The organism is Enterobacter sp. Res13-Sevr-PEC09-46 (assembly GCF_015672585.1).
In the GTDB taxonomy this organism is placed as follows: domain Bacteria; phylum Pseudomonadota; class Gammaproteobacteria; order Enterobacterales; family Enterobacteriaceae; genus Enterobacter; species Enterobacter hormaechei_C.
Map to the genome: position 1 here is coordinate 113958 of NZ_JADABR010000015.1, position 57671 is coordinate 171628.

Annotated in this window: 52 protein-coding genes (2 of these 52 cut by a window edge); 15 read left to right on the plus strand and 37 right to left on the minus strand. The window is 56.5% G+C overall.

The features are described from left to right. Both IMQ56_RS08575 and mutS read left to right on the plus strand, forming a co-directional pair. Positions 1-113, plus strand: the 3' portion of a protein-coding gene (locus IMQ56_RS08575; protein WP_017692767.1) for a SymE family type I addiction module toxin. Its footprint begins 118 nt before the window's first position; only the last 113 of its 231 coding nucleotides appear in the window; its start codon lies off the left edge, out of view; it ends in the stop codon at positions 111-113. A 113-nt stretch (positions 114-226) separates the two neighbouring features. Then, positions 227-2788, plus strand: coding sequence for a DNA mismatch repair protein MutS (gene mutS, locus IMQ56_RS08580; RefSeq protein ID WP_017692766.1), 2562 nt, complete (start codon positions 227-229; stop codon positions 2786-2788). Between the two features lie 140 nt (positions 2789-2928). On the opposite strand, the gene IMQ56_RS08585 is transcribed toward mutS, so the two are convergent. Genes IMQ56_RS08585 through IMQ56_RS08595 form a run of 3 tightly spaced genes read right to left on the minus strand, consistent with a single transcriptional unit; the run spans position 2929 to position 5180 of the window. Beyond that, on the minus strand, positions 2929-3150 hold the full coding sequence (locus tag IMQ56_RS08585; protein ID WP_003862116.1) for a non-oxidative hydroxyarylic acid decarboxylases subunit D: 222 nt from the start codon (positions 3148-3150) through the stop codon (positions 2929-2931). 10 nt (positions 3151-3160) lie between these two features. Beyond that, positions 3161-4588, minus strand: coding sequence for a non-oxidative hydroxyarylic acid decarboxylases subunit C (locus IMQ56_RS08590; protein WP_196063850.1), 1428 nt, complete (start codon positions 4586-4588; stop codon positions 3161-3163). Next, positions 4578-5180 (minus strand): non-oxidative hydroxyarylic acid decarboxylases subunit B, encoded by a 603-nt coding sequence (locus IMQ56_RS08595; RefSeq protein ID WP_017382811.1) that lies wholly within the window; start codon positions 5178-5180, stop codon positions 4578-4580. The genes IMQ56_RS08590 and IMQ56_RS08595 overlap by 11 nt, the downstream gene beginning before the upstream one ends. Before the next feature lie 173 nt (positions 5181-5353). Between IMQ56_RS08595 and IMQ56_RS08600 the strand changes: the two genes are divergently transcribed. After that, entirely contained in the window at positions 5354-5761 is a 408-nt protein-coding gene (locus IMQ56_RS08600) for a MarR family transcriptional regulator (RefSeq protein ID WP_017382812.1), read from the plus strand. Here the strand turns inward: IMQ56_RS08600 and IMQ56_RS08605 are convergent. Beyond that, the gene (locus IMQ56_RS08605; RefSeq protein ID WP_017382813.1) at positions 5758-6645 is read right to left on the minus strand and encodes a LysR family transcriptional regulator; all 888 of its coding nucleotides are present in this window, start codon (positions 6643-6645) and stop codon (positions 5758-5760) included. The genes IMQ56_RS08600 and IMQ56_RS08605 overlap by 4 nt on opposite strands. Positions 6646-6754: 109 nt before the next feature. On the opposite strand from IMQ56_RS08605, the gene IMQ56_RS08610 reads away from it, so the two are divergent. Together IMQ56_RS08610 and IMQ56_RS08615 are read left to right on the plus strand one after the other, a co-directional pair. After that, positions 6755-7957, plus strand: coding sequence for an MFS transporter (locus tag IMQ56_RS08610; RefSeq protein ID WP_196063851.1), 1203 nt, complete (start codon positions 6755-6757; stop codon positions 7955-7957). After that, positions 7954-8331 carry a DUF4440 domain-containing protein gene (locus IMQ56_RS08615; protein WP_017382815.1) on the plus strand — a complete coding sequence of 126 codons (378 nt, stop codon included), beginning with the start codon at positions 7954-7956 and terminating at the stop codon, positions 8329-8331. The genes IMQ56_RS08610 and IMQ56_RS08615 overlap by 4 nt, the downstream gene beginning before the upstream one ends. A 50-nt stretch (positions 8332-8381) precedes the next feature. On the opposite strand, the gene rpoS is transcribed toward IMQ56_RS08615, so the two are convergent. Both rpoS and nlpD read right to left on the minus strand, forming a co-directional pair. Beyond that, entirely contained in the window at positions 8382-9374 is a 993-nt protein-coding gene (rpoS, locus tag IMQ56_RS08620) for an RNA polymerase sigma factor RpoS (protein WP_013098493.1), read from the minus strand. 59 nt (positions 9375-9433) lie between these two features. Next, complete coding sequence (gene nlpD, locus IMQ56_RS08625) at positions 9434-10507, minus strand: murein hydrolase activator NlpD (RefSeq protein WP_223864621.1); 1074 nt, start codon at positions 10505-10507, stop codon at positions 9434-9436. On the opposite strand from nlpD, the gene IMQ56_RS22995 reads away from it, so the two are divergent. Continuing rightward, complete coding sequence (locus tag IMQ56_RS22995; protein ID WP_336624881.1) at positions 10449-10580, plus strand: peptidase; 132 nt, start codon at positions 10449-10451, stop codon at positions 10578-10580. The genes nlpD and IMQ56_RS22995 overlap by 59 nt on opposite strands. A gap of 94 nt (positions 10581-10674) precedes the next feature. Here the strand turns inward: IMQ56_RS22995 and IMQ56_RS08630 are convergent, their stop codons facing one another. From IMQ56_RS08630 to cysG, 11 genes are all read right to left on the minus strand, one after another. Then, positions 10675-11301, minus strand: a complete 627-nt coding sequence (locus tag IMQ56_RS08630) for a protein-L-isoaspartate(D-aspartate) O-methyltransferase (protein WP_015571709.1) — start codon at positions 11299-11301, stop codon at positions 10675-10677. After that, complete coding sequence (surE, locus tag IMQ56_RS08635) at positions 11295-12056, minus strand: 5'/3'-nucleotidase SurE (protein WP_017382816.1); 762 nt, start codon at positions 12054-12056, stop codon at positions 11295-11297. Before surE ends, IMQ56_RS08630 begins: the two co-directional genes overlap by 7 nt. After that, positions 12037-13086, minus strand: coding sequence for a tRNA pseudouridine(13) synthase TruD (truD, locus tag IMQ56_RS08640; protein WP_039269910.1), 1050 nt, complete (start codon positions 13084-13086; stop codon positions 12037-12039). The genes surE and truD overlap by 20 nt, the downstream gene beginning before the upstream one ends. Further along, positions 13083-13562 (minus strand): 2-C-methyl-D-erythritol 2,4-cyclodiphosphate synthase, encoded by a 480-nt coding sequence (gene ispF / locus IMQ56_RS08645; RefSeq protein ID WP_003862097.1) that lies wholly within the window; start codon positions 13560-13562, stop codon positions 13083-13085. Before ispF ends, truD begins: the two co-directional genes overlap by 4 nt. Next, positions 13562-14272 carry a 2-C-methyl-D-erythritol 4-phosphate cytidylyltransferase gene (gene ispD, locus IMQ56_RS08650; RefSeq protein ID WP_017692759.1) on the minus strand — a complete coding sequence of 237 codons (711 nt, stop codon included), beginning with the start codon at positions 14270-14272 and terminating at the stop codon, positions 13562-13564. The genes ispF and ispD overlap by 1 nt, the downstream gene beginning before the upstream one ends. Positions 14273-14291: 19 nt before the next feature. Further along, complete coding sequence (gene ftsB, locus IMQ56_RS08655; RefSeq protein ID WP_003862095.1) at positions 14292-14603, minus strand: cell division protein FtsB; 312 nt, start codon at positions 14601-14603, stop codon at positions 14292-14294. A gap of 79 nt (positions 14604-14682) precedes the next feature. After that, a complete protein-coding gene (locus tag IMQ56_RS08660; protein WP_032649313.1) occupies positions 14683-15009 on the minus strand; it encodes a DUF3561 family protein in 327 nt (108 codons plus the stop codon). A 58-nt stretch (positions 15010-15067) separates the two neighbouring features. Beyond that, the gene (gene cysC, locus IMQ56_RS08665; protein ID WP_015571713.1) at positions 15068-15673 is read right to left on the minus strand and encodes an adenylyl-sulfate kinase; all 606 of its coding nucleotides are present in this window, start codon (positions 15671-15673) and stop codon (positions 15068-15070) included. Next, complete coding sequence (gene cysN / locus IMQ56_RS08670) at positions 15673-17097, minus strand: sulfate adenylyltransferase subunit CysN (RefSeq protein WP_047738387.1); 1425 nt, start codon at positions 17095-17097, stop codon at positions 15673-15675. Before cysN ends, cysC begins: the two co-directional genes overlap by 1 nt. 9 nt (positions 17098-17106) lie before the next feature. Then, positions 17107-18015 (minus strand): sulfate adenylyltransferase subunit CysD, encoded by a 909-nt coding sequence (gene cysD / locus IMQ56_RS08675; RefSeq protein ID WP_006811770.1) that lies wholly within the window; start codon positions 18013-18015, stop codon positions 17107-17109. Positions 18016-18024: 9 nt separating this feature from the next. Next, positions 18025-19383 carry a siroheme synthase CysG gene (gene cysG / locus IMQ56_RS08680; RefSeq protein WP_196063852.1) on the minus strand — a complete coding sequence of 453 codons (1359 nt, stop codon included), beginning with the start codon at positions 19381-19383 and terminating at the stop codon, positions 18025-18027. A gap of 237 nt (positions 19384-19620) precedes the next feature. On the opposite strand from cysG, the gene IMQ56_RS08685 reads away from it, so the two are divergent. Continuing rightward, positions 19621-20664, plus strand: coding sequence for an aminopeptidase (locus IMQ56_RS08685; RefSeq protein WP_015571715.1), 1044 nt, complete (start codon positions 19621-19623; stop codon positions 20662-20664). Positions 20665-20759: 95 nt separating this feature from the next. On the opposite strand, the gene cysH is transcribed toward IMQ56_RS08685, so the two are convergent. From cysH to cysJ, 3 genes are all read right to left on the minus strand, one after another. Further along, positions 20760-21494, minus strand: coding sequence for a phosphoadenosine phosphosulfate reductase (cysH, locus tag IMQ56_RS08690; protein ID WP_017382820.1), 735 nt, complete (start codon positions 21492-21494; stop codon positions 20760-20762). 99 nt (positions 21495-21593) lie between these two features. After that, a complete protein-coding gene (gene cysI / locus IMQ56_RS08695; protein ID WP_015571717.1) occupies positions 21594-23306 on the minus strand; it encodes an assimilatory sulfite reductase (NADPH) hemoprotein subunit in 1713 nt (570 codons plus the stop codon). Beyond that, positions 23306-25111 carry an NADPH-dependent assimilatory sulfite reductase flavoprotein subunit gene (gene cysJ, locus IMQ56_RS08700; RefSeq protein WP_032654820.1) on the minus strand — a complete coding sequence of 602 codons (1806 nt, stop codon included), beginning with the start codon at positions 25109-25111 and terminating at the stop codon, positions 23306-23308. The genes cysI and cysJ overlap by 1 nt, the downstream gene beginning before the upstream one ends. A 303-nt stretch (positions 25112-25414) precedes the next feature. On the opposite strand from cysJ, the gene queD reads away from it, so the two are divergent. Further along, positions 25415-25780, plus strand: a complete 366-nt coding sequence (queD, locus tag IMQ56_RS08705; RefSeq protein ID WP_006811776.1) for a 6-carboxytetrahydropterin synthase QueD — start codon at positions 25415-25417, stop codon at positions 25778-25780. Here queD and IMQ56_RS08710 read toward each other — a convergent pair. Continuing rightward, a complete protein-coding gene (locus IMQ56_RS08710; protein WP_032654822.1) occupies positions 25765-28119 on the minus strand; it encodes a helix-turn-helix domain-containing protein in 2355 nt (784 codons plus the stop codon). The two genes, queD and IMQ56_RS08710, sit on opposite strands and share 16 nt — an antisense overlap. 171 nt (positions 28120-28290) lie before the next feature. Here IMQ56_RS08710 and IMQ56_RS08715 point away from each other — a divergent pair, with 171 nt between their 5' ends. Beyond that, the gene (locus tag IMQ56_RS08715) at positions 28291-29460 is read left to right on the plus strand and encodes a M20 aminoacylase family protein (RefSeq protein ID WP_023304334.1); all 1170 of its coding nucleotides are present in this window, start codon (positions 28291-28293) and stop codon (positions 29458-29460) included. Between the two features lie 27 nt (positions 29461-29487). Continuing rightward, positions 29488-30885 carry an MFS transporter gene (locus IMQ56_RS08720; RefSeq protein WP_045331240.1) on the plus strand — a complete coding sequence of 466 codons (1398 nt, stop codon included), beginning with the start codon at positions 29488-29490 and terminating at the stop codon, positions 30883-30885. 17 nt (positions 30886-30902) lie between these two features. Here the strand turns inward: IMQ56_RS08720 and queE are convergent, their stop codons facing one another. From queE to IMQ56_RS08735, 3 genes are read right to left on the minus strand one after another with little or no spacing between them, the layout of a single operon-like run. Continuing rightward, entirely contained in the window at positions 30903-31574 is a 672-nt protein-coding gene (queE, locus tag IMQ56_RS08725) for a 7-carboxy-7-deazaguanine synthase QueE (protein ID WP_006811780.1), read from the minus strand. A gap of 54 nt (positions 31575-31628) precedes the next feature. Further along, entirely contained in the window at positions 31629-32336 is a 708-nt protein-coding gene (locus IMQ56_RS08730) for an N-acetylmannosamine-6-phosphate 2-epimerase (RefSeq protein ID WP_017692753.1), read from the minus strand. Then, positions 32336-33895 carry a maltose/glucose-specific PTS transporter subunit IIC gene (locus tag IMQ56_RS08735; protein WP_047732549.1) on the minus strand — a complete coding sequence of 520 codons (1560 nt, stop codon included), beginning with the start codon at positions 33893-33895 and terminating at the stop codon, positions 32336-32338. Before IMQ56_RS08735 ends, IMQ56_RS08730 begins: the two co-directional genes overlap by 1 nt. A 166-nt stretch (positions 33896-34061) precedes the next feature. Here IMQ56_RS08735 and IMQ56_RS08740 point away from each other — a divergent pair, with 166 nt between their 5' ends. Continuing rightward, complete coding sequence (locus IMQ56_RS08740) at positions 34062-34886, plus strand: MurR/RpiR family transcriptional regulator (RefSeq protein ID WP_015571725.1); 825 nt, start codon at positions 34062-34064, stop codon at positions 34884-34886. 52 nt (positions 34887-34938) lie between these two features. Here IMQ56_RS08740 and eno read toward each other — a convergent pair whose 3' ends face one another. The 5 genes from eno to rlmD form a co-directional block, all read right to left on the minus strand. Continuing rightward, positions 34939-36237, minus strand: a complete 1299-nt coding sequence (gene eno / locus IMQ56_RS08745) for a phosphopyruvate hydratase (protein ID WP_006811784.1) — start codon at positions 36235-36237, stop codon at positions 34939-34941. 81 nt (positions 36238-36318) lie between these two features. Continuing rightward, entirely contained in the window at positions 36319-37956 is a 1638-nt protein-coding gene (gene pyrG, locus IMQ56_RS08750; RefSeq protein ID WP_003862718.1) for a CTP synthase (glutamine hydrolyzing), read from the minus strand. A 223-nt stretch (positions 37957-38179) separates the two neighbouring features. Further along, on the minus strand, positions 38180-38971 hold the full coding sequence (gene mazG, locus IMQ56_RS08755) for a nucleoside triphosphate pyrophosphohydrolase (protein WP_017382826.1): 792 nt from the start codon (positions 38969-38971) through the stop codon (positions 38180-38182). A gap of 67 nt (positions 38972-39038) precedes the next feature. Beyond that, a complete protein-coding gene (gene relA, locus IMQ56_RS08760; RefSeq protein WP_003862722.1) occupies positions 39039-41270 on the minus strand; it encodes a GTP diphosphokinase in 2232 nt (743 codons plus the stop codon). A gap of 51 nt (positions 41271-41321) precedes the next feature. After that, the gene (gene rlmD, locus IMQ56_RS08765) at positions 41322-42620 is read right to left on the minus strand and encodes a 23S rRNA (uracil(1939)-C(5))-methyltransferase RlmD (RefSeq protein WP_023295343.1); all 1299 of its coding nucleotides are present in this window, start codon (positions 42618-42620) and stop codon (positions 41322-41324) included. Between the two features lie 57 nt (positions 42621-42677). Between rlmD and barA the strand changes: the two genes are divergently transcribed. After that, positions 42678-45437, plus strand: a complete 2760-nt coding sequence (barA, locus tag IMQ56_RS08770; protein WP_133983167.1) for a two-component sensor histidine kinase BarA — start codon at positions 42678-42680, stop codon at positions 45435-45437. Between the two features lie 50 nt (positions 45438-45487). On the opposite strand, the gene IMQ56_RS08775 is transcribed toward barA, so the two are convergent. The 8 genes from IMQ56_RS08775 to syd all read right to left on the minus strand — a co-directional run bounded on the left by IMQ56_RS08775 (position 45488) and on the right by syd (position 53822). Continuing rightward, on the minus strand, positions 45488-46633 hold the full coding sequence (locus IMQ56_RS08775) for a glycerate kinase (RefSeq protein WP_196063853.1): 1146 nt from the start codon (positions 46631-46633) through the stop codon (positions 45488-45490). Positions 46634-46710: 77 nt separating this feature from the next. Further along, positions 46711-48048 carry a glucarate dehydratase gene (gudD, locus tag IMQ56_RS08780; protein WP_196063854.1) on the minus strand — a complete coding sequence of 446 codons (1338 nt, stop codon included), beginning with the start codon at positions 48046-48048 and terminating at the stop codon, positions 46711-46713. A 15-nt stretch (positions 48049-48063) separates the two neighbouring features. After that, positions 48064-49404: an enolase C-terminal domain-like protein gene (locus tag IMQ56_RS08785; RefSeq protein ID WP_032668772.1), complete on the minus strand. Its 1341-nt coding sequence runs from the start codon at positions 49402-49404 to the stop codon at positions 48064-48066. Next, positions 49404-50759 carry a galactarate/glucarate/glycerate transporter GudP gene (gudP, locus tag IMQ56_RS08790; protein ID WP_003862734.1) on the minus strand — a complete coding sequence of 452 codons (1356 nt, stop codon included), beginning with the start codon at positions 50757-50759 and terminating at the stop codon, positions 49404-49406. Before gudP ends, IMQ56_RS08785 begins: the two co-directional genes overlap by 1 nt. A gap of 308 nt (positions 50760-51067) precedes the next feature. Beyond that, positions 51068-51517 carry a flavodoxin gene (locus IMQ56_RS08795; protein WP_015571732.1) on the minus strand — a complete coding sequence of 150 codons (450 nt, stop codon included), beginning with the start codon at positions 51515-51517 and terminating at the stop codon, positions 51068-51070. Positions 51518-51532: 15 nt separating this feature from the next. Further along, positions 51533-52318 (minus strand): tRNA pseudouridine(65) synthase TruC, encoded by a 786-nt coding sequence (truC, locus tag IMQ56_RS08800; RefSeq protein ID WP_023304342.1) that lies wholly within the window; start codon positions 52316-52318, stop codon positions 51533-51535. Continuing rightward, positions 52315-52644: a YqcC family protein gene (locus IMQ56_RS08805; RefSeq protein WP_023304343.1), complete on the minus strand. Its 330-nt coding sequence runs from the start codon at positions 52642-52644 to the stop codon at positions 52315-52317. The genes truC and IMQ56_RS08805 overlap by 4 nt, the downstream gene beginning before the upstream one ends. Before the next feature lie 632 nt (positions 52645-53276). Continuing rightward, positions 53277-53822, minus strand: coding sequence for a SecY-interacting protein (syd, locus tag IMQ56_RS08810; protein ID WP_196063855.1), 546 nt, complete (start codon positions 53820-53822; stop codon positions 53277-53279). 69 nt (positions 53823-53891) lie between these two features. Between syd and queF the strand changes: the two genes are divergently transcribed. The 3 genes from queF to IMQ56_RS08825 form a co-directional block, all read left to right on the plus strand. Beyond that, positions 53892-54734, plus strand: a complete 843-nt coding sequence (queF, locus tag IMQ56_RS08815) for an NADPH-dependent 7-cyano-7-deazaguanine reductase QueF (RefSeq protein ID WP_015571734.1) — start codon at positions 53892-53894, stop codon at positions 54732-54734. A gap of 116 nt (positions 54735-54850) precedes the next feature. Then, positions 54851-56215 carry a nucleotide 5'-monophosphate nucleosidase PpnN gene (gene ppnN / locus IMQ56_RS08820; protein ID WP_003862748.1) on the plus strand — a complete coding sequence of 455 codons (1365 nt, stop codon included), beginning with the start codon at positions 54851-54853 and terminating at the stop codon, positions 56213-56215. A gap of 504 nt (positions 56216-56719) precedes the next feature. Then, positions 56720-57671, plus strand: partial view of an HAAAP family serine/threonine permease gene (locus tag IMQ56_RS08825; protein ID WP_003862749.1) — the 5' portion only. It continues 338 nt past the right edge of the window; only the first 952 of its 1290 coding nucleotides appear in the window; its start codon is at positions 56720-56722; the stop codon falls past the right edge of the window.

Below are 57671 nucleotides of genomic sequence, written 5' to 3' on the forward strand. Positions count from 1 at the left end.
GCCTGAAAGGCGACTGGCTTGAGCAAGCGGGATTTACCACCAACTCGCAGGTTCGGGTGGGCGTCGAGCACGGGAAAATCATCATTGAATTAATGGTGGAAGATGCCTCGTAAAGTCGTGACTTTTTTCTGCGCCGCACCTTTTTTTCATGCGACAATAGAAGGAACAATCGGCCATTGAGCCGCTCAAAGCGTAATATTTTCAAAGAAATGGATATCATAACTCCATGAGCACAATCGACAATTTCGACGCGCATACGCCAATGATGCAGCAGTACCTGAAGCTGAAAGCACAGCATCCGGAAATTTTGCTGTTTTACCGTATGGGCGATTTTTACGAGCTTTTTTATGACGATGCGAAACGTGCGTCTCAGCTGCTCGACATTTCCCTGACGAAACGTGGCGCGTCGGCAGGCGAGCCCATCCCGATGGCAGGTATCCCGCATCACGCGGTTGAAAACTATCTGGCGAAGCTGGTGAACCAGGGTGAGTCTGTCGCTATCTGCGAACAAATTGGCGACCCGGCCACGTCGAAAGGCCCCGTTGAGCGCAAGGTCGTACGCATCGTGACGCCGGGAACCATCAGCGATGAGGCCCTGCTTCAGGAGCGCCAGGATAACCTGCTGGCGGCGATCTGGCAGGACGGTAAAGGGTTTGGCTACGCCACGCTGGATATCAGCTCCGGTCGTTTTCGCCTGAGTGAACCGGCTGACCGTGAAACCATGGCGGCTGAACTACAGCGCACCAATCCGGCAGAACTGCTTTATGCAGAGGATTTCGCCGAGACGGCGCTGATTGAAGGTCGCCGCGGCCTGCGTCGTCGTCCACTGTGGGAGTTCGAAATTGATACCGCGCGCCAGCAGCTGAACCTGCAATTTGGCACGCGCGATTTGATTGGCTTTGGCGTAGAAAACGCCCCGCGCGGGCTGTGTGCCGCAGGCTGCCTGTTGCAGTACGTTAAGGATACGCAGCGTACCGCCCTGCCCCATATCCGTTCCATTACCATGGAGCGTCAGCAGGACAGCATCATCATGGATGCCGCCACGCGCCGCAACCTGGAGATCACTCAGAACCTCGCTGGCGGCATGGAAAATACGCTGGCGTCGGTTCTCGACAGCACGGTTACCCCCATGGGCAGCCGTATGCTCAAACGCTGGCTGCATATGCCGATCCGCAATACCGACACGCTGATCGGCCGCCAGCAAACCATTGCCGCATTGCAGGATCGTTACACCGACTTGCAGCCGGTGCTGCGTCAGGTGGGTGATCTTGAGCGTATCCTGGCGCGCCTGGCACTGCGCACCGCGCGTCCACGCGATCTTGCCCGTATGCGTCACGCGTTCCAGCAGTTGCCGGAACTGCGTGCTCAGCTGGGAGAGATCGACAGCGCGCCAGTGCAGAAGCTGCGCGAAACCATGGGCGAATTTACCGAGCTTCGCGAACTGCTGGAACGCGCCATCATTGATGCGCCGCCTGTTCTGGTGCGGGATGGCGGGGTTATTGCTCCAGGTTATAACGAAGAGCTGGACGAATGGCGTGCGCTGGCCGATGGCGCGACGGATTATCTGGATAAGCTGGAAATCCGCGAGCGTGAACGTCTGGGGCTCGACACCCTGAAAGTCGGCTACAACGCGGTACACGGTTACTATATCCAGATCAGCCGTGGGCAGAGCCACCTGGCACCTATTCACTACGTTCGCCGCCAGACGCTGAAAAATGCCGAGCGCTACATTATTCCCGAGCTGAAAGAGTACGAAGACAAAGTGCTCACGTCGAAAGGTAAAGCGCTGGCGCTGGAGAAACAGCTGTATGACGAGCTGTTCGACATCCTGATGCCGCACCTGGCTGACCTGCAACTGAGCGCCGCTGCGCTGGCCGAGCTGGATGTCCTGGTAAACCTGGCCGAGCGCGCCGATACGCTGAACTACACCTGTCCGACCTTTACTGACAAACCCGGCATTCGCATTACCGAAGGCCGCCACCCGGTGGTTGAGCAGGTGCTGAACGAACCGTTTATTGCCAACCCGTTGAACCTGTCACCGCAGCGAAGAATGCTGATCATTACCGGCCCCAACATGGGCGGTAAAAGCACCTATATGCGCCAGACAGCCCTTATCGCGCTGCTCGCCTACATCGGCAGCTACGTTCCGGCGCAGAAGGTTGAGATTGGCCCTATCGACCGTATCTTCACCCGTGTGGGTGCGGCGGACGATCTGGCGAGCGGTCGCTCTACCTTTATGGTCGAGATGACCGAAACCGCCAACATTCTGCATAACGCGACAGAGAACAGTCTGGTGTTGATGGACGAAGTAGGACGCGGTACCTCCACCTATGACGGCCTGTCCCTGGCCTGGGCGTGCGCGGAAAGTCTGGCAAATAAAATCAAGGCGCTGACGCTGTTCGCAACGCACTATTTCGAACTGACACAGCTGCCAGAGAAAATGGAAGGCGTGGCTAACGTCCACCTTGATGCGCTTGAGCACGGCGACACCATCGCCTTTATGCACACGGTGCAGGACGGCGCGGCAAGCAAGAGTTATGGCCTGGCCGTCGCGGCGCTGGCGGGCGTGCCGAAAGAGGTGATCAAGCGCGCGCGTCAGAAACTGCGTGAACTGGAAAGTTTGTCACCGAATGCGGCGGCGACGCAGATAGATGGTACGCAGATGTCACTGCTGGCAGTTCCGGAAGAGACCTCTCCGGCCGTGGAAGCGCTGGAAAATCTCGACCCGGATTCCCTGACGCCGCGACAGGCGCTGGAGTGGATTTATCGGTTGAAGAGTCTGGTTTAGTTCTCTGCGGTCTTTTTTGCCGGGTGGCGGCTTCGCCTTACCCGGCCTACAAAACCCGTAGGCCCGGTAAGCGTAGCGCCACCGGGCAAAGGACCGCACAATATTATCGCCCGGTAAGCGCAGCCGCCACCGGGCTTTTTTTACAGCAGCGGCGGGATCGTCGGCACCTGCGGCGCCTCATCAATATCCTTCTGCGTCATGCGGAACGCTTCCGGGTAATGCTCGCGGCTGGTACGGCGCAGCGGTTCGGTATCGCGCCAGGTATAAAGACAGTGCTGACACTGGTATACCGTCCAGACACCTTTCACCGGTGATGTTGCCATCACTTCAATATGTTCATCGGCACAACGTGGACAAATCATTTTTTCCTCCTTATTGACGTGCCGCCAGCATCGCGGTCAGTTTTTCGGCCCAGGCTTTGGTTTCAGGGAGATCCTGTACCGGCTGGCTGTAGTGACCACGGTTGTCCGGGGCAACAGGGGTGGTGGCATCAATGATCAGCTTGTCAGTGATCCCCGCCGGGCTGGAGCCGGGGTCAAGCTCGAGCACAGACATATTCGGTAGCTGCACCAGATCGCCTGCCGGATTGACCTTCGATGACAGCGCCCACATCACCTGCGGCAGGTTAAACGGATCGACATCTTCATCCACCATAATCACCATCTTCACGTAACCCAGACCGTGTGGCGTGGTCATGGCGCGGAGCCCGACCGCACGGGCAAAACCGCCGTAACGCTTTTTAGTGGAGATAATCGCCAGCAGACCGTGGGTGTACATGCCGTTTACCGCCTGCACTTCCGGGAATTCAGCCTTCAGCTGCTGATAGAGCGGTACGCAGGTGGCGGGCCCCATCAGATAATCAATCTCGGTCCACGGCATGCCCAGGTAGAGAGATTCGAAAATCGGTTTAGTGCGGTAAGAAACTTTGTCGATACGCACAACCGTCATGTTGCGCCCGCCGGAGTAGTGACCGGTAAACTCACCGAAGGGCCCTTCAATTTCACGTTTCCGGCCTTCAATCACCCCTTCCAGGATCACTTCCGACCCCCACGGCACATCGAAACCGGTCAGCGGAGCCGTCGCAATCGGATACGGGCTTTCACGTAGCGCACCGGCCATCTCATACTCGGATTGATCGTATTTCAGCGGCGTGGCGCCCATCAGGGTGATGATCGGATCGTTACCCAGCGTAATGGCAATTGGCAGGTCTTCGCCGCGCTCTTCTGCCTTATGCAGATGCAACGCAATATCGTGCATCGGCACCGGTTGCAGGCCGAGCTTACGCTTGCCCTTCACTTCCATACGATAGATCCCGACGTTCTGCTTGCCGAAGTGATCGGGGTCGAGCGGATCGCGGGAGACAACGCATGCTTTATCGAGATAAAAGCCCCCGTCACCGTCGTTCAGGCGAAACAGCGGCAGAATGTCGAACAGGTTAATGTCTTCCCCGTCCACCGTGTTCTGCGCCCAGGCCGGGTTTGCACGACGCTCTGGCGCGACGGGAAATTTGTCCCAGCGACGAATAAACTCGTCGATCTGTTTTTTCACCGGGGTATTCGCCGGCAGCCCCATCGAAATAGCGTGGTTTTGCCACGAGCCGATAGTGTTCATCACCACACGGGCATCGGTGAAACCGCGAATATTATCGAACCACAGCGCAGGCGCGCCATCGCCAATGCGCCCGGTAGCGTTGGCGGCCGCCGCTAAATCCGGTTCAGCGTTTACCTCTTCCTCAATTTTCAGCAGCTGCCCTTGCTCATCGAGCGCCTGCAAGAAGCTTCTCAAATCATCAAATGCCATCTTTATTCTCCTGTGAAAAATGTTTCGCTGCCTGCAAACCTTCCCAGCGTCGGGCTTTTTTATGCTCCAGACCGAACTGGTCGAGAACGCGGGTCACGATATGATGGGTAATGTCATCGGCGGTTTGCGGGTGGTTGTAGTACGCAGGCATAGGCGGCACCATCGCCACGCCCATGCGGGAAAGGGCAAGCATGTTCTCGAGATGGATGGTGCTGAGCGGCGTCTCACGGGGAACCAGCACCAGCTTGCGTCCCTCTTTCAGCACCACGTCTGCCGCACGCCCTACCAGCCCTTCGGCGTAGCCCGCGCGGATACCCGCCAGCGTTTTCATGCTGCACGGGATGACGATCATGCCGTCGGTGCGAAACGAGCCGGAGGAGATGGTGGCAGCCTGATCGGCCGGGCTATGGACGACATCCGCCAGGGCAGCAACGTCATGCGCAGTGAAGGGCGTTTCCAGCTCAATCGTGGTTTTTGCCCACTTCGACATCACCAGATGCGTTTCCACCTCCGGCATTTCCCGCAGCGCCAGCAACAACGCCACGCCTAATGGCGCACCCGTTGCGCCCGTCATTCCCACAATCAATCTCATTCAGCACCTCAATTAGTTTGTTCGTGTACGAACATATTAATTAAACTACGCCTTGATCCTGCTGCTGACAAGATCGTTCGTATACGATCACACTAATCGCTAAAAAACTCTCGCGTTAAAATTCAGCCCGAGAGCGGCTATCATAGAGGGAGTATTTTTCCGTCGGAGTGTCCATGGAGTTAAGACAAGAAGCTTTCCACCTGCTACGTCAGCTTTTTCAACAGCATACCGCCCAGTGGCAGCACGCATTGCCCGAACTGACAAAGCCACAGTATGCGGTGATGCGGTCAATTGCTGAAAATCCTGGCATTGAGCAGGTTGCCCTGACTGAAGTCGCGGTGAGCACCAAAGCGACGCTGGCAGAAATGCTGAGCCGCATGGAAGCACGCGGCCTGGTCAGGCGCGAGCACGATCCGGCGGACAAGCGCCGTCGGTTTGTCTTTCTGACGGCCGAAGGTGAGGCCCTGCTTGAGAGCAGTAAACCGATTGGAAATGAGGTGGATGAGGCGTTTTTAGGGCGCCTTAACGGCGCGGAACGAGAGCAATTTTCAGCGCTCATTAAAAAGATGATGCAGAATTAAGTAACCCTGACGCGCATAAAATCAATAAATGTTCGCACTTTCGCGGGCACATGCCGGGCATCAGGATAAACGGCATAGATGCCCTGCTGAGCGAACGTGTACGCCGGTAACAGCGAGACCAGTTCCCCTGCATCCAGTGCGTTTCGCACCAGCCACTCCGGCAGCAGCGCCACTCCACATCCCGCGAGGGCAAAAGCCTTCAGCGCCTGGGCGCTGTCTGCATACAGGCGCGGCGCTCTCTTGATCTCAAAGGAAACCGGCTGCCCATCAACGCCTCTCATCTGCCAGCGCAGCGGCGAGGTTAAACGCTCGTGAATGATCCAGTCCGCTTCCGCCAGCTGCTCCAGAGAGTTAACCGGATGGTTTGCCAGCCAGCCTGGCGTTGCCACGGGCAAGATGGTGAAGGAGGTCATCAACGCGGCGTGGTAGCGCGAATCTGCAAGCGTGCCGAGCCGGATAGCGACATCGAAGCGCTCGGCGATAAGATCGGCATGCAAAGAGGACGAGACATGCCGCACGCGAAGGTCCGGGTGCAGCTGGCTAAATTCAGCCAGCAAAGGCACCACCACCTGCGAGCCATATTCGGGCGTGGTGGTGATCCGCAGTTCTCCCGTCAGCCCGGCGTGGTTGGCGCGAACATCATCCTGCAATCGCTCTGCATCCCGTAACAGCATCACGCTTCGTTGATGAAAGAGCTTCCCCGCCTCGGTCAGCGTCAGGCGTCGGGTGGTTCGCAGCAACAGGGTGACGCCCAGCTCCTCTTCAAGCTGACGAATATGAAAGCTGACCACCGCTTTTGTCAGCCCCATCGCCTCCGCTGCGGCGGTGAAACTGCCGGTGTCCGCTACGGCGATAAACATCGCCGTACGCTGTAAATTAAGCATCGCTTGCCTGGTTAACTGTCAAAATAATGTTGACAGTATATCGTGCTTTGTCGCGTTTATCCGTAACGCGCGGGCCGATACGATACGCCACCTCACCGGAGGAACTTCCATGACGTATCGCAGCAAAATCGCCGTCGTCTTTCTGCTCGGCTTTTTCCTTGATTTGATAAACATGTTTATTGCCAGCGTCGCCTTTCCGGCGATGGCTCGTGCTTTCAATACCACACCTTCCGCGCTTGCCTGGGTAAGTAACGGATACATTGCCGGGCTGACGCTAGTCATCCCTTTCAGCAGTATCCTGACGCGCCGCGTCGGGCCGAAGCGCGTTATCCTGCTCTCACTGCTTCTCTTTAGCGCGGCCTCCGTTGCGGCGGGTCTCTCATCTTCGCTGGAAAGTCTGATTGCCTGGCGAGTCGTACAGGGCGCCGGAGGGGGTTTACTGATCCCGGTTGGTCAGGCGCTGACCTGGCAACAGTTTAAGCCTCATGAGCGGGCCAGACTCTCCTCGGCGGTGATGCTGGTCGCACTGCTTGCCCCCGCGTGCTCACCGGCTGTGGGCGGTATGCTGGTTCAGACATTCAGCTGGCGCTGGATATTTTTTGCCACCCTGCCCGTCGCCATTGTCACCTTTGCTTTGGCCTGCGCGTGGCTTAAAACAGAACCGTCGCCGATAACCCCCACCAGGACAGTAAACCTGTCTTTGCTGACGGATCCGCTGTTGCGCTTATCCATGCTTATCTATGTGTGCGTATCCGGCATTTTTATCGGCGTGAACGTAACGGGCATGTATTACCTCCAGAGCGAGGCCAATATGACACCCGCCGCAACGGGCATGCTTATGCTGCCGTGGTCTGTGGCTTCGTTTTTGGCTATCACCGCGACAGGACGCTATTTCAACCGTATCGGCCCCCGGCCGCTGGTGGTCATCGGTTGCCTTTTGCAGGCGACGGGCATTCTGCTTTTAGTTAACGTCGGCCCGGCAATGCTGCTACCTGCCGTTGCGTTTGCGCTGATGGGCGCGGGGGGAAGCCTTTGCAGCAGTACGGCTCAGAGCAGCGCGTTTTTGACGATGCGACCGGAAGATATGCCCGATGCCAGCGCGCTATGGAATCTGAATCGTCAGTTGAGCTTTTTTGCGGGCGCTCTGCTGCTGGCGCAGGCGCTGAGCTTCATGCAGGATTATGTCGCGCCGCTGGCCGCCTGGCACGGGATGTTTGTTTTTGCCGCAGTCATCACCCTACTGCCCGTACTGTACGTCTACCGTCTTAACAACACGCAGTTACTTGCGCAACTGCAACAGGAGCAACCATGACCCATTTCGAACAAGAGATCCTCGACATTCACGTCGCCCTTGAAAACTGGTTAGGTGCAGGCGAAGGCGATCGGGACGCCCTGCTCGCCCGTTTCCGTCCGGATTTTCTGATGGTTCCACCGAGTGGCAACCCTTTAGATCATCACGCGCTTGCCCAATTTTTATATGCGCAGCGGGGAACCCGACCGGGGCTCAGGATCGACATTGATGCGTTAACAACGCTTCAGACATGGGACAACGGCGCAGTGCTCCATTACCGGGAAACGCAAACCCGGCCAGGCCAGCCCGTCAACGTGCGCTGGTCAACCGCAGTGCTTAATCAGGAAGGGGATAACATCACCTGGCGTTTTCTGCACGAAACGGCGCAGCCGTAAGGCATAAAAAAGGCCCGTCTCACGACGGGCCTTTTCTGACGAATGGTTGCTTACTCGCGGAACAGCGCTTCGATATTCAGACCTTGCCCTTGCAGGATTTCACGCAGGCGGCGTAGTCCTTCAACCTGAATCTGACGAACACGTTCACGGGTCAGGCCAATCTCACGGCCGACGTCTTCCAGTGTCGCAGCTTCATACCCCAGTAAACCGAAACGACGTGCCAGCACTTCACGCTGTTTGGCGTTCAGTTCGAACAACCATTTGACGATGCTCTGTTTCATGTCATCGTCCTGCGTGGTGTCTTCCGGGCCGTTGTCTTTTTCATCGGCCAGGATGTCCAGCAGCGCTTTTTCGGAGTCGCCACCCAGCGGGGTGTCAACCGAGGTAATGCGCTCGTTGAGACGCAGCATACGGCTTACGTCATCAACCGGTTTGTCGAGTTGCTCTGCAATCTCTTCCGCACTTGGCTCGTGGTCCAGTTTATGGGACAACTCGCGCGCGGTACGCAGATAAACATTCAACTCTTTGACGATGTGGATCGGCAGTCGGATCGTACGGGTCTGGTTCATAATAGCCCGTTCGATGGTCTGACGAATCCACCAGGTCGCGTAGGTTGAGAAACGGAACCCGCGTTCCGGGTCAAACTTCTCAACTGCGCGGATGAGACCTAAGTTGCCCTCTTCAATCAGATCCAGCAGAGCCAGACCACGATTGCCGTAACGGCGGGCAATTTTCACGACCAGTCGCAGGTTACTTTCGATCATGCGACGACGCGAGGCAACATCACCACGCAAAGCACGACGTGCGAAATAGACTTCTTCTTCGGCCGTTAGCAGTGGGGAGTAACCAATCTCCCCAAGGTAAAGCTGAGTCGCGTCCAGCACACGCTGTGTGGCACCCTGCGATAACAGCTCTTCTTCAGCCAAATCGTTATCACTGGGTTCCTCTTCTACTAAGGCTTTTTCGTCAAAAGCCTCTGCTCCGTTCTCATCAAATTCCGCGTCTTCATTTAAATCATGAACTTTCAGCGTATTCTGACTCATAAGGTGGCTCCTACCCGTGATCCCTGGACGAGACACCCTGGCTGGCATGCCCCGTCAATTTATCGCTGCGGTAAATATTGCAGCGGGTTTACGGATTTCCCCTTGTAACGAATTTCAAAATGCAAGCGTGTAGAACTGGTTCCGGTGCTACCCATGGTAGCGATTTTTTGCCCCGCCTTAACTTCTTGTTGTTCCCGGACCAGCATAGTGTCGTTATGGGCGTAGGCACTCAGGTAATCATCATTATGTTTGATGATAATAAGATTACCGTAACCGCGCAGTGCGTTACCGGCATAGACAACGCGCCCGTCTGCGGTCGCGATGATTGCCTGTCCTTTACTGCCTGCGATATCGATCCCTTTGTTGCCCCCCTCAGAGGTAGCGAAGTTCTCGATAATCTTGCCGTCAGTTGGCCAGCGCCAGGTGGTGATTGACGAGCTGGCATTCTGACTGCTTGCAGTCGGTACAGTAGAGCTAACCACAGGTGCCGTAGTCGGTGCTGTGACAACAGTCGCAGTACCTTTATTATTCGGCAACATTTTGTTAGCACTCTGATCACCTGAATCCTCAGAATACGTAATTACAGGTTGTGAAGCAACCACCGTGGTGGTTTTTTGTGCAGGGGTGACGCTGTTATTTTGCGCAGTTACGTCGGCCGCTGAAACGGTGTTGCCTGGCGTAAGCGGTGTCCCCGTCGCGTTGCCAACCTGAAGCGTTTGCCCGACTTCCAGACCATACGGGGCCTGGACGTTGTTTCGCTGTGCCAGATCGCGGAAATCGTTCCCGGTGATCCAGGCAATATAGAACAGCGTATCGCCGCGCTTCACGGTATAGGTGCTGCCGCCGGTATAGCTACCTTTCGGAATGTTCCCATACTTACGGTTATACACTATGCGGCCATTTTCGGTCTGAACAGGCTGATCCACTGGCTGAATCTGCGAAGGCTGCGTAACTGGACGCTGAACCGGCTGGATCTGCGGAGTTTGCTGCGCCGTGGACGTGCCCATTTTAGGCGGAGGGGTAATCAACATTCCGCTGGACGTGTTACCCGAGCCGCTGGTTCCATTGACGGAACTGACGGGCGCAGGTGCATTGTCAGAACTTGTACAGCCTGCCAGCCAGAGCGAAACCAGTGATAATGCCGCAACACGGCTGATGGTGAATTTTGGGCTTCCCGCGCTCATTTATCCCCCAGGAATGTGTTAACTACCAGTGACTTAAAAATAACCGTGATGGCACGAACCTATCGCGCCACACCATACGCTGAATTTGCCTCAATAACCCTGGAAAAATCCGAGTCTCAGGCCAGCTCGCCCTTAACCAGAGGCACAAAGCGCACGGCTTCCACGGTATCGATAATAAACTCGCCGCCGCGTCGACGAACGCGCTTTAAAAGCTGCTGCTCATCGCCGACGGGCAAAACTAGAATGCCGCCCTCGTCCAGCTGCGAGAGAAGTGCAGCGGGAATTTCAGGTGGCGCGGCCGTGACTATTATGGCGTCAAACGGGGCGCGAGCCTGCCAACCCTGCCATCCATCGCCGTGGCGTGTCGATACATTATGTAAATCAAGCTGTTTCAGGCGACGGCGCGCCTGCCACTGCAAGCCTTTAATCCGTTCCACGGAACAGACATGGTGCACAAGGTGGGCCAGGATCGCGGTCTGATACCCTGAACCGGTGCCAATTTCCAGCACCCGGGAGTCTGGCGTTAACTCCAGAAGCTCCGTCATACGCGCCACCATGTAAGGCTGCGAAATCGTCTGGCCTTGCCCGATGGGCAGCGCCACGTTTTCCCACGCTTTGTGTTCAAACGCCTCATCTACAAACTTCTCACGGGGAACCTGGGCAAGCGCATCCAGCACCTGCTCGTTGGCGATCCCCTGTGCGCGTAATTGTTCCAGAAGAGTTTGTACACGTTTACTTACCATTGCGCGTTCACTCCGACCCGATCTAACCAGTCCGACACCACATCATGCGCGCTATAAGCGGTTAAATCTACGTGCAACGGCGTAACGGAAACGTAACCCTCATCCACCGCAGCGAAGTCGGTGTCTGGCCCGGCATCGCATTTATCTCCCGGCGGGCCGATCCAGTACAGGGTATTGCCGCGCGGATCCTGCTGGGGAATAACCTGATCGGCCGGATGGCGACTGCCGCAGCGCGTCACGCGGATCCCTTTAATCTCGTCCAGCGGGAGATCCGGCACGTTAATATTGAGGATACGTCCGGTACGCAGCGGCTCGCGGCCAAGCGCACGGAGAATAGAGCAGGTTACCGCGGCGGCAGTGTCATAGTGGGTGTGGCCGTTTAACGAGACCGCCAGCGCCGGGAACCCCAGGTGACGCCCCTCCATCGCCGCGGCCACGGTGCCGGAGTAAATCACATCATCGCCAAGATTCGGCCCGGCATTGATGCCGGAGACCACAACATCCGGCCGCGGGCGCATCAGCGCATTTACGCCCAGAAACACGCAATCGGTCGGCGTCCCCATCTGGACGGCAATATCGCCATTCTCAAAGGTAAAGGTGCGAAGTGAAGACTCCAGCGTCAATGAGTTAGACGCGCCACTGCGGTTACGATCGGGAGCCACGACCTGCACATCCGCAAATTCGCGGAGGTGTTTCGCCAGCGTCTGAATACCTGGCGCATGGATCCCGTCATCGTTACTCAGCAATATTCGCATAATCACCCGACGTGTTGATAAGTTCCCTGACAACACTGGTGGCAAAGCTACCTGCCGGCAGCCAGAAGCGTAACTCGACGGTTACGTCATCCCACCAGTTCCAGCTCAGCTGTTGCGGGTAGAGGAGCATCGCACGGCGCGCCGCCTCGACTTTTTCCCGCACCAGCAATGATTGTAATTCTGGCGCATCCGCCACCGCTGACTGCTCAGCGGCCAGCGCCTCGCCCTGGGTTCCCCAGTCGCCTGAGCCCGGCAAGGCGGCGGTAATCATCAGCGCTTTAGCGTCCACGCGCGACTGGGCATCGGCCATCTCATCGGCCGTTGCCACAAACCAGCTTCCGCGTCCCGCTAATTGTAGCGCATCGCCGACAACAACTTGATTGGCGTCCGGTTTTTTCAGCCGTTCGCTCACAATCTGATTAAACAACGCACTGCGGGCTGCCGACAACCAAAAACTGCGTTTATTCCTGTCGCGCACCGGCGCGCTGCTTTGCGCCCAGCGCAGCGCGCCCAGCAGGTTGCTGCCACCAATGCCAAAGCGCTGTGCGCCAAAATAGTTTGGCACGCCGCGTTCGGTAATGGCCTTCAGGCGTTTTTCAACGTCATCGCGGTCGGCCACTTCACGCAGCACTAGCGTGAAATCGTTGCCTTTCAACGCTCCCGGACGCAATTTGCGTTTGTGGCGGGCATACTCCAGTACCTTACAGCCCTCAAGCTCAAATTTGCTTAAATCGGGCATGGCATTGCCGGGCACGCGTGCGCAAAGCCACTGTTCGGTCACGGCATGTTTATCTTTTTGACCGGCAAAGCTCACTTCGCGGGCGTGGATTTTGAGGAATTTTGCCAGCGCGTCCGCCACGAAGCGGGTGTTGCAGCCGTTTTTCAGAATGCGCACCAGGATGTGCTCGCCTTCGCCGTCCGGCTCAAAACCCAGATCTTCCACTACCACGAAATCTTCAGGGTTGGCTTTCAGCAGCCCCTTGCCCTGCGGTTTACCGTGCAGATACGTCAGGTTGTCGAAATCCGTCATTTGGCCGCCTTCACCAGCAGCGCCACGGCTTCACAGGCAATGCCTTCGCCACGACCGGTAAAGCCCAGCTTCTCCGTGGTAGTCGCTTTGACATTGACGTCGTCCATATGGCAGCCCAGATCTTCAGCGATAAACACGCGCATCTGAGGGATGTGCGGCAGCATCTTCGGTGCCTGAGCAATGATCGTCACATCAACGTTGCCGAGGGTGTAGCCTTTGGCCTGAATACGACGCCAGGCTTCGCGCAGCAGTTCGCGGCTGTCTGCGCCTTTAAAAGCAGGATCGGTGTCCGGGAACAGTTTGCCAATGTCGCCCAGCGCGGCGGCACCCAGCAGCGCGTCGGTCAGCGCATGCAGCGCCACGTCGCCATCAGAATGCGCCAGCAGACCTTTTTCGTAAGGAATGCGCACGCCGCCGATGATAATTGGGCCAACGCCGCCAAAGGCGTGTACATCAAAACCGTGTCCAATACGCATTATGCCTTCTCCTGAGGGGTCGTACGGGTAAGATAAAATTCCGCGAGCTGTAAGTCTTCCGGGCGCGTCACTTTTATATTATCAGCGCGCCCTTCAACAAGCGTTGGGTGAAAACCGCAATACTCCAGCGCCGAGGCTTCGTCCGTAATGGTCGCACCTTCTTTAAGCGCACGCGTTAAGCAGTCGTGGAGTAATTCGCGGGGAAAAAATTGTGGCGTCAGCGCGTGCCAGAGATCGACGCGCTCGACGGTGTGGGCAATCGCCGGTTTACCCGGTTCGGCACGCTTCATGGTGTCACGCACCGGGGCGGCCAGAATGCCGCCCACGTTACTGGTTTCACTCAGGGCCAGCAGACGTGACAGATCGTCGTGATGCAGACAGGGACGCGCGGCATCGTGCACCAGCACCCACTGCGCGTTCCCGGCAGCCTGAATGCCCGCCAGAACAGAGTCGGCCCGCTCGGCGCCGCCGTCAACAACGGTAATCTGAGGATGATTTGCCAGCGGGAGTTGCGCAAAACGCGCATCGCCGGGGCTGATGGCAATAACCACGCGTTTCACCCGGGCATGCGCCAGCAGCGCTGCCACGGCGTGCTCGAGGATCGTTTTATCGCCAATTGAGAGGTACTGCTTAGGACATTCTGTCTGCATGCGCCGGCCAAAACCTGCGGCCGGCACCACGGCACAGACGTCCGAAAAAGTTGCTGCCATGTCGTAATCCTGGGCCTGATTATCGATTGTTTTGTGCGGAGCCCTGATTGCGTTTAGACGCATCCGGAACCAGGCGATAAAACGTTTCGCCCGGCTTAGTCATACTGAGTTCATTGCGTGCGCGTTCCTCAATCGCCTCCTGGCCGCCATTGAGGTCATCAATTTCAGCAAAAAGTTGATCGTTACGCGCTTTAAGTTTGGCGTTTGTAGCCTGCTGTGCCGCGACGTCATCGCTCACCCGGCTGTAGTCGTGCAGTCCGTTTTTGCCGAACCACAGCGAATATTGCAGCCAGACCAGCAAAGCCAGCAACAGCAGCGTTAGTTTACCCATCCTGCCCCCTGAAAAAACGGCATCATCATCCCATAACTTTCCGCTGGACTCTACTGCGGGGTTTTAATTATGCCGTAAGTTAGCCCATCAGCCATAAAAACAGCAGGCCAAAGATAACCACAACGGTGGCGATAGTGATGAACGTACTATACAGGAGCTTGCCGTTGAAAAGGGAGTGCAGCGCCACGCCCACAACCACCGCAACGGGCATCAGCGCCAGGAAGAAAGGCCAGGTGTAGAGGAAGAAAAAGAGGGTGTTACCACCATAGATCAAAAACGGGATACCCAGCGCCAGTAACCACGACGCGAAGCCGACTATCGCCCCAGGGAAGGACCAGGTCGTCTCGTCGTCGGTCGTTAACGGTTCCGACCCGGTGGTAATCATGTAGTTTTCACTGTTGCGCATAGCTAATCCTGTGACCGTGACTCATCGCTCGGGAAGACAGCTCCCGAACGATACCGTCTCAGGATCTGATAATATCGTCCCGTCTGAGCAGGTCTAATAATTGGCTTACTAAATTTGTTACCAATTGTTGGCCTTCCAGATGAATCTCAGGGGATTCAGGCGCTTCGTAAACCGAGTCAATGCCGGTGAAGTTTCGCAGCTCTCCCGCGCGGGCTTTTTTGTACAGCCCTTTTGGATCGCGCGCTTCGCAGATTGCCAGCGGCGTATCCACAAACACTTCAATAAAGCGATTCTGCCCCACACGCTCGCGCACCATCTGACGTTCGGCGCGGTGCGGTGAGATAAACGCCGTCAGCACCACCAGCCCGGCATCCGCCATCAGGCTGGCGACCTCTCCTACCCGACGAATGTTCTCTTTACGGTCTTCATCGCTGAACCCTAAATCGCTGCACAGGCCGTGACGCACGTTGTCGCCGTCCAGCAGGTAGGTGCTCACCCCTTGCTGATGCAGCGCCTCTTCCAGCGCGCCTGCCACCGTGGATTTACCGGAGCCAGACAGCCCGGTAAACCACAGCACAACCCCACGGTGACCGTGGAGCTGTTCGCGCTGGGCGACGGTGACCGGATGAGGATGCCAGACGACGTTCTCATCATGGGCAGCCATTACTTGCCTCCCAGCAGATCGCGTGCGCCCCAGTGCGGGAAGTGCTTACGCACCAGCGCGTTAAGCTCCAGCTCAAACGCGCTGAACTCAGAGGCCACGGCAGCCTGCGCGTTTGGCTCACGCACCATCCCGGCACCGACGGTGACGTTCGTCAGGCGGTCGATAAAGATCAGCCCGCCCGTCACCGGGTTCTGCTGATACGGATCCAGCACCAGCGGCTCGTCGAAGGTCAGGTCCACCAGACCGATGCCGTTCAGCGGCAGCTCGCTCACGTCACGGTGGGTCAGGTTGTTGATGTCCACCTGGAACTGAATGCCGTCCACGCGGGCGCGGGTTTTCTTGCCGGCGATTTTAATGTCATAGCTCTGGCCTGCGGTCAGCGGCTGTTCCGCCATCCACACCACGTCCACGGATGCGCCCTGCACCGCCGCCAGCGTTTCCTGCGCGTCGACCAGCAGGTCGCCGCGGCTGATATCAATTTCGTCTTTCAGTACCAGGGTTACCGCTTCACCTGCCCCGGCTTCGTCCAGATCGCCATCAAAGGTGACGATTCGGGCAATGGCCGATTCCACGCCGGACGGCAGCACCTTGACGCGCTGGCCCACCTTCACTGCGCCGGAGGCAATCGTGCCCGAGAAGCCGCGGAAATCGAGGTTCGGACGGTTCACGTACTGCACCGGGAAGCGCATCGGCTGGGTATCGACCACGCGCTGAATTTCAACGGTTTCCAGCACTTCCAGCAGCGTCGGGCCACTGTACCACGGCATGTTCGCGCTCTGAGAGGCGACGTTATCCCCTTCCAGCGCCGACAGCGGCACAAAGCGAATATCGAGGTTGCCCGGCAGCTGTTCAGCAAAGGTCAGGTAGCTCTGGCGGATCTCGTCGAAACGCGCTTCGCTGTAGTCCACCAGATCCATTTTGTTCACCGCCACCACCAGATGCTTGATCCCCAGCAGCGTAGAGATAAAGCTGTGACGACGAGTCTGATCCAGCACGCCTTTACGGGCGTCGATCAGCAGGATCGCCAGGTCACAGGTGGACGCGCCGGTCGCCATGTTACGGGTGTACTGCTCGTGCCCCGGGGTGTCGGCGATAATAAATTTGCGCTTTTCGGTAGAGAAGTAGCGATAGGCGACATCAATGGTAATGCCCTGCTCGCGCTCCGCCTGCAAGCCGTCCACCAGCAGCGCCAGGTCGAGTTTTTCGCCCTGGGTGCCGTGGCGTTTACTGTCATTGTGCAGGGAAGAGAGCTGGTCTTCGTAGATCTGGCGCGTGTCATGCAGCAGACGACCAATCAGGGTACTTTTCCCGTCATCGACGCTGCCGCAGGTCAGGAAACGCAGCAGACTTTTGTACTGTTGGGCGTGCAGATAAGCTTCTACGCCGCCTTCATCGGCAATTTGTTGGGCAATAGTCGTATTCATGGCGGCTCCTTAGAAATAACCCTGACGTTTCTTCAGCTCCATGGAGCCTGCCTGGTCGCGGTCAATCACGCGGCCCTGTCGCTCACTGGTGGTCGACACCAGCATCTCCTCGATGATCTCCGGCAGCGTCTGCGCACTGGATTCCACCGCGCCGGTTAACGGCCAGCAGCCGAGGGTGCGGAAACGGACCATCTGTTTTTTGATCACTTCGCCCGGCTGTAAATCAATGCGATCGTCGTCGATCATCATCAGCATGCCGTCGCGCTCCAGCACCGGGCGTTCGGCCGCCAGATACAGCGGAACGATCTCAATATTTTCCAGATAGATGTACTGCCAGATATCCAGCTCGGTCCAGTTGGAGAGCGGGAAGACGCGAATGCTTTCGCCCTTGTTGATCTGGCCGTTGTAGTTGTGCCACAGCTCCGGACGCTGGTTTTTCGGGTCCCAGCGGTGGAAGCGGTCGCGGAAGGAGTAGATACGCTCTTTGGCGCGGGATTTCTCTTCGTCACGGCGCGCGCCGCCGAAGGCCGCATCAAAACCGTATTTATTCAGCGCCTGCTTCAGCCCTTCGGTTTTCATGATGTCGGTATGCTTGGCGCTGCCGTGCACGAACGGGTTGATGCCCATCGCCACCCCTTCCGGGTTTTTGTGCACCAGCAGCTCGCAGCCGTAGGCTTTGGCGGTACGGTCACGAAACTCGTACATCTCGCGGAATTTCCAGCCGGTATCCACGTGTAACAGCGGGAACGGCAGCGTACCCGGATAAAACGCTTTACGCGCCAGGTGCAGCATGACGCTGGAATCTTTACCGATGGAGTACATCATCACCGGGTTAGAAAACTCGGCGGCCACTTCGCGGATAATGTGGATACTTTCCGCTTCGAGCTGCCGCAGGTGAGTAAGTCGTTTTTGGTCCATAACCGTTCCTTAAGCCAAATTTATAACAGAAGCGCCAAAGCCTTCTGTGTCGGTTGTGTGTTGGAACCAGGCGAGCGTGCTGTGCAGCTGCACCACTTCTCCCACCACGATCAGGGCGGGCATTGGGGCGTCTTTCGCCAGGGTTGCAAGGTCTTGTAAGGTGCCGATGGCGACATGCTGATCGACGCGTGTCCCGCGGGAGATCACCGCTACCGGCGTCGTCGCATCGCGACCGTGCTGAATAAGCTGTTCGCTGATGTCTGCCGCTTTCATCGTGCCCATATAAATCGCCAGCGTTTGTCGGCTCTGGGCGAGATGTGACCAGTCAAACGGCGTGCTGTCGGCTTTATAGTGGCCGGTCACAAAGGTCACGCTCTGGGCGTAATCGCGATGGGTCAGCGGAATACCGGCGTAGGCCGTGACGGCAGACGCCGCCGTAATGCCGGGGACCACCTGGAACGGGACGCCCGCTTCGGCTGCCGCCTGCAACTCCTCGCCACCACGACCGAAGATAAACGGGTCGCCCCCTTTCAGGCGCACCACGGTCTTGCCCGCTTTCGCAGCGGCAATCAGCATCTGGTTGGTGTCGTGCTGGGGCACGGAGTGCTCGCCGGCACGTTTGCCGACGCAAATTTGCTCCGCGTCACGGCGGATCAGCTCGCGAATACCGTCGGTGACAAGGTGGTCATAGAACACGATATCCGCATCCTGAAGAACCTGGAGGCCACGCAGAGTGAGCAGCCCGGCATCGCCCGACCCGGCGCCCACCAGAATGATCTCTCCGCCCGTACTGCCGGGGTTATCCAGTTCGTCTTCGAGAATTTGTTGCGCCGCCGTCTCGTTACCGGCCTGCATCAGGCTGGCAAAGCGGCCGCGAAACACACGCTCCCAGAAGCGACGGCGTTCCGTCACGCTGGTCAGACGCGTTTTCAAATGGTTGCGCCAGTAGCTGGCCTTCTCCGCCATGCGTCCGAGGCTGGTCGGCAGCAGCGCTTCGATTTTTTCTCTCAGCACGCGCGCCAGCACCGGGGCGGTGCCGCCGGAGGAGATCGCCACCAGCAGCGGCGAGCGGTCGACAATCGACGGGAAGATAAATGAACATAACGGCTGGTCGTCTACCACGTTCACCAGACGGTGACGGGCCTGAGCTGCGTCGGAGATGCGGCGGTTGAGCGGCCGATCTTCGGTTGCCGCAATCACCAGCACCACGCTGTCGATCTGAGACTCTTCAAAATCCGCCTCTGCAACAATCTGCACCTGCGCCCCGGCGCGTTGCAGGAAGGCGATTTTGCGATCGGCAATTTCACCCGTCCCGACAACCAGTACCGGTCGGTCTTTTAAGGCAGCAAAAAGGGGGAGATAGTCCACAGGCAACAACTCACTAACAACCACGAATAAACGGACTATAGGGGGCGGCTTAGATCGAATGAAATTACGAATTGGAATGAGTAGTTACTCAATGGAATAACGCCGTGGAAAAGCAAATATCAAAAAGTGCTTAACACGCGAAATTTCGGGCATTTAGGAGCAATTCAAATTGTGTCTACCCGATCACAGTTTCATACTATGCGGGTTAAAATTTTGCTCTGTTTTTAAGGACTCTCTATGTTTTCCGCAATGCGCCACCGATTCGTTGCCCTGGCGCTCGGCGTTTGCTTTATCCTTCCGGCTCAGGCAAAAAATCAATCTTACGGTGAAATAGCCAGTATGCAGGCGCGGCATATTGCGACGGTCTTTCCGGGCCGTATGACCGGAACCCCAGCCGAGATGCTCTCGGCAGACTATATTCGTCAGCAGTTTGCGGATATGGGCTATGAGAGCGACATTCGCGCTTTCCACAGCCGCTACATCTATACCACACGCAATAAAACGCAGAACTGGCATAACGTAACCGGCAGCACGGTCATTGCGGCGCACGAAGGAAAGGCGGCTGAGCAGATTATTATTATGGCGCACCTTGATACCTACACGCCGTTGAGCGACGCCGATGTCGATAATAACCTCGGCGGGCTGACGCTTCAGGGACTGGATGACAATGCGGCGGGGCTGGGCGTGATGCTTGAGCTGGCCGAACGCCTGAAGAATATTCCGACGAAATACAGCATTCGCTTTGTTGCGACCAGCGGCGAAGAAGAAGGAAAACTCGGCGCTGAGAATCTCCTTAAGCGCATGAGCGCTGAGGAGAAGAAAAATACGTTGCTGGTGATTAACCTCGATAATCTGATCGTGGGGGATAAGCTCTATTTTAATAGCGGACAGAGCACGCCGAGCAGCGTACGTAAACTCACCCGCGACCGCGCGCTGGCGCTTGCCCGCACGCATGGCGTCTATGCCGCGACAAATCCGGGCGGTAACCCGCAGTATCCTAAAGGCACAGGCTGCTGTAATGACGGTGAAGTGTTTGATAAGGCGGGCATTCCGGTGCTGTACGTCGAGGCGACGAACTGGGCGCTGGGCAAAAAAGATGGCTATCAGCAGCGCAGCAAATCGAAAGCCTTTCCGGACGGGACCAGCTGGCATGATGTGCGGCTGGATAATCAGCAGCACATTGATAAAGCGCTGCCGCAGCGGATTGAGCACCGCAGCCGGGATGTCGTGAAGGTGATGCTGCCGCTGGTGAAGGAGCTGGCGAAAGCGGGGAAAGCCTGATGTCGTTAAGCCCGGTGGCGGCTACGCCTTACCGGGCCTACGTTTCGTGCCGTTGTAGACCCGGTAAGGCGTAGCCGCCACCGGGCGAAAAAACATTACCCTTCGTGCAGCCCGCACTCGCGCTTCAGCCCAAAGAATCGCGTCTCTTCTTCCGCCATTCCCGGTTCCCATTTACGCGTGGTATGGGTGTCGCCTACCGACAGGTAGCCTTGATCCCACAGCGGATGGTACTTCAGCCCGTGCTTTTGCAGATACTGGTACACCGTGCGGTTATCCCAGTCGATGATCGGCAGCACTTTGAACACGCCGCGCTGCACCGCCAGCACCGGCAGCGTTGCCCGGCTCCCGGACTGCTCGCGGCGCAGGCCCGCGAACCAGGTCTGAGCGTTCAACTCTTTCAGCGCCCGGTTCATCGGCTCGACCTTGTTGATCTCATTGTATTTCTCAATGCCCTCAACGCCCTGTTCCCACAGCTTGCCGTAGCGCGCCTCCTGCCAGGCCGCGCTTTCCGTCGCGCGGTAAACTTTGAGGTTAAGCTTGAGCTTGTCCGTCAGCTCGTCAATAAACTGGTAGGTCTCCGGGAACAGATAGCCGGTATCGGTGAGGATCACCGGAATGTCCGGGCGGATCCGATTCACCAGGTGCAGGCTGACCGCCGCCTGGATGCCAAAGCTTGACGACAGCACATAGTCACCCGGCAGGTTTTCCAGCGCCCACGCCACGCGCCCTTCGGCGTCGAGTTTTTCCAGCTGGGCGTTGGTTTCTGCCAGGGCCAGAATGCGTTCGACTTTTGGCAGGTCATTAAGGGCGTTAAGATCGAGTACGGACATAAGAACCTCGTTTGCCTGTTTTGCCGGGCGGCACTGCGTTTGCCCGGCCTACAAAACCCGTAGGCCCGGTAAGCGAAGCGCCACCGGGCAAAGGATGCGTTACTCCCAGAAATCCCTGGCGGGATCGAGCACCGGGCGAATGATGCCCGCACGCACCGTAAAGTCGCCGAAGCCTTCACCCGCTTCGCGCTCTTTCGCCCAGCGCCCGACAAGCTCGTCGATGGAATCAAGAATTTCCGGTTCCGTAATATTTTCACGGTACATACGCGGAATGCGCGTCCCCATACGGTTGCCGCCAAGGTGCACGTTGTAACGACCCGGCGCTTTGCCCACCAGACCCAGCTCGGCCAGCATCGCGCGACCGCAGCCGTTCGGGCAGCCGGTGACGCGCATAACAATATGCTCGTCCGGAATACCGTGTTTTTCCAGAATCGCTTCCACTTTATCAGTGAAGGACGGCAGGAAACGTTCCGCTTCGGCCATCGCCAGCGGGCAGGTCGGGAACGACACGCAGGCCATCGAGTTTTCACGCTGCGGTTTAACCGCATTCATCAACCCATGATCGCGCGCCAGCTTCTCGATCTTCGCCTTCTGGCTTTCCGGCACGCCGGCAATAATCAGGTTCTGGTTGGCGGTAATGCGGAACTCGCCTTTATGGATCTTAGCAATTTCCAGCAGACCGGTTTTCAGCGGGCGGCCCGGATAATCCAGAATACGACCGTTTTCAATAAACAGCGTCAGGTGCCATTTATTATCGATACCTTTCACCCAGCCAATGCGATCGCCGCGACCGGTGAATTCGTAAGGGCGGATCGGCTCAAACTTGATCCCCGCGCGACGCTCCACTTCTTCTTTGAACGTCTCGACGCCTACACGCTCCAGGGTGTATTTGGTTTTCGCGTTTTTACGGTCGGTACGGTTGCCCCAGTCGCGCTGGGTAGTAACCACCGCCTCAGCCACGGCCAGCGTGTGCTCCAGCGGCAGGAAGCCGAACTCGCTCGCGGTGCGGGCGTAGGTTTTCTTGTTCCCATGCTCGATGGACAAACCGCCGCCCACCAGCAGGTTAAAGCCGACCAGCTTGCCATTTTCGGCAATCGCCACGAAGTTCATGTCGTTGGCGTGCAGGTCGATATCGTTCTGCGGCGGGATAACCACCGTGGTCTTGAATTTGCGCGGCAGGTAGGTCTGACCGAGGATCGGCTCTTCGTCCGTGGTCGCGACTTTCTCCTGATCGAGCCAGATCTCCGCATAGGCACGCGTGCGTGGCAGCAGGTGCTCGGAGATCTTCTTCGCCCACTCGTACGCTTCGGCGTGCAGCTCGGACTCATACGGGTTCGAGGTGCAAAGCACGTTACGGTTCATGTCGTTGGCGGTCGCCAGCGCGTCCAGCCCCACGGAGTGCAGCATCTGGTGCACCGGCTTGACGTTTTTCTTCAGAATGCCGTGGAACTGGAAGGTCTGACGGTTAGTCAGACGGATGCTGCCGTAAATCGTGTTTTCACCGGCAAACTTGTCGATCGCCTGCCACTGTTTGGTGGTGATGATGCCACCCGGCAGGCGGCAGCGCAGCAGCATCGCATGACGCGGCTCCAGCTTCTGTTCGGCACGTTCGGCGCGGATATCGCGGTCGTCCTGCTGGTACATACCGTGGAAACGGATCAGCAGGAAGTTGTCGCCTTTGAAACCGCCGGTCAGGCCGTCATTTAAATCTTCGGCAATGGTACCGCGCAGGTAGTTGCTCTCTACCTTCATGCGCTCGGCATCAGACAGTTTGCCTTCGACCACCAGTGGGCCAGGATGTTTTTCGCTCATTAGTAGACATCTCGCTGATAACGGCGCTCTACGCGCAGCTCACTTAAAAATTCATCCGCCGTTTCGGCATCCATACCGCCGAATTCGGCAATCACTTCCAGCAGTGCCTGCTCAACGTCTTTCGCCATGCGATTGGCGTCGCCGCAGACATAAATGTGGGCGCCGTCATTGATCCAGCGCCACAGCTCTGCGCCCTGTTCGCGCAGTTTGTCTTGTACGTATACTTTTTCTTTCTGATCGCGGGACCAGGCCAGATCGATGCGGGTCAGCACGCCCTCTTTGACGTAGCGCTGCCATTCAACCTGGTAGAGGAAATCTTCAGTAAAATGCGGGTTGCCGAAGAACAGCCAGTTTTTACCCGGCGCCTCGTCCGCTGCACGCTGCTGCATAAAGGCGCGGAACGGTGCGATGCCGGTGCCCGGGCCAATCATGATCACCGGCGTTTCCGGGTTCGCCGGCAGGCGGAAGTTGTCGTTGTGTTCGATAAAGACGCGCACCTCGCCCTCTTCTTCCACGCGGTCGGCCAGGAAGCCCGACGCCCCGCCCGCCCGCGCGCGGCCTTCGATGTCGTAACGCACCACGCCAACGGTGATGTGGACTTCGTTTTCCACTTCCGCCTGTGAAGAGGCGATGGAGTAAAGACGCGGCGTCAGCGGACGCAGCAGGCCGATCAGCGCGTCGGCATCCAGCTGTGCCGGGGAGAAACGCACCATGTCGACAATCGGCGTCGTCGCGGCGTAATGCTGTAACTTCGTCTTGTCCCCCACCAGCGGCAGAAGGGACTCGCTGCGCGTTAAGGTGGCGAAGTTTTCAACGATGTTGGCGGTGTTCACCGTCAGCTCGAAATGCCACTGAAGCGCCTCAGAGAGCGGTAAGGTTTTACCTTCCACCTGGACCGGCTCCGTGCCTTTCAGCCACAGCAGCTCGACCAGCTCTTTCACCAGCGCCGGATCGTTCTGATACCAGACGCCCAGCGCATCGCCAGGCTGATAACGCAGGCCGGAGTCACCGAGATCGATTTCGATATGGCGCACGTCTTTTTCCGAATCACGGCCCGTGATTTTCTGGTTTACCGACAGGCTCGCCGTCAGCGGCGCCTCTTTCGTGTAAGGGCTGGTGTGGATTTCGTTGACGGTGCCCGCTGCGGTAACGGCGGCTTGCGCTGGCGTCTCTTTCGGGACGCGGGCCTTCAGCACCTCAACGATGCGCGTCCGCCATTCGGCGGCGGCGGCCTGGTATTCGACATCAGCGTCTACGCGATCCAGCAGGCGCTCTGCACCCAGCTCCGCCAGCTTGCTGTCGAAGTCTTTACCGGACTGGCAGAAAAATTCATAGGACGTATCACCGAGGCCGAAGACGGCAAAGGCGGTGCCCTCCAGCCTGGGCGCTTTTTTCGAGAACAGGAACTTATGCAGCGCGACGGCTTCTTCCGCAGGCTCACCTTCCCCCTGCGTTGACGCCACCACCACCAGCAGTTTTTCTGACGCGATCTGTTTGAATTTATAATCCCCGGCGTTGACCAGGTTAACGTTCAGCTTCGCGGCGAGCAGGTCATCACGCAGCGCTTCGGCCACACGACGGGCATTACCCGTTTGCGAAGCGGAGATAAGCGTGATGGCAGGAATTTCAACGGCCGTTGGCGGGACGCCAGCCACAGCACCCGGCTGCTGATTGAGCATTCCCCAGAAATAGCCGGAGACCCAGGCGAGCTGGGTGGGTGAAAAATCGGAAGTCGCGGCCTGGAGGCGCGCCAGTTGCTCCGGGTTAAGGGGAAGCAAATTTGAAGGTGGGGCCTGTGTTGTCATGCGTCGTTATGTTCCAGTAGCAAAGCGGACTTTAAGCGAATAAATCCAAACTGAAGATAAGGTTAACGGCGGGGATAATAACAATTAAAGAAGGGATGGAAATAATAAATAACCAAATGGACTAACCTGTTTTAGTTATCGTTCTTAACGATAAAAGCGATTAAATAACTTTTTGAAATAAAACAATAAAGGCCGATAAACACCATGAATACGAGGCGGTGACCGTTCAGAGCCGTTTTAGTTAATGATAAAAATTGTGCTTTCCGGTACTATGCGGCGGTTTTTTCCGCATTCCTGAGAGCTATGATGTCCACCACACTGTTTAAAGATTTCACCTTCGAAGCCGCACACCACCTTCCACACGTTCCTGCCGGACACAAATGTGGCCGCCTGCATGGACACTCGTTTATGGTGCGTCTTGAAATCACCGGTGAAGTCGATCCCCATACGGGCTGGATCATGGACTTTGCCGAACTGAAGGCTGCGTTTAAGCCGACCTACGATCGTCTCGATCACTACTATCTGAATGATATTCCGGGCCTTGAAAACCCGACCAGCGAAGTGCTGGCGAAATGGATTTGGGATCAGATGAAACCGCTGGTCCCGCTGCTGAGCGCAGTGATGATCAAAGAGACCTGCACGGCAGGCTGCGTCTACCGCGGGGAGTGAATCTCCTCCGTTGCGGCCTCACGAGGCACGAGCGGCGTAAACTCGTAGAGCACCAGCGCATTACTCTCCAGTGATTCACTCAGTTGCCAGCCGTCATAAAGGCGTTCATCGCGTACGGAAAGCGTTGGACGCGCTTTATGCGCTATCCAGCGCCACATCTCTTCATCAGGGCCGCTTTCGCTGCCAACCCCTTCAAGTAACGGATAGAGCGCGCCGTTGTGCTGATCAAACAGATGACATTTAATTCGCCATTTACCGCACATTCCCTTCAGGTGTAAATGATACTGCTGGCGAAAACGCTGGATGAATGCTTCTTCACTGGAAAGCAGCGGATTAAAAACCACCACATTACGCAGCAACAGCTGATAACCATTGAGATGGCGCGTAAGCAGGACACGCTTATCATTGACCAGCACCTCGCCCCGCAGACGTTGCCAGAGCCAGAGTACCCAATAAACCGGACGCGGCAGACCATGGTTATACTGTAGCGCCAGGCTTGAGGTATCGATGGTGTTGTTTGCACGGGCTTCTCCCTGAAGGCCCGAATTGAGCCAGAATCCCGCCAGCCAGACCTGCTCCGAAAGTCCGAGCAGGTTCTGCATCAGCAACGCCCCACGAAAAAACCAGCCGTTTGTCGCCCGCGTGTTGCCGGTGAGGGTATTCCAGGAGAGAAGCCAGACGGGAAGCGAACATTTACGCAAGCGAAGGGCAGCGAGGATCTGGCGGACCTTCAGTATCGGATAATTTTCCGTTGAGGAGAGAGGGGTTGCCCCCAGTTGCGCGGGATCGAGAAGCTCATTGGCATCGGCCGAACAGGCAAGAAAATCGGCCTGCATCAGGATGGCTGAACTGAACAGGGTATCGTCGCTTACGCCCGCGCTGACGGGGGCAAATCGGTGCCATAAACCAAACTTTGCCTGCGGAAGATAAGTTCGTATTGCCTTTTGCTGGGCCAGCCAGACCTGCTCCCGGGTCTCCTCACTTGCCTGTGTTGACCAGTGCATGACGAAGTGCCAGCCCGCGGTGATCTCTGGCGAAAAATGATTAACCGACTGTTGTAAAAAACGGGTCAGAAGATCGCGACGGGTCGTTACGCCGGTGTGCAGTAGCACCGTCCACTGCTTTTTTGCCAGCCAGGTGAAGAGCTGATGCAGATTGTACCAGCAGGCGTAGCCCGCCATCTGGGGGTCATCCCACCCGGTGGCAAACAGACGACTGCTGAGAAAAGGTTCGGCGATATCAATCCCCTCAATGGGAATGGCCTCATTTATCGCCTCCAGATTTTGTCGAACGTCCTCACGCAGCAAATCGTCGAGCTCACGCAGGGTAATGACCACCCGCATACGGCGCAGCGAGGCAGAAAGAGGATTAAGCTGCTCAAGATCCAGGCTCTGCTCCTGCTGCGGATGAACGATGAGCGGCGAGGCTCCCCAACCGCGCGCCACCGGTTCATTGAGCAGGCTAAACAGCTTGTCCACGGCGACCGGATAGCGCTGCTCACGCCTGTCCGTCCGAATACGTGCCGCCTCCGGGTGCTGGCGCCGGGCCTTACGAAACTCACCCGGAGACATATTGTGAACACGCCTGAACCGATCGCTCATCATACGCGTGCTGGCGAAACCCTGCTCAAGCGCAATCTGATGCAGCGGTCGGTTCGTCAGCCGGAGAGCGTCGGCCGCCTTTTCCAGCCGCAGGTGGGTGATGTACTGCATGAAACTGATCCCCACCTCCTTGCGAAAGAGACGAGAGAGCCAGGCTTCAGAGACATATTCACTCGCGGCGATTTCCGCAAGCGTAATACGGCGGGAATAACTGGCATTGATCCGCTCTATCACCCGGGCGATGCGTTTGCTGTGCGCTGATGAAAGTTCCCGGGACAGCATACGGGCGGGCTGTTGAAAGCGGCTGGTCAGCAACAGCAATATCTCGCTCAGCCAGCGGTACGCCTCCAGCCGGTAGCGGTGCGGGTCGTTGATGAGGGTGACCACAAGAAGCTGGCGCAGCAGATCGCGAAGCGCATCGCATTGGGGCCAGACGCCTCCGGCTTCTGCCGGTACAGCATAATCATGGGCAAAAAAATCATTGCAGAGCTGGACGACCCAGCGCCCGGAAAGGGTTACGCGCAGGGTGACATTTGCCGTTTCGCTCGTGAACTGCCAGCGCCGATGACGGTTGATGATAGCAAGGGTATTGGCCTCCAGGATGTCACGTCCCACATCGGTGTTCAGCTCTGCCCGCCCTTCCAGCACCCAGAGCAACGTTAGCGTATCGCCTTCATCCTCCACGCAGTGGCGAATGTCCTGAATCTCTATCCAAAATTCATCTCCCCGTTGCGCCATCTTACCCCTCACCAAAGACAAAAAATGACCTGATCTTTTTTGTCATAACTGAATTGTATGAAAAACAATCAAAATAAAGCCGTCGCTTTACAACAAAAAAATGCATTTTCAGGCGGGACGATCGTCATAGACTCGAAATTATCATCGTTTGGCAGAAAAAGGATAACAAAAATGACACATCCAATTATCGAAGCTCTGCGTGGCAACGAAGCCCGGTTCACTGAATTACGTCACTATTTTCATCAGCATCCTGAAATTGGTTTTGAGGAGCACAACACGAGCGATCGCGTTGCAGCTCTGCTTCAGGAATGGGGATATGAGGTTCATCGCGGCCTGGCGAAAACCGGTGTGGTCGGCACACTGAAGGTGGGTAACGGGCATAAACGCCTGGGCCTGCGCGCCGATATGGATGCGCTGCCAATGCAGGAAAACAACGGCAAGGCGTGGAGCAGTACCGTTGAGGGTAAATTCCACGGCTGCGGTCATGACGGCCACACCACAACGCTCCTGTATGCAGCGGAGTACCTGGCACGCACCCGTAATTTTAACGGCACGCTGCACCTTATTTTTCAGCCCGCGGAAGAACTTCTGTATGGCGGACGCGTTATGGTAGAGGACGGTTTGTTTGACCTGTTCCCCTGCGACCACATCTTTGGTCTGCACAATATGCCGTCACAGCCCCTCGGAAAAATTGGTCTGCGCGATGGCGCCATGATGGCCTCTTCCGATACCCTTCATATTGAGGTTAACGGCGTGGGTGGTCATGGCGCGGTGCCAGAACATACCGTTGACGCCACCCTGGTTGCCTGCCATATCACTATCGCGTTGCAGTCGATTGTTTCGCGCAACATTACCCCCTTCCAGCCAGCCGTCGTTACCGTAGGCAGCATTCAGGCCGGGCACGCCCCTAACATTATCAACGACAAAGTATTGATGAAACTTACCGTGCGCACGCTGGATGAAAGCGTGCGGCAAACCGTGCTACAGCGTATCCATGATATCGCCGTTGCACAGGCGGAAAGTTTCAATGCGACGGCCACCATTCGACACATTAACGGCAGCCCGGTGCTGAAAAACAATCCGCAAGCCAACGAGATGGTGCGCAGCGTCGCCACCGATCTGTTCGGTCAGGATGCCGTCGCGGAGGTCAATGCGTTTATGGGCAGCGAGGACTTTGCTTTCATGCTCGAGAAAAATCCCAATGGATGCTATTTCACGCTTGGCGCCGGGGATGAGCCTGACCGCTGCATGGTACATAACCCGGGCTACGACTTTAACGACAACATTCTCCTCACCGGCGCGGCGCTGTGGGCCGCACTGACCGAACACTATCTGCGCTGATTCGCACCTTCCCGGGAGGGCTGCACTATGAGTACCGTTTCCCTGACAGGCGCATCCGCCTACGCCGGTAACGATCGGCTGCTGGCGGGTATCGTCATGAGCGTTCTGACATTCTGGCTGTTTGCCCAGTCGGTTATCAACGTGGTTCCGGCCATGCAGAATAGCCTCGATATTGCCCTCGAAACCCTTACGCTGGCCGTCAGCCTGAGCGCGTTGTTCAGCGGCTGTTTTGTCGTCGCCTGCGGTGGGTTTGCCGATAAGTATGGGCGCATGCGCCTGACCATGATTGGCCTGATCCTGAGCATGATCGGGAGTGGTCTGCTGTTCATTTCATGGGAGCCCGTCCTGTTTCTGTTGGGACGAGCGATACAGGGGCTATCAGCGGCCTGCATTATGCCCGCCACGCTGGCGCTGATTAAAACCTGGTATGAAGGTAAAGCACGCCAGCGCGCAATTAGTTTCTGGGTTATCGGTTCATGGGGCGGGAGTGGCCTGAGCTCGTTTGTGGGAGGCGCCATCGCCACCACGCTGGGCTGGCGCTGGATTTTTATTCTGTCGATGGTGGTGGCTCTGGTCGCGCTATTGCTTATCCGCGCCACGCCGGAAAGCCGCAGCCCTGATGCGTGTCGACACAAACTGGATATCAGCGGCCTGGTGAGTTTTGTCCTTATGCTGGTGCTGTTCAATCTGTTTATCAGCAAAGGACACAGCTGGGGCTGGAGCAGCAGTTTATCGCTTCTTGTACTGTGTGGAGCCGTGATTGCACTGATGTGCTTTATCGTTACCGGGCGGCGGAAAGGCGATGCGGCGCTGATCGATTTCGCCCTGTTTAAAAACCGGGCCTATAGCGCCTCGGTATTCTCAAATTTCCTGCTCAACGGCTGCATTGGCACCATGATGATCGCCAGCATCTGGTTGCAGCAGGGCCATCATCTGTCACCGCTACAGACCGGCATGATGACGCTGGGGTATCTGGTTACCGTACTGGCGATGATCCGGGTGGGTGAAAAACTGCTTCAGCGCTATGGCGCCAGGCTGCCGATGATGACCGGCCCGCTGCTGACCGCAACAGGTATTTCGCTGATTTCATGCACCTTCTTAAGCAAAGAGGTCTACATTGTTACCGTTTTTCTGAGCAATATTTTATTCGGGCTGGGGCTCGGATGTTACGCCACGCCCTCAACGGACACGGCGGTAATGAATGCCCCTGAAAACAAAGTGGGGGTGGCTTCTGGGATCTATAAGATGGGCAGTTCCCTGGGCGGCGCAATGGGGATCGCGGTCACCGCATCGCTGTACGCGCTATGGCTGCCGATGGGAACGGCCAGTGCCGCGCAGTATGCCTTGCTTTTCAACAGTGCGATTTGCCTTGGGTCGGCAGTCGTGACCTGGGCTTTACTGCCAACAACAAAAGCCCCGCGTTAAGCGGGGCCACAAAAGTATCAGGCAATGTTCAGATATTTGTGCGTCTGCATCGACAGGCGCCAGTTGCGGGCGATACAGGTTTCAATGCACAGACGGGTCGCATCGTCTTTCTGGCTGATAGGCTGTAGCGCGATCACGCGCTGCTTTTCGTCCGTCAGCGTCGCCAGCAGTTCATCCAGCGCTTCGATGTCACGCACGCGCCCCACCGGATGTTTGATCTCATCAGCTCGCTCAAGCGCCTGCGACAGTACGTCATACCCGCCGCGCATATTCACTTTTGGTGAAACCGTGACCCACGTTGAATGGGAGCAGCGCACTTCATGGGTGCCGCTGGTTTCGATCTGACAGCTATAGCCGTTCTTCTCGAGCAGTTCGGTGAGCGGCATCAGATCGTGAATGCAGGGTTCCCCGCCGGTGATCACCACGTGCCGCGCCGTCCAGCCCTGACGACCAATAATGGCAAGCAGATCTTCTGCGCTACCCGCGCCCCATTTATCGCTCTCTTTGGTTTTCGCCAGAATGCTGAACAGCGATACTTCCCGATCTGCGAGCTTATCCCACGTATGTTTGGTATCACACCAGGCGCAGCCAACCGGGCATCCCTGTAAACGAATAAAGATAGCGGGAACGCCGGTAAAGTAACCCTCGCCTTGCAGGGTCTGGAACATCTCGTTAATCGGGTACTGCATAGTCAACTCTGTTAAAGGGATAAACGATAAGTATCGCAGATCCCCGTCAGATGATCATGCTCCATCGGTGCTTTGCGCGCCAATTGCCGCCATAAACCGTTCCGTAATTTGCTGTGGTCGGGTGATCGCCCCGCCGACGACAACCGTGTGCGCCCCCAGCGCCAGACACCTGGCCGCGCGTTCAGGCGTATCCACGTTACCTTCAGCAATCACGGGGATCGTGACGGCAGACAGCACCTCTTTCAAAAACGCGCAGTCATTTTCCGGTAGCGAATGGCCCGCAGTCTCCGCCGTATAACCGTAAAGGGTGGTTCCGACGCAATCAAACCCCAGCGCCTGCGCGGCCACGGCCTCCTGCACGGTGGCAATATCCGCCATCAGCAGCAGCGAAGGGTAACGGGTGCGGATCTGCGCGATCAGCATGTCCAGCGATCCGCCACCGGGCCGTTTCCGGGCGGTCGCATCCAGCGCAACGATCTCCGGGCCGACCGCCATCAACTCATCCACTTCTTTGAGCGTTGCGGTGATGAACACCTCGCTGTCCGGATAGTCTCGTTTGATGATGCCGATTACCGGCAGTGAGACCAGCCCTTTGATAGCCTCAATATCCACCACGCTATTGGCGCGGATCGCAGCGGCACCGCCCTGGGCCGCCGCCAGCGCCATTCGCGACATAATAAACGGGCTGTGCAGCGGTTCGTTTTCCAGCGCCTGGCAGGAGACGACCAGTTTTCCTTTCAGGTTATCCAGTACAGTTTTCATTACGATAAGATCTCTTCTACTTCGTTTTTGATAATGGTGACGTGCGGTCCATAGATGACCTGGACACCGTTGCCGCGGACGATTACGCCGCGGGCGCCGGTCGCTTTCAGTGCAGATTCATTGACTTTGCTACCGTCTTTCACCGTGACGCGAAGGCGCGTGGCGCAGCAGTCAACGTCATCCAGATTGTCTTTTCCTCCCAGCCCGGCGATCACCGCCGCGGCGCGCTCGCTTTGCGGCAGGGTAGCCTCGTCAGCCAACGCCTCCTTTTCACGGCCCGGCGTGGCAAAATCAAAACGTTTGATCAGATAGCGGAAGGTACAGTAGTAAAGGAAGAACCACGGTACGCCCACCAGCGGGACGAACATCCAGTTAGTTTTCGCTTCCCCCTGCAAAATGCCGAACAGCACGAAATCAATAAACCCGCCGGAGAATGTTTGTCCGATGGTGATGTGCAGCATGTGCGCGAGCATGAACGCCAGCCCGTCAAACAGCGCATGAATGACGTACAGCACCGGGGCAATAAACAGGAATGAGAACTCTATGGGCTCGGTAATTCCCGTCAGGAATGAGGTTAACGCCGCAGAGAGCAGCAGCCCGGCAACCCGCTTTTTGTTCTCCGGCCTGGCCGTGTGGTACATCGCAAGGCAGGCGCCGAGCAGACCAAACATCATGGTAATAAAGCGCCCGGACATGAAGCGCGACGTACCCTCATAGAAATGCTGCGTGTTCGGGTCGGCGAGCTGGGCGAAGAAGATCCGCTGCGTGCCCTCAACCAGGTGACCGTTAACAATTTCACTGCCGCCAAGCGCGGTGGTCCAGAACGGAAGATAGAAGATGTGGTGCAAACCAAACGGGCCAAGCATGCGCAGGATGAAGCCGTACAGCAACGTCCCCAGATAGCCGGTGGCATCCACCAGCCCGCCGAGGCCAAAGATCAGCTTCTGAAAATTCGGCCAGACCACGGTCATCAGCGCGCCGACGAGTATCGCCGCCAGTGAGCTGATAATGGGAACGAAGCGTGAGCCGCCAAAAAAGCCCAGGAATTGCGGAAGCGCGATTTTATTAAACCGATGATGCAGTGCGCAGGTCACCAGCCCAATAACTACCCCACCAAACACGCCCGTTTCAAGCGTCTGAATACCCAGCGTCATGCCCTGCCCTACGGCGCCCGGGTTCTCATGCGCCAGTTTTCCGGTCAGGATCAGCAGCGCATTGATAGTGGCATTCATCACCAGATAAGCGAGCAACGCCGCCAGCCCTGCCGTGCCTTTATCATTTTTCGCCAGCCCAACGGCGACCCCAACAGCAAACAGTACCGACAGGTTTGCAAACACAATCGAGCCTGCGCTGCTCATGATGGTAAAGATGGCCTGTAGCCAGCCAACGTCTAAAAATGGATACGCAGTAAGCGTATTTGGATTCGATAGCGCCCCGCCGATCCCCAGCAACAGACCTGCTGCGGGCAGTATGGCGATGGGTAACATAAAGGATTTGCCGAAGCGCTGCGCTTTTTCAAACCATCCGCCGGAAGACGTTCCGCTGAACATTTGCATCATTTTTTTATCCCCCTGGTTATTGATGAAAATTTTTACCATATATATTTTTAATTGTGAAAATTACCACCAAAAACCAGGACACCGATCATACTTTTTCGAAATGACTGGCATCTCTCCCCCGCTTTCCGCCACACTAGTTGGCAGAGAAACGCATTAAGGATCTAGCATGTCGGACCATGAAAACCTGCTGCTGAAGCTACGCCAGGAGGCTTCCGGGTACAGCCCAACGCAACAAAAACTGGGGGAGTTTGTCCTCAACGATCCTGCCAGAGTGCTCTACCTGACGATCACCGAGCTGGCGCGTGAAAGCGGCACCAGCGAGGCCAGCGTCACACGCCTTTGCCGCACGCTGGGCTGTAAGGGATATAACGAATTTAAAATGGCGCTTGCGCTGGATATTCAGCAGGGTTTGCCGGAGCGTCAGGCAGGAGATGCAATAGATAACGTGGTGGATGAGTCTGTCCAGGCGCTGCAAGATACCGCAAAACTCCTCGACCGGGCCCAGCTTGAACAGGCGACACTGGCCCTGCATCAGGCGCAGTCAGTGCAAATTTACGGAGTGGCGGCCAGCGCGATTCTGGGGGAGTATTTGCATTACAAGCTGCTGCGACTCGGCAAACCTGCACAGCTGTTTAGCGATATGCATCGCGCCGCCATGAATGCGACGACGCTCTCGAAAGAGACGCTGGTGGTGGCCATCTCAAGTTCCGGCTCTACACGGGATCTGCTTCACGTGGTGAAACTCGCCCGCAAGAGGGGCGTTAAGGTACTGGCACTCAGCAATACGCCTCGCAGCCCGCTGGCCTCCCTGAGCGATTTACAGCTGGTTGCAGCCAAACCCGAGGGACCGCTGAGCGCGGGTGCGCTCAACGCCAAGGTTGGCGTGATGCTACTGGTTGAACTGCTAACCACTTCCCTTATTGCAGTAGACAGCCATTACGGTGACGTTAGCCAGCAAACGGCAAGCGCCACGTTGCCGCTTCTGCTATAGAAAACAAAAAACCCGCCGAAGCGGGTTTTTTCATAAGAACGAAGGTTCAGGCTTATGCCTGGCCTTTGATCTCTTTACGACCGTTGTAAGGTGCTTTTTCGCCCAGCGCTTCTTCGATACGAATCAGCTGGTTGTATTTAGCAACACGGTCAGAACGGCTCATAGAACCGGTTTTGATCTGGCCAGCAGCGGTACCAACAGCCAGGTCAGCGATGGTAGCATCTTCAGTTTCGCCAGAACGGTGAGAGATAACCGCGGTGTAGCCAGCGTCTTTCGCCATTTTGATCGCAGCCAGCGTTTCGGTCAGAGAACCGATCTGGTTGAATTTGATCAGGATGGAGTTAACGATGCCTTTCTCGATGCCTTCTTTCAGGATCTTGGTGTTGGTTACGAACAGATCGTCACCAACCAGCTGGATTTTGTCGCCCAGTACTTTGGTCTGGTATGCGAAACCATCCCAGTCAGACTCGTCCAGACCGTCTTCGATAGAAACGATTGGGTACTGTTTGGTCAGGTCTTCCAGGAAGTGAGTGAACTCTTCAGAGGTGAACGCTTTGTTGCCTTCGCCAGCCAGAACGTATTTACCGTCTTTGTAGAATTCAGATGCTGCGCAGTCCATCGCCAGGGTGATGTCTTTGCCCAGCTCGTAGCCTGCTGCTTTAACCGCTTCAGCGATAACAGCCAGTGCTTCTGCGTTAGAACCCAGGTTTGGCGCGTAGCCGCCTTCGTCACCAACAGCCGTGTTCATGCCTTTAGCTTTCAGAACTTTAGCCAGGTTGTGGAACACTTCAGAACCCATACGTACCGCTTCTTTCAGGGTCTTCGCGCCAACTGGCTGAATCATGAATTCCTGAATATCAACGTTGTTGTCTGCGTGCTCACCACCGTTGATGATGTTCATCATTGGTACAGGCATGGAGTATTTGCCTGGGGTGCCGTTCAGTTCAGCGATGTGCTCGAACAGTGGCATGCCTTTAGCTGCCGCTGCCGCTTTGGCGTTCGCCAGGGAAACGGCCAGGATTGCGTTCGCACCGAAGTTAGATTTGTTTTCAGTACCGTCCAGATCGATCATGATCTTGTCGATGCCAGCCTGATCTTTAGCATCTTTGCCAACGATAGCCTGAGCAATAGGACCGTTAACAGCGCCAACCGCTTTCAGTACGCCTTTGCCCATGAAACGGGATTTGTCGCCATCACGCAGTTCCAGCGCTTCGCGGGAACCTGTAGAAGCACCTGATGGAGCCGCTGCCATACCGACGAAACCACCTTCCAGATGAACTTCAGCTTCAACGGTCGGGTTACCACGGGAGTCGATGATTTCACGACCGATGACTTTAACGATTTTGGACATTAGATTTTCCTCAGTACAAGTTAAACTAAAACTCCAGACAAACAACGCGTACCAAAGGTACGCGTTGCCGTTCTAACTTTTTTACTTCGCCTGACGCTTCTGGTACTCGCTGGCGGCTTTCACGAAGCCTGCAAACAGCGGATGCCCGTCACGCGGCGTTGAAGTAAATTCCGGGTGGAATTGGCAGGCCACGAACCACGGATGGTTAGGCACTTCGATGATCTCGACTAACTGATCATCCCCGGAACGGCCCGCAACACGCAGACCCGCAGCTTCAATTTGTTTCAACAACATGTTGTTGACTTCATAGCGGTGACGATGGCGCTCGGTGATGACCGGCTCGCCGTACAGCTTGCGTACCACGCTATCGTCGGACAGCTGGCAGGCCTGTGCGCCAAGACGCATGGTGCCACCCAGATCGCTCTTCTCGGTACGGACTTCGACGTTACCGTCTTCGTCGCGCCATTCCGTAATCAGCGCCACAACAGGGTACTTACAGTCTGGCACAAATTCCGTAGAGTTCGCGTTTTCCATTCCCGCTACGTTGCGCGCAAATTCAATCAGCGCAACCTGCATACCCAGGCAGATACCGAGGTATGGAATATTGTTTTCACGCGCATAGCGTGCAGTGGCGATCTTGCCTTCAACACCACGGTAGCCGAAGCCGCCAGGGATGAGGATAGCATCCAGATCTTTAAGAATTTCAACGCCGCGCGTCTCCACATCCTGTGAATCAATCAGCTTGATGTTCACAGAGACGCGATTCTTCAGACCACCGTGTTTCAGCGCTTCGATAACTGACTTATAGGCATCCGGCAGTTCGATGTACTTGCCGACCATACCGATAGTCACTTCGCCGCCCGGATTGGCTTCTTCGTAAATCACCTGCTCCCATTCAGACAGGTTAGCTTCCGGACAGTTCAAGCTGAATCGTTTACAAATATAATCGTCCAGCCCCTGTGATTTCAACAGGCCCGGGATTTTATAAATGGAATCGACATCTTTCATTGAAATAACGGCTTTTTCAGGCACGTTACAGAACAATGCAATTTTCGCGCGTTCGTTCGCCGGAATCGCGCGATCGGAACGGCAAACCAGGATGTCAGGCTGAATACCGATGGAGAGCAGCTCTTTAACAGAGTGCTGAGTCGGTTTGGTTTTCACTTCACCTGCTGCCGCCATGTAAGGCACCAGCGTCAGGTGCATGAACAGCGCGTGCTCACGACCAATATCTACCGCCAGCTGACGAATCGCTTCAAGGAACGGCAGGGATTCGATATCCCCTACGGTACCGCCGATTTCAACCAGCACAACGTCATGCCCTTCGCCACCGGCAAGGACACGTTCTTTGATGGCGTTAGTGATGTGTGGGATGACCTGCACGGTCGCGCCCAGGTAGTCACCACGGCGCTCTTTACGCAGAACGTCAGAGTAGATACGGCCAGTCGTAAAGTTGTTACGACGGGTCATTTTGGTACGGATGAAACGCTCGTAGTGGCCAAGATCCAGATCGGTTTCAGCGCCGTCTTCAGTAACGAACACTTCCCCGTGTTGGGTTGGGCTCATGGTGCCAGGATCGACGTTGATGTACGGATCCAGTTTCATCATGGTCACATTGAGGCCACGGGCTTCAAGAATGGCTGCGAGGGAGGCTGCGGCAATGCCTTTACCCAGAGAGGATACGACCCCGCCGGTCACAAAAATATAGTTCGTTGTCATGCTGAACCTGAGAAGTTAGGGTGAAACGATGGAATAACCAGGACGGGAAAGTAGTATACCCGAACACGACGAGCGCCACAAACTTTCATTCTCCGTCTCCACTCCAGGCCATGACAAACATAAGGAGTGAGAAAATAGCCCCTTTTGGGTAAATGTTTTTGACGCAAATCAAGCGCTTGTCATTTAAAAAATCACACAAATTGCGCTTGATCGCAAAATCTCGTTAGAGATCATGTTCCTGGCGTTTTACTTCCTGCCAGACTTCTTCCATCGCGTCGAGGTCAATCCCGCTCATTTCCAGGCCGCGCGAGGCCACAATCCGCTCAACTTCGCGAAAGCGTCGTTCGAATTTAATGTTCGCTTTTTGCAGGGCGGTTTCCGCTTTTACACCGAGGTGGCGCGAAAGGTTGACGGTCGCAAACAGCAGATCGCCCATCTCCTCTTCCAGCTTTGCTTCATCCACAACGGCCTGCTGCGCTTCATGCATCACTTCGTCGATCTCTTCGTGCACTTTTTCCAGCACCGGGCCGAGAGAGTTCCAGTCAAACCCTACCGCCGAGCAGCGCTTTTGAATTTTGTGCGCGCGCATCAGCGCGGGAAGGTTCAGGGGAATGTCGTCCAGCGCCGAGTGCTGGGATTTTTCAGCGCGTTCGGCGCTTTTTATCTGCTCCCAGCGCGCCAGCACTTCCGCACTGTTGCCTGCGGAGGCATCGCCAAAAATATGCGGATGACGACGCTCCAGCTTGTCGCTGATAGCGGCGCAGATATCGTCAAAGTTAAAGCGCCCCTCTTCCTGCGCCATCTGCGCGTAGAACACCACCTGGAACAGCAGGTCGCCCAGCTCACCGCGCAGGTCGTCGAAATCCTCGCGCGAAATCGCGTCCAGCACTTCGTAGGTCTCTTCCAGCGTGTAAGGCGCAATGGTGGCGAAAGTCTGCTCTTTATCCCACGGGCAGCCGTTTTCCGGGTCGCGCAGGCGTTTCATGATGCCGAGCAGGCGGTCGATTTGAGTCATAACAGATTCCATTAAATGCCTGAGCCGGGTGGCGGCGTTGCCTTACCCGGCCTACAGAAGAGGATGTTTAGCCGCCGTGCAGACGACGCGCGTCAATCACATCCGGCACCTGGTTCAGTTTGCCGAGTACGCGGCCCAGCACCTGAAGGTTATAGATTTCGATAGTCATATCGATGGTGGCAAGCTGCTCGCGGGTATCGCTGCGGCTGGCAACGCCCAGCACGTTGACCTTCTCGTTGGCGAGAATGGTGGTGATGTCGCGCAGCAGGCCGCTGCGGTCGTTGGCAGTGACGCGCACAACCAGCGAGTAACCCGCCGAGTAGCTCTCCCCCCAGACGGCTTCCACGATACGTTCCGGCGCATGCGATTGCAGCTCTGCAAGCTGATCGCAGTCGGAGCGGTGAATCGAGATCCCGCGCCCCTGGGTGATAAAGCCGACAATATCGTCTCCCGGGATCGGCTGGCAGCAGCGGGCAATATGGTGCATGAGGTTACCCACCCCTTCAACCACCACGCGGCCATTGTCCTTGCTGCGCTGCTGCGGAGCGTAGGTTTTCTGCTGGAGCTGTTTCAGCGCCGCCGCATCCTGCTCCGCTGCGCTTGGCTTGTTGAATTGCGCTTGCAGGAAGTTCACCATCTGGTTCAGGCGGATATCGCCGCCACCAATCGCCGCTAACAGTTCGTCGAGCTCGTTGAAGTTGTAGCGTGGCAGCAGGAATTTCTCCGCCTCTTTCAGGCTTATCCCGATATGTTCCAGCTCGTCGTCCAGGATCTGACGACCGGCAAGGATGTTCTTGTCACGATCCTGCTTGCGGAACCAGGCGTGGATTTTAGAGCGCCCACGGCTGGTGGTAACGTAACCGAGGTTCGGATTCAGCCAGTCGCGGCTTGGGTTTGGCTGCTTCTGGGTGATGATTTCAATCTGATCGCCCATCTGGAGCTGGTAGGTAAACGGTACGATACGTCCGCCGATCTTCGCCCCGATGCAACGGTGCCCCACATCGCTGTGGATGTGGTAGGCGAAATCGAGCGGCGTGGAGCCTGCCGGCAAATCAACAACATCCCCTTTCGGGGTAAAGACGTAGACGCGATCGTCGAAGACCTGACTGCGCACTTCGTCGAGCATTTCGCCGGAGTCGGCCATCTCTTCCTGCCACGCAATCAGCTTACGCAGCCAGGCGATACGGTCCTCGTGACCGGAGCGACCGCCGCCGGAGGTACCCTCTTTGTATTTCCAGTGCGCCGCCACGCCCAGCTCGGCGTCTTCGTGCATCTGTTTGGTACGGATCTGAATTTCCACCGTTTTGCCGCCAGGGCCGAGCACCACGGTATGAATAGACTGATAGCCGTTTGGTTTGGGGTTGGCGACGTAGTCATCAAACTCATCCGGCAGATGGCGGAAGTGAGTATGCACTATCCCCAGCGCGGCATAGCAGTCCTGGAGACGCTCCGCCACGATACGTACGGCGCGCACGTCAAACAGCTCGTCAAAGGCGAGATGTTTCTTCTGCATTTTGCGCCAGATGCTGTAGATGTGCTTTGGACGCCCGTAGACCTCGGCGCGCACATTCTCCTCTTTCATCGACTGGCGCAGCCCGCTGACAAATTCCTCGATATAGTGCTCACGGTCAATGCGGCGTTCGTGCAGCAATTTTGCAATGCGTTTGTATTCCGCCGGATGCAGATAGCGGAAGCAGTAATCTTCCAGCTCCCACTTCAGTTGCCCGATACCGAGACGGTTCGCCAGCGGCGCATAGATATTCGTACACTCTTTAGCGGCCAGGACGCGCTCGTCTTCCGGCGCATCCTTCACTTCACGCAGATGGGCAACCCGTTCGGCCAGCTTGATAACCACGCAGCGGAAATCATCTACCATCGCCAGCAGCATGCGACGGACGTTATCCACCTGCTCGGAAGAGACAGAGTCCGTTTGCGCGGCTTTAAGCTGACGAATGGCTGCCATGTCACGCACGCCGTGGATAAGCGCCACGACGGACTGGCCGACGCTTTCACGCAGGACGTCTTCCGTCACCACGTCGGCGTCCGCCAGGGGGAACAGCAGTGCGGCCTGTAGCGTTTCGATATCCATGTTCAGCATGGAGAGAATTTCAACCATCTCCACGCCGCGCCACAACAGCAGTTCAGCGTCCGGATGCCCCTGCGTTGTGCGTAAACAATAGGCCCAGGTTTCGGTTAAGCGTTCACACGACTGCTGGCTGGAAATCCCCAGACTTGCGATCCATTTTTGAGGGTCAAACTCACCAGCTTTATTTAAATGTGCACTTCTTACCGCAACCATCGTCCTCTCCTTTAGGGACAAGGGCCTGTCGAAGTCGACAAGCCAAACTCATTAGATGTGCTCGAACAACACCATCGATTCCAGATGACCAGTGTGCGGGAACATGTCCAGCATTGCCAGACGTCGAATCTGGTAACCCCCGCTCAATAATGCTTCGCTGTCACGGGCAAGCGTCGCCGGGTTACAGGAAACATAGACCACGCGTTCAGGCGCGAGTTTAATTATATGCTGCATCACGCCCGGCGCACCTGCGCGCGCCGGGTCGAGCAGGATCTTATCAAAGCCCTGCTTAGCCCACGGTTGCTGAGTAACATCATCCTCAAGATTTTGATGAAAGAATGTCACGTTTTGCAAGCCGTTCTGTTGGGCGTTTTCCTGGCCTTTCACCACCAGCGCCTCAACGCCTTCCACCCCGACCACGCTTGCTGCTTTGCGGGCCAGCGGCAGGGTAAAGTTCCCCATACCGCAGAACAGATCGAGCACCCGGTCAGTGGGCTGTACGTCCAGCCACGCCAGCGCGTTCGCCACCATCTGCTGGTTCACGCCGTCGTTAACCTGGATAAAATCCCGCGGGCTGAACGTTAAGCGTAGCCCGTCTGACGCATACCAGGGCGCTTCTCCGCTGACCTGCTCAAGTATCTCGCTTTGCGGCGCGAGGAAAAGCGCAAGCTCATGAGAATGCGAAAAGCGTTCCAGTTTTTCGCGATCTGCCTTTGACAGCGGCGCGGTGTGGCGCAGTACCATCAGCGGGCCACTGTTGGCCAGCACCAGTTCGACATGGCCCAGCGAACGCACGCCATCCAGCGATGCAAGACAGTGGTGCACGTCCGGGAGCAACGCCTCAAGATGGGGCACCAAAACAGGGCACTGCGTGACAGAGACGATATCGCTGGAGCCGGCTTTGCGAAAACCCATCTCCAGCCGCTCGGTTTTGGACTGGTAGCTGAGGCTCAGGCGAGCGCGGCGACGGTAGCCCCAGGGCCGATCGGCAATGATGTCATTCACGTCGTGTCCGACCAGGCGGGCCAGCGCGCTGCTTTTACTTTTTTGCTGTAATTCTGTGCTGGCATGCTGTTGCTGGCAGCCACCGCAGACGCCAAAATGGGGGCAGCGAGGCATCACGCGCTCCGGGCTATCATTAAGACGGCGCTTGACCTGACCGCGCGCATACTGACGTTTTTCTTCCGTCAGCGTAATATCTGCGCGTTCTCCTGGCAGCAAACCTGTGATAAACAGTGTCTTACCCTTGTGACGCGCCACCCCCTGTCCAAAAGGATCGAGGTCCGTGGCTTCAACAGTTATGATCTGACGCGTCGTCACGCGTCGTTTTGCAGAGTAGAATTGCGCCATCGCCGAGATTGTTCTCAAATAAACATAATTAGCCTGATTGTCCCATAACGGAACTCCATGACCAACTACAGCCTGCGCGCGCGCATGATGATTTTGATCCTCGCTCCTACCGTTCTCATCGGTTTGCTGCTGAGCATTTTCTTTGTGGTGCATCGCTATAACGATTTGCAGAGACAACTTGAAGATGCCGGGGCCAGCATTATCGAACCGCTGGCCGTCTCCAGCGAGTACGGTATGAACCTGCAAAACCGTGAATCCATTGGTCAGTTAATCAGCGTGCTGCACCGCCGTCATTCAGAGATTGTGCGCGCCATTTCCGTTTACGATGAGCATAACCGTCTGTTCGTCACCTCGAATTTCCATCTGGATCCCACGTCGCTGAAAATCCCGGATGGTACCCCCTTCCCGCGTCACCTTACGGTGTTGCGGCGCGGCGATATCATGATCCTGCGCACGCCGATTATCTCCGAAAGCTATTCACCCGATGAATCCGCCCAGTCCGATGCGAAGTCCAGCAATAATATGCTGGGATATGTGGCGCTGGAGCTGGATCTTAAGTCGGTACGGCTCCAGCAGTACAAAGAAATATTCATCTCCGGCGTGATGATGCTGTTCTGTATCGGCATCGCGCTGATCTTCGGCTGGCGACTGATGCGCGACGTCACGGGGCCTATCCGCAACATGGTGAATACCGTTGACCGGATCCGCCGGGGTCAGCTCGACAGCCGCGTGGAAGGCTTTATGCTCGGCGAGCTGGATATGCTGAAAAATGGCATCAACTCAATGGCGATGTCGCTGGCGGCTTATCACGAAGAGATGCAGCACAACGTTGACCAGGCCACCTCTGACCTGCGCGAAACGCTGGAGCAGATGGAGATCCAGAACGTGGAGCTGGATCTGGCGAAAAAACGTGCGCAGGAGGCGGCACGAATTAAGTCTGAGTTCCTGGCGAACATGTCGCACGAGCTGCGCACGCCGCTGAACGGGGTGATTGGCTTCACCCGTCTGACGCTCAAAAGCGAGCTGAACCCGACCCAGCGTGACCATCTGCATACCATTGAACGCTCAGCCAACAACCTGCTGACCATTATTAACGACGTACTGGACTTCTCGAAGCTGGAAGCGGGCAAGCTGATTCTGGAGAGTATTCCCTTCCCGCTGCGCAGCACGCTGGATGACGTGGTCACGCTTCTTGCCCACTCATCGCATGATAAGGGTCTGGAACTGACGCTCAATATTAAAAATGATGTGCCGGATAACGTCATTGGCGACCCGCTGCGCCTGCAACAGGTCATTACCAATCTGGTGGGCAACGCGATTAAGTTCACCGAGAGCGGCAACATCGACATTCTGGTCGAAAAAAGGGCGCTCAGTAATAACAAAGTCCAGATTGAAGTGCAGATCCGGGATACCGGCATCGGTATTCCGGAGCGCGATCAGACGCGTCTGTTCCAGGCTTTCCGCCAGGCCGATGCGAGCATTTCCCGTCGTCACGGCGGAACGGGCCTGGGGCTGGTGATCACCCAAAAGCTGGTGAAAGAGATGGGAGGCGATATCTCCTTCCACAGCCAGCCTAACCGGGGCTCAACCTTCTGGTTCCATATCAACCTTGATCTTAACCCGAACGTGCAGACCGACGGCCCGGTCACCGGCTGCCTGAAAGGGATGCGTCTGGCCTATGTGGAACCGAACGCCGCGGCGGCGCAGTGTACGCTTGATGTATTAAGCAGCACGCCGCTGGAGGTCATCTACAGCCCGACCTTCTCCGCGCTGGCGAACGATCATTACGATATCCTGTTGTTGGGGATTCCGGTGACGTTTACCGGAGAACTGACCATGCAGCAGGAACGCCTGGCGAAGGCGGCCTCAATGACGGACTACCTGCTGCTGGCGCTGCCGTGCCACGCCCAAATCAACGCCGAAGAGCTGAAAAACGACGGAGCGGCGGCGTGTCTGCTGAAACCCCTCACCGCCACACGGCTGTTACCTGCGTTGACCGAATATTGCCGTCTGACGCATCAGTCCCTGCCGCTGGAAAACGACGAACATAAGCTGCCGATGACGGTGATGGCCGTGGACGATAACCCGGCGAACCTGAAGCTGATTGGCGTGCTGCTTGAGGATCAGGTTCAGCATGTTGAGCTGTGTACCAGCGGCGCCGAAGCCGTGGAACAAGCCAAACAGATGCAGTTCGACCTGATCCTGATGGATATTCAGATGCCGGGCATGGATGGCATCCGCGCCTGCGAGTTGATTCGCCAGCTTCCGCACCAGCAGCAGACGCCGGTGATTGCCGTGACGGCGCACGCGATGGCGGGGCAAAAGGAGAAACTGCTGGGTGCGGGCATGAACGATTATCTGGCGAAACCGATCGACGAAGAGAAGCTGCACAGCCTGCTGCTGCGCTACAAGCCGGGGCACATTGGCGGGACATACACCATTACAGCTGAATCGCCGGAGATCAGCATTAACCAGAATGCCACGTTTGACTGGCAACTGGCGCTGCGCCAGGCGGCGGGTAAACCGGATCTGGCCCGCGATATGCTGCAAATGCTGGTGGACTTCCTGCCTGAGATCCGTAACAAGGTTGAAGAACAGCTGGTGGGTGAAAACCCCGAAGGACTGCTGGAAGCCATTCATAAACTGCATGGCAGCTGCGGCTACAGCGGCGTACCGCGGTTGAAAAATCTCTGCCAGTTGCTTGAACAGCAGCTCCGCGCGGGTACGCCAGAATCCGATCTCGAACCGGAGTTCCTGGAGCTGCTGGACGAGATGGACAACGTGACGCGGGAAGCAATGAAGGTGTTGGGGAGCTAAGACCAAAGCCCGGTGGCGCTTCGCTTACCGGGCCTACAGGAGCACGAACGTTAACGCGACATCCCCTGCCCCATCTTTATCACCGCCGCAATATTCCTTGCGGCCAACTGTACATTCTGTTGCGCATTTTCCAGCGCATCCTCCAGCGAGCAGATGGTGTAGATCACGCTGAATACGGCATCCAGTCCATGCTCATGCACCACGCCAACATCCGCCGTCAGGCTGCCGGCAATGCCGATAACTGGCTTGTTATAGCGTTTCGCGACTCTCGCCACGCCAACGGGCACTTTGCCGTGGATCGTCTGGCTGTCGATACGCCCTTCGCCCGTGATCACCAGATCGGCGTCCGCGACCTGTTCATCAAGATGCAGGGCATCGGTGACAATCTCAATCCCCTGACGGAGCTGTGCGCCGCAAAATGCATACAGCGCCGCCCCCATTCCGCCAGCCGCACCGCCGCCCGCCAGGTTTAAGACGTCAATATCCAGATCCCGGGCGATAATTTTTGCGTAATGCGCCAGCGCGTTGTCCAGCGTCCTGATCATCTCCGGCATCGCCCCTTTCTGCGGACCAAATACCGCAGAAGCGCCTGTCTCGCCGATCAGAGGGTTGGTTACATCGCAGGCCACTTCAATTCGACAGTCTGCCAGCCGCTTATCCAGCCCGCTAAGATCGATATGCGCAAGGCTTGCCAGTTCGCCGCCGCCCGGCCCTACGGGCTGCGCTTTCGCATCCAGCAGTTTTACGCCCAGCGCCTGCACCATGCCTGCGCCACCGTCATTGGTCGCGCTGCCTCCAATGCCAATAATGATATGCTTAACGCCCGCATCCAGCGCATGACGGATCAGTTCCCCGGTTCCCCAGGAGGTGGTGATTAACGGGTTACGCTTTGCGGGAGCAACAAGCTCCAGACCGCTCGCTGCCGCCATCTCGATAAAGGCGCTTTTCCCGTCTCCGGATAACCCGAAAAACCCTTCCACGCGTTCACCCAAAGGCCCGGTAACGGGAACATGGACAAGACGCCCATGCGTGGCTGCCACCATCGCTTCCACCGTCCCTTCGCCACCATCGGCAACCGGTAATTTGACATAGTCCGCTGACGGGAAAATGTCGCGAAAACCGACCTCTATCGCTGTCGCCACCTCCAGCGCGCTCAAGCTTTCCTTATACGAGTCCGGAGCGATAACAATTTTCATAAGCCATCCTTACGCATGTTAGTTACGTTAAGCATACACCACGTAAGGGACCACTCATGGGAGCGGTCCCAATGCGCTTATCGTACCATGCACGGACGTTTATTGTCGAATGTCCACTCTGGGATCAGGTATTGCATCGCCAGCGCGTCATCACGCGCCCCCAGGCCGTGTTTCTGGTACAGCTCATGCGCTTTCATGACCTGGTCCATATCCAGCTCTACGCCCAGACCCGGCGTAGCAGGAACCTGTACCATACCGCCTTTGATTTCAAACGGCTGTTTGGTCAGGCGCTGGTTGCCCTCCTGCCAGATCCAGTGGGTGTCGATGGCGGTAATGTTGCCCGGCGCGGCAGCCGCCACGTGGGTGAACATCGCCAGCGAGATGTCGAAGTGGTTGTTGGAGTGCGAGCCCCAGGTCAGGCCGAACTCATGGCACATCTGCGCCACGCGAACCGAGCCCTGCATCGTCCAGAAGTGCGGGTCTGCCAGCGGAATGTCCACCGATTGCAGCGAGAGCGTGTGCCCCATCTGACGCCAGTCGGTCGCGATCATGTTGGTGGCGGTTGGCAGCCCGGTGGCGCGACGGAACTCCGCCATCACTTCACGTCCGGAGAACCCCTGCTCTGCACCGCACGGATCTTCCGCATAGGCCAGCACGCCTTTAAGCTGCTTACCGATTTTTATCGCCTCATCAAGCGACCAGGCACCGTTCGGATCCAGCGTGACGCGCGCCTGCGGGAAGCGCTTCGCCAGCGCGGCGATCGCCTCTGCTTCTTCTTCACCCGCCAGTACACCGCCTTTCAGCTTGAAGTCATTAAAGCCATATTTTTCATACGCGGCTTCCGCCAGGCGCACTACCGCGTCCGGGGTCATCGCTTCATCGTGACGCACACGATACCAGTCGCATTTTTCGTCCGGCTGGCTCTGGTACGGCAGCGGGGTGAGTTTGCGGTTGCCGATAAAGAACAGGTAGCCGAGCATTTCCACTTCGCTGCGCTGTTGGCCGTCGCCCAGCAGGGAGGCGACATTGACGCCAAGATGCTGGCCCAGCAGATCCAGCATCGCGGCTTCAATGCCCGTGACCACATGGATAGTGGTGCGCAGATCAAACGTTTGCAGACCACGGCCACCCGCATCACGATCGGCAAAGGTCGTACGCACGCGAGTCAGCACATTTTTGTACTCGCCCAGCGTTTTACCCACCACCAGCGGAATGGCGTCCTCCAGCGTTTTACGGATCTTCTCCCCGCCCGGGATTTCACCGACACCGGTATGCCCTGAGTTGTCCTTGATCACCACAATATTACGGGTGAAGAACGGCCCATGGGCGCCGCTCAGGTTCATCAGCATGCTGTCATGTCCCGCGACAGGAATGATCTGCATGGAGGTGACTACAGGGGTAGAAAATGTGCTCATCGTTCGATCCTTTTATCAGTGACGTCCAAATACAGGGCGCTTACGGTCAAATGTCCAGCCGGGGATAAGGTACTGCATCGGGCCTGCGTCGTTGCGCGCGCCGCCCGGCAGTTTTTTATACGCTTCATGCGCCTTGTGGATCTGATCCCAGTCAAGCTCCACGCCCAGCCCCGGCGCATCCGGTACGGCAATTGTGCCGTTTTTGATTTCAAGTGGATTTTTGGTCAGGCGCGCTTCGCCTTCCTGCCAGATCCAGTGCGTATCGATGGCGGTCGGGTTGCCCGGCGCCGCCGCGCCAACGTGGGTAAACATCGCCAGCGAAATGTCGAAATGGTTATTGGAGTGGCAGCCCCAGGTGAGCCCCCAGTCATCGCACAGCTGCGCCACGCGCACCGCGCCGGAAAGGGTCCAGAAGTGCGGGTCCGCCAGTGGTATGTCCACCGCATTCAGCATCACCGCATGGCCCATTTCACGCCAGTTGGTGGCGATCATGTTGGTCGCAACCGGCAGCCCGGTAGCGCGGCGAAATTCGGCCATCACCTCGCGGCCAGAAAATCCCTGCTCGGCGCCGCACGGATCTTCCGCGTAGGTCAGCACGTCGCCCAGCCCTTTGCACAGCGTGATAGCTTCATCCAGCAGCCAGGCGCCGTTCGGATCGACGGTGATGCGTGCCTCCGGGAAGCGTTTTTTCAACGCGCGCACGCTGTCAATCTCCTGCTCGCCGGGCAGAACGCCGCCTTTCAGCTTGAAGTCTTTGAAGCCGTAGCGATCCTGCGCCGCCTCTGCAAGGCGTACCACCGCCTCGCCAGAGAGCGCCTCCTGATGACGCAGGTGATACCACTCGTGGCTGCCCGGCGAGCGTTCCAGATACGGCAGATCGGTTTTCGTCCGGTCGCCAACGTAGAACAGATAGCCCAGCACCGTTACCGCATTACGCTGTTTGCCTGGCCCCAGCAGTTCGCAGACCGGCACGTTCAGCGCCTTGCCCAGTAAATCGAGGAGGGCCGCCTCCAGCGCCGCCACCGCGTTAACGCGCAGTTCAAACGTCCAGGCGCCTTTGCCGAAGGTATCAAAATCCGCCGACTGGTTACCCTTATACACCCGCTGAACCACCTTGTTCAGGTGGGCGACCTCCTGCCCAACCACCTGCGGGATGGCGTCGACCAGCGTCTGGTAAATCACCTCTCCGCCAGGCGCTTCCCCGACGCCGGTATTCCCTGCGCTGTCGGTCAGCACCACAATGTTGCGGGTGAACCAGGCATTATGCGCGCCACCAATGTTGAGCAGCATGCTGTCCTGCCCCGCCACCGGAATGACCTTCATCTCCGTCACGATCGGGCTTGATTGCGTTGTCATCATCCGCGCTCCCCAACAGGTTTCAGTTCGATTCGTTTGATGTCACCCACCAGCACCAGATAACTGAGTACCGCCACCAGCGCATGGACGCCTACATAAATCAGCGCGCCGTTGAAGGAGCCAGTGGTGCCGACGATGTAACCGATAGCGATTGGAGTGACAATGCCGGAAATGTTGCCAAACATGTTGAACAGACCGCCGCTCAGGCCGCTGATCTCTTTCGGCGCGGTATCTGCCATCACCGCCCAGCCCAGTGCGCCAATGCCTTTACCGAAGAAGGCCATCGCCATAAAGCCGATAATCATCCACTCCGCGCTGACATAGTTACAGAACACCATGGTCATGGAGAGCAGCATGCCGAGCACGATTGGCGTTTTACGCGCAATATTCAGCGAACCGGTACGACGCATCAGCCAGTCGGAGATGACCCCGCCAAGCACCCCACCCACGAAGCCGCAGATGGCCGGCACGGAGGCGACAAACCCCGCCTTCAGAATCGACATCCCACGCGCCTGCACCAGGTAAACCGGGAACCAGGTGATAAAGAAGTAGGTTAAGGCGTTAATGCAGTACTGGCCGAGATAGATACCGATCATCATTCGTGAGCCGACGAGCTGTTTGATCTGCCCCCATTTCTGGCTGAACGGAACTTTAGCTTTCTGGGTTTTCTGATCCATGTTGATCAGCGCCCCACCTTCAGCAATGTAGTCCAGCTCTTTCTTGTTCACGCCCGGATGCTGGTTTGGTTCGTGGATCACTTTCAGCCAGATGAAGCTGATGACGATCCCCAGCCCGCCCATGAAGAAGAAGACGTGCGACCAGCCCACTTCGTGCGTCAGCCAGCCCATGATTGGCGCGAAAATAACCGTCGCAAAGTATTGCGCCGAGTTAAAGATGGCTACCGCCGTTCCCCTCTCCTGTGCCGGGAACCAGGCGGCCACAATACGGCTGTTGCCAGGGAACGATGGCGCTTCCGCTAAGCCCACCAGGAAGCGGAGGGTAAAGAGCGCAATGATAATGCCGAAGCCGCTGAAGATATCCACGAAGCCCTGTAACAGGGTAAACATCGACCAGATGAAAATGGACCAGAAATAGACCCGTTTTGAACCAAAGCGGTCCAGCAGCCAGCCGCCAGGGATTTGGCCGATTACGTAGGCCCATGAAAATGCGGAGAAAACATAACCCATACCCACCGGATCAAGTCCGATGTCCTTTGCCATCTCAGAGCCGGCAATGGATAACGTGGCACGGTCGCCGTAGTTGAAAGAGGTGACGATAAACAGCATCACCACTATCCAGTAGCGGGCGTTGGTGCGCTTCTCAGCGCTGCTCGCCGCGTGGCTTAATGTACTCATTGTTGCACTCCTGAAACATAGCTTTCGCCTGGTTCATTCTGTACAGCACCTGTAGGGTAATCAGAATGAGAGATTTGTGTTTGGTTTTGGTACGGCCAGAAGCCGTTTTATAGTGACGGGAAAAGTATATGAAGGAGTGCCTCTTCACCTCACCGTGCAAAAACACAGTATTGAAGGGCGTGAGGGAGGTTGTTTAGGGCATAAGCCCAGAGGAGTGGAAGGTGGTTCACGGAAATGGCGTTTGGGGCGGGGTGTAATGCCGGGTGGAGGCTACGCCTGACCCGGCCTACCATTGGTATAGCGCAGGGTTATTTAAGCAGCGTTGCCCAGTGCTCGACCCACGGGTTTGACTCGCTTTCTGGCTCAGGGTGTTCACCCGCATCAATCAGCAACATCTCTCCGACGCGCTGAGCGCTCTGTTCCTGCAACAGCGCGTCGAACTGTTTACCGCCACCGCAGAAATTAGCGTAAGAGCTATCGCCGAGGGCGATGATGCCATAGTGAACATCTGGCTGATAGCCGAGCTGGTCTTTAATGCCCTGGAAAAGCGGGACGATGCTGTCCGGCAGATCGCCCTGCCCGGTGGTGGAGGTCACCACCAGGATGTATTTATCTTTATACTTTTCCCAGTCCGCCAGCTCCGGATCTTCATAGACCGTTGCTTTATGGCCCTGGTTTACAAGGATTGCTTCCGCTTCCTCCGCCACCAGCAGCGAGTTGCCGTACATCGTGCCGACAAAAATGCCTACTTCAGCCATGCTTTGCTCCCGTAATTATTGCGCTTGCTGTTCATCCTGAACGTTGCCTGCGGCAAACTCAACCCTTTCATTTTCGGGGAGTTGTCCCAGCCAGCCAAACTGTGACAGCGCCTGCATCCAGACCTCGTCCAGCCCCGCGCGAATAGTCAGCGGTTCGCCGGTAAACGGGTGCGTCAGGCGTAGCTCGCTGGCGTGCAGCATCAGCCGGTTACAGCCAAAGTGCTCGGCCGCGCTGCGGTTCTGGCGCAGATCGCCGTGCTTGCTGTCGCCGATAATCGGGTGGCGCAGGTGCGCAAGGTGACGGCGAAGCTGGTGCTTGCGCCCGGTTTTGGGCAAAAGCTCAACCAGACTGTATCGCGTGGTCGGAAATTTGCTGGTCGCCACCGGCAGTTCTGTGGTCGCCATACCGCGATAGTCGGTCACCGCAGGCTGCGGGCCTTTATCGTCGCGGGCAAATTTATCGGCGATTTTATCCAGTTCCTCCACCAGCGGATAATCAAGCGTGGCGGAATCCGTCAGCCAGCCACGCACGATGGCGTGGTAGCGCTTTTGCATCTGGTGCTGCTCAAACTGCTGCGAAAGCAGTCGACCCGCCTCACTGGAAAGCCCCATCAGCAGAACGCCAGAGGTTGGCCGATCCAGACGATGAGCAGTAAAGACGTGCTGACCGATCTGATCGCGCACGGTTTGCATGACCACCACTTTCTCATCGCGATCGAGCCAGCTACGGTGCACCAGCCAGCCGGACGGTTTATTCACCGCCACTAACCACTCATCCTGATAAAGGATCTCAAGCGTCATGCATCGTCACCGGCGAAAAGCGCATCGAGCTTTTCCAGCTCCACCAGCATCATGGCACGCGCCGGGTGGGTCGCTTCCAGCGCCATTTCGTAATAGGGAGAGACGGCAAAAGACGCGGGCAACGCGCGACCACCTTCCAGCAGCGCGTGCATACGCGGAATTAAGACCCACTGGAGCCACTCGAACGGGGCCAGCGTATCCAGACAAAACGGTTGGGTGCTGGCGAACGCGTCTGGCTGCGGCGCGTTATCCTGCCACAGCTGATGCTGGCGCATAAGGGCTTCGATGGCGTGCAACTGCGCACGAACGTTGTCATGATGCGACATATATACCTCAACTGAAAAACGGAATGGCGCGAAGCATAGCATTGCGGACGACAGAAATAAAAAAAGGGAGCACTGTAAAAACAGTGCTCCCGGTTCGTTTCGCAGCATTCCAGCTACAATACGTGCTCCCTGCTCATCCGTGACAACTTTTCCTGATGCCCGAAGGCCTGGTCATCCCTTTACCTTTTGCTTCCTGCTCACATCGTCCTGATGTGTAGGTTTCATCCTGAAACGTCCTGGCCATCCTGACCCACCGACCATCCTGACCGGCTCTCGTTCTCCTTCCTGGAGGTGTCCCTTACGCATCCTGCGTGATCCACTTTGCTTCATCCTGAAGCCTTCCTGCGGCGTCATCCTGACGTGTCCCTGGTAAGAAACGCCATCATCCTGATGTTCGTTTCTCGTGTCGGCATCCTGTCGACACAGATAGAATCCGCTATTCTGCTTCGTCTTACAACCCACCTTGTAAGCAATGTAAGCCAGGCGAAACGGGGGATTCCCTTTCAGAAAACCACTAACCTGTTGAAAGAAAAGTTAATATTAATCTGAAATTCCTAAGGCAACGCTAACTGTTTCGGCGATGTCTCACAGAGCGTGTAAGAGATCTCTCACACGTCCAGTAGCATCATGGATTACAGAAGCGGCTCAATTTGGGTAAGAAAATCCGCAAGTGAAGGCGCGAGAACGTCGCGATTGCGGGTGCCGAGCGTCTCTTTGATGACCTCACCAGACAGGTTGCAGACAGAAATGACGTCCAGTTCACTGTCGAGCGTCGCAATAAAAAGAGTCGGAGAGAGCTTAAGGCGTTTTTGCGTGACCAGGTGACCAATGAGGTTTTCCTGAACGCGTTGCAGATCGTCTTCGCTCCAGGTTTGCAGCAGCGTCAACGGCTGTCCTGCAAAACATGCAGTCATATCCCCGGCAAACTGCGTGGCATAAAATGCATGAAGCGCAGGTTGTATCACAATGTCCATCGCGCGTTCAACCGCATTTACATTCTGCTCGCCCGTGAACTGTTTCGGTTGCCAGATAACGTAATCATCCTGCGAAGCGATAATGCACGGTGACGGCACGCCATATAAGTCAGTACTTTGCGGCCACGTCCCCCGCTTTTCATGCCAGGCATCGCAATAGCGGGTCGTGAAGGACGTCAGGGCATTTGCAGTTTCGATATCCACCGATTTCTCTCTTCTTGTAAGACAGGATAAACTCAGCCCATAAGTGTACCTGTAAAGTGGCTATGAAACATGTCTTACGAAAATCATCAGGCGTTAACGGGCTTAACGCTGGGTAAATCGACCGATTACCGCGACACCTACGATGCAAGCCTGTTGCAGGGCGTGCCGCGCAGTCTGAACCGCGATCCGCTCGGGCTGCACGCTGACGCGCTGCCGTTTGTCGGCGGCGACATCTGGACGCTGTACGAACTCTCCTGGCTGAATGCGCGCGGTCTGCCGCAGGTGGCCGTGGGCCACGTCGAGCTGGATTACGCCAGCGTAAACCTGGTCGAATCCAAGAGCTTTAAGCTCTATCTCAACAGCTTTAACCAGACCAAATTCAACAGCTGGGACGAGGTACAACAGACGCTTGAACGTGATTTAAGCGCGTGCGCGCAGGGGAACGTAACCGTCTCGTTATACCGTCTGCATGAGCTGGAAGGACAGCCTGTCGCCCATTTCCACGGCACCTGCATCGACGATCAGGACATTGAGGTGGAAAGCTATGAATTTAGCACCGACTACCTGGAAAACGCGGCGGGCGGAAAAGTGGTCAACGAGACGCTGGTCAGCCATCTGCTGAAATCCAACTGCCTTATCACCCATCAGCCGGACTGGGGCTCGGTACAGATCCAGTACCGCGGCCCGCAGATTGATCGTGAAAAGCTGCTGCGTTACCTGGTGTCATTCCGTCATCACAACGAATTCCACGAGCAGTGCGTGGAGCGCATCTTCAACGACATCCAGCGTTTCTGCCAGCCCGAAAAGCTGAGCGTTTACGCCCGCTACACCCGTCGCGGCGGTCTGGATATCAATCCGTGGCGCACCAATACCGATTTTGTGCCTGCCACCGGACGGCTGGTGCGCCAGTAAGATAAATATTTTCACAATATGCGGGCGGTATTCCGCCCGAAGTGTTGTGAAACGTCATAAGCCAGGGCTATTGTAATCAACAGGGAAAGACGATAATCGTCCCATAAGGAGCTCACTTGATTACACATATTAGCCCGCTTGGCTCTATGGATATGTTGTCGCAGCTGGAAGTGGACATGCTTAAACGCACCGCCAGTAGCGACCTTTATCAACTGTTTCGTAACTGTTCACTTGCCGTACTGAACTCCGGAAGCCTGACCGACAACAGTAAAGAGCTGCTGTCCCGCTTCGAAAGTTTTGATATCAACGTGCTGCGCCGCGAGCGCGGGGTGAAGCTGGAAGTGATCAACCCGCCGGAAGACGCTTTTGTCGACGGGCGTATTATTCGCTCACTTCAGGCCAACCTGTTTGCCGTGCTGCGCGACATTCTGTTTGTTAACGGACAGATCAGCAACGCCGGACGTTTCCAGCATCTTGACCTGGAAAGTTCCGTTCATATCACCAACCTGGTCTTCTCCATTCTGCGTAACGCCCGCGCCCTGCACGTGGGCGAAGCGCCGAACATGGTCGTCTGCTGGGGTGGTCACTCTATTAACGAAACCGAATACCTGTATGCCCGCCGCGTGGGGACGCAGCTCGGCCTGCGCGAACTGAATATCTGTACCGGTTGCGGTCCTGGCGCGATGGAAGCACCAATGAAAGGCGCGGCAGTAGGTCACGCGCAGCAACGCTATAAAGAAGGCCGTTTTATCGGCATGACCGAGCCGTCGATCATCGCCGCTGAGCCGCCTAACCCGCTGGTTAACGAACTGATTATTATGCCGGATATCGAAAAACGTCTTGAGGCGTTTGTCCGTATCGCGCACGGCATTATTATCTTCCCGGGCGGCGTAGGTACGGCGGAAGAGCTGCTTTATCTGCTCGGGATCCTGATGAACCCGGCCAACAAAGATCAGGTTCTGCCGCTGATCCTGACCGGCCCGAAAGAGAGCGCCGACTACTTCCGCGTGCTGGACGAGTTTATCGTGCATACGCTGGGCGAAGACGCGCGCCGTCACTACCGCATTATTATTGACGATGCCGCAGAAGTGGCCCGTCAGATGAAAAAAGCAATGCCGCTGGTGAAAGAGAATCGTCGTGATACCGGGGATGCCTACAGCTTTAACTGGTCCATCCGTATCGCACCGGATCTTCAGATCCCCTTCGAGCCGTCGCATGAGAACATGGCGAACCTCAAACTCTATCCGGATCAGCCGGTGGAAGTGCTGGCTGCCGACCTGCGTCGCGCCTTCTCTGGCATCGTGGCGGGGAACGTGAAAGAGGTGGGGATACGCGCAATTGAAGAGTTTGGCCCGTATAAGATCCACGGTGATCCGGAGATGATGCGCCGCATGGATGATATGTTGCAGGGCTTTGTCGCTCAGCACCGCATGAAGCTTCCAGGCTCTGCCTATATTCCGTGTTACGAAATCATCAAGTAAAGCGACATTCCTCTCCTCTCAAGCCGGATCGTCATCCGGCTTTTTTATTCGTGTTGCAATTCATAGCGATCTTCAATGTTATTAACAAATCTGACGCCTGCGCAAACGATTACCTCGTTTTTGAAACCGTAAATAATCAGTCTTAATCGAAATTACCCGCCAGAAAATCCTAAAATCCCATTTCTTTACAGCGAAAGACACCTATCTCGCGGGTCGACCTTTTCGAAAACATGTCGTTAATGGTAGCCTTCGCGCCCGTAAATTCTCTTTGATGTTTTTTTAACAGATAAATGGTCTAAAGATACCCACATCACAAGTGGATTATTGCATTTGGGATCGCGATCACTGATAGATTCATAACTAGAATGTATCTTTCCGCCCGCCAATAGTTACGGGCAAAAATTATTAAAAAACCGTCACTGAACGAATTTCATATTACCGTCAGGCGCTTTTTCATCGGATTTGACTAAAAACCTGACAATTTGCTTCCTCCAGGAGATACAGATGGAAACCACTCAAACCAGCACCGTTGCTTCGATTGAATCCCGAAGCGGTTGGCGCAAAACGGATACCATGTGGATGCTTGGCCTGTACGGCACAGCAATCGGCGCTGGTGTACTGTTCCTTCCTATCAACGCAGGTGTCGGCGGTATGATCCCGCTGATCATCATGGCCCTCATCGCCTTCCCGATGACCTTCTTTGCGCACCGAGGCCTGACCCGCTTCGTGCTGTCCGGTAAAAACCCGGGCGAAGACATCACTGAAGTCGTCGAAGAACACTTCGGCGTCGGCGCAGGTAAGCTGATTACCCTGCTCTACTTCTTCGCGATTTACCCGATTCTGCTGGTGTACAGCGTTGCTATCACCAACACCGTAGAAAGCTTTATGATGCACCAGCTTCAGATGACCCCGCCGCCGCGTGCGATTCTGTCCCTGATCCTGATCGTTGGTATGATGACCATCGTGCGCTTCGGCGAGCAGATGATTGTGAAAGCGATGAGCGTGCTGGTGTTCCCGTTTGTTGCGGCTCTGATGGTGCTGGCTCTGTACCTGATCCCACAGTGGAACGGCGCTGCGCTGGAAACCCTGTCTCTGAGCAGCGCATCCACGACCGGCAACGGTCTGCTGCTGACCCTGTGGCTGGCGATCCCGGTTATGGTGTTCTCCTTCAACCACTCGCCAATCATCTCTTCCTTCGCAGTAGCGAAGCGTGAAGAGTACGGCAATGGCGCAGAGAAGAAGTGCTCCAGCATCCTGGCTCGCGCGCACATCATGATGGTACTGACCGTAATGTTCTTCGTGTTCAGCTGCGTGCTGAGCCTCTCCCCGGCGGATCTGGCGGCGGCGAAAGAGCAGAACATCTCTATTCTGTCTTACCTGGCAAACCACTTTAACGCACCGCTGATTGCGTGGATGGCGCCGATCATCGCAATTATAGCCATCACCAAATCCTTCC

What these genes read in the sequence shown, in the direction of transcription:
- mutS (WP_017692766.1), top strand. Translation starts at nt 227, where the DNA reads ATGAGCACAATCGACAATTTCGACGCGCATACGCCAATGATGCAGCAG.
- IMQ56_RS08585 (WP_003862116.1), bottom strand. Translation starts at nt 3,150, where the DNA reads ATGATTTGTCCACGTTGTGCCGATGAACATATTGAAGTGATGGCAACA.
- IMQ56_RS08590 (WP_196063850.1), bottom strand. Translation starts at nt 4,588, where the DNA reads ATGGCATTTGATGATTTGAGAAGCTTCTTGCAGGCGCTCGATGAGCAA.
- IMQ56_RS08595 (WP_017382811.1), bottom strand. Translation starts at nt 5,180, where the DNA reads ATGAGATTGATTGTGGGAATGACGGGCGCAACGGGTGCGCCATTAGGC.
- IMQ56_RS08600 (WP_017382812.1), top strand. Translation starts at nt 5,354, where the DNA reads ATGGAGTTAAGACAAGAAGCTTTCCACCTGCTACGTCAGCTTTTTCAA.
- IMQ56_RS08605 (WP_017382813.1), bottom strand. Translation starts at nt 6,645, where the DNA reads ATGCTTAATTTACAGCGTACGGCGATGTTTATCGCCGTAGCGGACACC.
- IMQ56_RS08610 (WP_196063851.1), top strand. Translation starts at nt 6,755, where the DNA reads ATGACGTATCGCAGCAAAATCGCCGTCGTCTTTCTGCTCGGCTTTTTC.
- IMQ56_RS08615 (WP_017382815.1), top strand. Translation starts at nt 7,954, where the DNA reads ATGACCCATTTCGAACAAGAGATCCTCGACATTCACGTCGCCCTTGAA.
- rpoS (WP_013098493.1), bottom strand. Translation starts at nt 9,374, where the DNA reads ATGAGTCAGAATACGCTGAAAGTTCATGATTTAAATGAAGACGCGGAA.
- IMQ56_RS08630 (WP_015571709.1), bottom strand. Translation starts at nt 11,301, where the DNA reads ATGGTAAGTAAACGTGTACAAACTCTTCTGGAACAATTACGCGCACAG.
- surE (WP_017382816.1), bottom strand. Translation starts at nt 12,056, where the DNA reads ATGCGAATATTGCTGAGTAACGATGACGGGATCCATGCGCCAGGTATT.
- truD (WP_039269910.1), bottom strand. Translation starts at nt 13,086, where the DNA reads ATGACGGATTTCGACAACCTGACGTATCTGCACGGTAAACCGCAGGGC.
- ispF (WP_003862097.1), bottom strand. Translation starts at nt 13,562, where the DNA reads ATGCGTATTGGACACGGTTTTGATGTACACGCCTTTGGCGGCGTTGGC.
- ispD (WP_017692759.1), bottom strand. Translation starts at nt 14,272, where the DNA reads ATGGCAGCAACTTTTTCGGACGTCTGTGCCGTGGTGCCGGCCGCAGGT.
- ftsB (WP_003862095.1), bottom strand. Translation starts at nt 14,603, where the DNA reads ATGGGTAAACTAACGCTGCTGTTGCTGGCTTTGCTGGTCTGGCTGCAA.
- IMQ56_RS08660 (WP_032649313.1), bottom strand. Translation starts at nt 15,009, where the DNA reads ATGCGCAACAGTGAAAACTACATGATTACCACCGGGTCGGAACCGTTA.
- cysC (WP_015571713.1), bottom strand. Translation starts at nt 15,673, where the DNA reads ATGGCTGCCCATGATGAGAACGTCGTCTGGCATCCTCATCCGGTCACC.
- cysN (WP_047738387.1), bottom strand. Translation starts at nt 17,097, where the DNA reads ATGAATACGACTATTGCCCAACAAATTGCCGATGAAGGCGGCGTAGAA.
- cysD (WP_006811770.1), bottom strand. Translation starts at nt 18,015, where the DNA reads ATGGACCAAAAACGACTTACTCACCTGCGGCAGCTCGAAGCGGAAAGT.
- IMQ56_RS08685 (WP_015571715.1), top strand. Translation starts at nt 19,621, where the DNA reads ATGTTTTCCGCAATGCGCCACCGATTCGTTGCCCTGGCGCTCGGCGTT.
- cysH (WP_017382820.1), bottom strand. Translation starts at nt 21,494, where the DNA reads ATGTCCGTACTCGATCTTAACGCCCTTAATGACCTGCCAAAAGTCGAA.
- cysI (WP_015571717.1), bottom strand. Translation starts at nt 23,306, where the DNA reads ATGAGCGAAAAACATCCTGGCCCACTGGTGGTCGAAGGCAAACTGTCT.
- cysJ (WP_032654820.1), bottom strand. Translation starts at nt 25,111, where the DNA reads ATGACAACACAGGCCCCACCTTCAAATTTGCTTCCCCTTAACCCGGAG.
- queD (WP_006811776.1), top strand. Translation starts at nt 25,415, where the DNA reads ATGATGTCCACCACACTGTTTAAAGATTTCACCTTCGAAGCCGCACAC.
- IMQ56_RS08710 (WP_032654822.1), bottom strand. Translation starts at nt 28,119, where the DNA reads ATGGCGCAACGGGGAGATGAATTTTGGATAGAGATTCAGGACATTCGC.
- IMQ56_RS08715 (WP_023304334.1), top strand. Translation starts at nt 28,291, where the DNA reads ATGACACATCCAATTATCGAAGCTCTGCGTGGCAACGAAGCCCGGTTC.
- IMQ56_RS08720 (WP_045331240.1), top strand. Translation starts at nt 29,488, where the DNA reads ATGAGTACCGTTTCCCTGACAGGCGCATCCGCCTACGCCGGTAACGAT.
- queE (WP_006811780.1), bottom strand. Translation starts at nt 31,574, where the DNA reads ATGCAGTACCCGATTAACGAGATGTTCCAGACCCTGCAAGGCGAGGGT.
- IMQ56_RS08730 (WP_017692753.1), bottom strand. Translation starts at nt 32,336, where the DNA reads ATGAAAACTGTACTGGATAACCTGAAAGGAAAACTGGTCGTCTCCTGC.
- IMQ56_RS08735 (WP_047732549.1), bottom strand. Translation starts at nt 33,895, where the DNA reads ATGATGCAAATGTTCAGCGGAACGTCTTCCGGCGGATGGTTTGAAAAA.
- IMQ56_RS08740 (WP_015571725.1), top strand. Translation starts at nt 34,062, where the DNA reads ATGTCGGACCATGAAAACCTGCTGCTGAAGCTACGCCAGGAGGCTTCC.
- eno (WP_006811784.1), bottom strand. Translation starts at nt 36,237, where the DNA reads ATGTCCAAAATCGTTAAAGTCATCGGTCGTGAAATCATCGACTCCCGT.
- pyrG (WP_003862718.1), bottom strand. Translation starts at nt 37,956, where the DNA reads ATGACAACGAACTATATTTTTGTGACCGGCGGGGTCGTATCCTCTCTG.
- mazG (WP_017382826.1), bottom strand. Translation starts at nt 38,971, where the DNA reads ATGACTCAAATCGACCGCCTGCTCGGCATCATGAAACGCCTGCGCGAC.
- relA (WP_003862722.1), bottom strand. Translation starts at nt 41,270, where the DNA reads ATGGTTGCGGTAAGAAGTGCACATTTAAATAAAGCTGGTGAGTTTGAC.
- rlmD (WP_023295343.1), bottom strand. Translation starts at nt 42,620, where the DNA reads ATGGCGCAATTCTACTCTGCAAAACGACGCGTGACGACGCGTCAGATC.
- barA (WP_133983167.1), top strand. Translation starts at nt 42,678, where the DNA reads ATGACCAACTACAGCCTGCGCGCGCGCATGATGATTTTGATCCTCGCT.
- IMQ56_RS08775 (WP_196063853.1), bottom strand. Translation starts at nt 46,633, where the DNA reads ATGAAAATTGTTATCGCTCCGGACTCGTATAAGGAAAGCTTGAGCGCG.
- gudD (WP_196063854.1), bottom strand. Translation starts at nt 48,048, where the DNA reads ATGAGCACATTTTCTACCCCTGTAGTCACCTCCATGCAGATCATTCCT.
- IMQ56_RS08785 (WP_032668772.1), bottom strand. Translation starts at nt 49,404, where the DNA reads ATGACAACGCAATCAAGCCCGATCGTGACGGAGATGAAGGTCATTCCG.
- gudP (WP_003862734.1), bottom strand. Translation starts at nt 50,759, where the DNA reads ATGAGTACATTAAGCCACGCGGCGAGCAGCGCTGAGAAGCGCACCAAC.
- IMQ56_RS08795 (WP_015571732.1), bottom strand. Translation starts at nt 51,517, where the DNA reads ATGGCTGAAGTAGGCATTTTTGTCGGCACGATGTACGGCAACTCGCTG.
- truC (WP_023304342.1), bottom strand. Translation starts at nt 52,318, where the DNA reads ATGACGCTTGAGATCCTTTATCAGGATGAGTGGTTAGTGGCGGTGAAT.
- IMQ56_RS08805 (WP_023304343.1), bottom strand. Translation starts at nt 52,644, where the DNA reads ATGTCGCATCATGACAACGTTCGTGCGCAGTTGCACGCCATCGAAGCC.
- queF (WP_015571734.1), top strand. Translation starts at nt 53,892, where the DNA reads ATGTCTTACGAAAATCATCAGGCGTTAACGGGCTTAACGCTGGGTAAA.